Annotated in this window: 59 protein-coding genes and 1 pseudogene (1 of these 60 cut by a window edge); 22 read left to right on the top strand and 38 right to left on the bottom strand. The window is 70.9% G+C overall.

The genetic code is table 11. The features are described 5' to 3' along the window. Positions 1-1169: the 3' end of an FtsX-like permease family protein gene (locus tag AB0H84_RS47560; RefSeq protein WP_357619989.1), read on the top strand. 1309 nt of this gene lie to the left of the window's left edge; only the last 1169 of its 2478 coding nucleotides appear in the window; the start codon falls outside the window, past its left edge; the stop codon is at positions 1167-1169. A gap of 111 nt (positions 1170-1280) precedes the next feature. On the opposite strand, the gene AB0H84_RS47555 is transcribed toward AB0H84_RS47560, so the two are convergent. From AB0H84_RS47555 to rph, 5 genes are all read right to left on the bottom strand, one after another. Then, positions 1281-1550 carry a hypothetical protein gene (locus tag AB0H84_RS47555; protein ID WP_357619987.1) on the bottom strand — a complete coding sequence of 90 codons (270 nt, stop codon included), beginning with the start codon at positions 1548-1550 and terminating at the stop codon, positions 1281-1283. Continuing rightward, positions 1547-2392 carry a toxin glutamine deamidase domain-containing protein gene (locus AB0H84_RS47550; protein WP_357619985.1) on the bottom strand — a complete coding sequence of 282 codons (846 nt, stop codon included), beginning with the start codon at positions 2390-2392 and terminating at the stop codon, positions 1547-1549. The genes AB0H84_RS47555 and AB0H84_RS47550 overlap by 4 nt, the downstream gene beginning before the upstream one ends. A gap of 125 nt (positions 2393-2517) precedes the next feature. Further along, positions 2518-4275: a sulfite oxidase gene (locus AB0H84_RS47545; RefSeq protein ID WP_357619983.1), complete on the bottom strand. Its 1758-nt coding sequence runs from the start codon at positions 4273-4275 to the stop codon at positions 2518-2520. 76 nt (positions 4276-4351) lie between these two features. Then, positions 4352-4942, bottom strand: coding sequence for an RdgB/HAM1 family non-canonical purine NTP pyrophosphatase (gene rdgB / locus AB0H84_RS47540; protein WP_357619981.1), 591 nt, complete (start codon positions 4940-4942; stop codon positions 4352-4354). Further along, positions 4939-5658 carry a ribonuclease PH gene (gene rph / locus AB0H84_RS47535; protein ID WP_357619979.1) on the bottom strand — a complete coding sequence of 240 codons (720 nt, stop codon included), beginning with the start codon at positions 5656-5658 and terminating at the stop codon, positions 4939-4941. The genes rdgB and rph overlap by 4 nt, the downstream gene beginning before the upstream one ends. Positions 5659-5711: 53 nt before the next feature. Here rph and AB0H84_RS47530 point away from each other — a divergent pair, with 53 nt between their 5' ends. Next, entirely contained in the window at positions 5712-6965 is a 1254-nt protein-coding gene (locus AB0H84_RS47530) for an MFS transporter (protein WP_357619976.1), read from the top strand. Here the strand turns inward: AB0H84_RS47530 and AB0H84_RS47525 are convergent. The 3 genes from AB0H84_RS47525 to AB0H84_RS47515 all read right to left on the bottom strand — a co-directional run bounded on the left by AB0H84_RS47525 (position 6950) and on the right by AB0H84_RS47515 (position 9434). Next, entirely contained in the window at positions 6950-7702 is a 753-nt protein-coding gene (locus AB0H84_RS47525; protein ID WP_357619974.1) for an MBL fold metallo-hydrolase, read from the bottom strand. The genes AB0H84_RS47530 and AB0H84_RS47525 overlap by 16 nt on opposite strands. Next, on the bottom strand, positions 7699-8541 hold the full coding sequence (murI, locus tag AB0H84_RS47520) for a glutamate racemase (protein ID WP_357619972.1): 843 nt from the start codon (positions 8539-8541) through the stop codon (positions 7699-7701). The genes AB0H84_RS47525 and murI overlap by 4 nt, the downstream gene beginning before the upstream one ends. A gap of 104 nt (positions 8542-8645) precedes the next feature. Further along, positions 8646-9434: a thioesterase family protein gene (locus AB0H84_RS47515; RefSeq protein WP_357619971.1), complete on the bottom strand. Its 789-nt coding sequence runs from the start codon at positions 9432-9434 to the stop codon at positions 8646-8648. 107 nt (positions 9435-9541) lie between these two features. Between AB0H84_RS47515 and AB0H84_RS47510 the strand changes: the two genes are divergently transcribed. Together AB0H84_RS47510 and AB0H84_RS47505 are read left to right on the top strand one after the other, a co-directional pair. Next, a complete protein-coding gene (locus tag AB0H84_RS47510; RefSeq protein WP_357619969.1) occupies positions 9542-9868 on the top strand; it encodes a hypothetical protein in 327 nt (108 codons plus the stop codon). An 85-nt stretch (positions 9869-9953) separates the two neighbouring features. Then, a complete protein-coding gene (locus tag AB0H84_RS47505) occupies positions 9954-11846 on the top strand; it encodes a hypothetical protein (protein WP_357620067.1) in 1893 nt (630 codons plus the stop codon). Between the two features lie 47 nt (positions 11847-11893). On the opposite strand, the gene AB0H84_RS47500 is transcribed toward AB0H84_RS47505, so the two are convergent. From AB0H84_RS47500 to clpS, 5 genes are all read right to left on the bottom strand, one after another. Then, the gene (locus AB0H84_RS47500) at positions 11894-12841 is read right to left on the bottom strand and encodes a cysteine synthase (RefSeq protein WP_357619967.1); all 948 of its coding nucleotides are present in this window, start codon (positions 12839-12841) and stop codon (positions 11894-11896) included. A gap of 1 nt (position 12842) precedes the next feature. Beyond that, positions 12843-13115 carry a MoaD/ThiS family protein gene (locus tag AB0H84_RS47495; protein WP_192790627.1) on the bottom strand — a complete coding sequence of 91 codons (273 nt, stop codon included), beginning with the start codon at positions 13113-13115 and terminating at the stop codon, positions 12843-12845. A gap of 235 nt (positions 13116-13350) precedes the next feature. Then, positions 13351-13752 carry a M67 family metallopeptidase gene (locus AB0H84_RS47490; RefSeq protein ID WP_357619965.1) on the bottom strand — a complete coding sequence of 134 codons (402 nt, stop codon included), beginning with the start codon at positions 13750-13752 and terminating at the stop codon, positions 13351-13353. Between the two features lie 9 nt (positions 13753-13761). Beyond that, entirely contained in the window at positions 13762-14286 is a 525-nt protein-coding gene (locus AB0H84_RS47485; RefSeq protein ID WP_344987029.1) for a DUF2017 domain-containing protein, read from the bottom strand. A gap of 13 nt (positions 14287-14299) precedes the next feature. Beyond that, the gene (gene clpS, locus AB0H84_RS47480; protein ID WP_090935661.1) at positions 14300-14593 is read right to left on the bottom strand and encodes an ATP-dependent Clp protease adapter ClpS; all 294 of its coding nucleotides are present in this window, start codon (positions 14591-14593) and stop codon (positions 14300-14302) included. Positions 14594-14639: 46 nt separating this feature from the next. On the opposite strand from clpS, the gene AB0H84_RS47475 reads away from it, so the two are divergent. From AB0H84_RS47475 to AB0H84_RS47465, 3 genes are all read left to right on the top strand, one after another. After that, positions 14640-15923, top strand: coding sequence for a nicotinate phosphoribosyltransferase (locus tag AB0H84_RS47475; RefSeq protein ID WP_357619963.1), 1284 nt, complete (start codon positions 14640-14642; stop codon positions 15921-15923). A 15-nt stretch (positions 15924-15938) separates the two neighbouring features. After that, positions 15939-16508 (top strand): pyrazinamidase PncA, encoded by a 570-nt coding sequence (gene pncA, locus AB0H84_RS47470; RefSeq protein ID WP_357619961.1) that lies wholly within the window; start codon positions 15939-15941, stop codon positions 16506-16508. Positions 16509-16637: 129 nt separating this feature from the next. Further along, positions 16638-17165 carry a hypothetical protein gene (locus AB0H84_RS47465; protein ID WP_357619959.1) on the top strand — a complete coding sequence of 176 codons (528 nt, stop codon included), beginning with the start codon at positions 16638-16640 and terminating at the stop codon, positions 17163-17165. A gap of 1 nt (position 17166) precedes the next feature. On the opposite strand, the gene AB0H84_RS47460 is transcribed toward AB0H84_RS47465, so the two are convergent. From AB0H84_RS47460 to AB0H84_RS47430, 7 genes are all read right to left on the bottom strand, one after another. Beyond that, positions 17167-17544 carry an STAS domain-containing protein gene (locus AB0H84_RS47460; protein ID WP_357619957.1) on the bottom strand — a complete coding sequence of 126 codons (378 nt, stop codon included), beginning with the start codon at positions 17542-17544 and terminating at the stop codon, positions 17167-17169. 205 nt (positions 17545-17749) lie between these two features. Next, positions 17750-19501 (bottom strand): DEAD/DEAH box helicase, encoded by a 1752-nt coding sequence (locus AB0H84_RS47455; RefSeq protein ID WP_357619955.1) that lies wholly within the window; start codon positions 19499-19501, stop codon positions 17750-17752. A gap of 124 nt (positions 19502-19625) precedes the next feature. Further along, positions 19626-20576, bottom strand: coding sequence for a hypothetical protein (locus AB0H84_RS47450; protein WP_357619953.1), 951 nt, complete (start codon positions 20574-20576; stop codon positions 19626-19628). Between the two features lie 212 nt (positions 20577-20788). Beyond that, the gene (locus AB0H84_RS47445; protein WP_357619951.1) at positions 20789-22174 is read right to left on the bottom strand and encodes an MFS transporter; all 1386 of its coding nucleotides are present in this window, start codon (positions 22172-22174) and stop codon (positions 20789-20791) included. A gap of 25 nt (positions 22175-22199) precedes the next feature. After that, on the bottom strand, positions 22200-23075 hold the full coding sequence (locus tag AB0H84_RS47440; protein ID WP_357619949.1) for a zinc metalloprotease: 876 nt from the start codon (positions 23073-23075) through the stop codon (positions 22200-22202). Positions 23076-23153: 78 nt separating this feature from the next. Beyond that, entirely contained in the window at positions 23154-23414 is a 261-nt protein-coding gene (locus AB0H84_RS47435; RefSeq protein ID WP_357619947.1) for a DUF3039 domain-containing protein, read from the bottom strand. Positions 23415-23503: 89 nt separating this feature from the next. Beyond that, positions 23504-25099: a DHA2 family efflux MFS transporter permease subunit gene (locus AB0H84_RS47430; RefSeq protein ID WP_357619945.1), complete on the bottom strand. Its 1596-nt coding sequence runs from the start codon at positions 25097-25099 to the stop codon at positions 23504-23506. A 151-nt stretch (positions 25100-25250) separates the two neighbouring features. Between AB0H84_RS47430 and AB0H84_RS47425 the strand changes: the two genes are divergently transcribed. After that, positions 25251-25859, top strand: coding sequence for a TetR family transcriptional regulator (locus AB0H84_RS47425; RefSeq protein ID WP_357619943.1), 609 nt, complete (start codon positions 25251-25253; stop codon positions 25857-25859). 17 nt (positions 25860-25876) lie between these two features. Here the strand turns inward: AB0H84_RS47425 and AB0H84_RS47420 are convergent, their stop codons facing one another. Further along, on the bottom strand, positions 25877-26455 hold the full coding sequence (locus AB0H84_RS47420) for a YqgE/AlgH family protein (protein ID WP_357619941.1): 579 nt from the start codon (positions 26453-26455) through the stop codon (positions 25877-25879). Positions 26456-26566: 111 nt separating this feature from the next. Here AB0H84_RS47420 and AB0H84_RS47415 point away from each other — a divergent pair, with 111 nt between their 5' ends. Beyond that, positions 26567-27076, top strand: a complete 510-nt coding sequence (locus AB0H84_RS47415; RefSeq protein ID WP_357619939.1) for a hypothetical protein — start codon at positions 26567-26569, stop codon at positions 27074-27076. Here the strand turns inward: AB0H84_RS47415 and AB0H84_RS47410 are convergent. Further along, positions 27073-27699 (bottom strand): TetR/AcrR family transcriptional regulator, encoded by a 627-nt coding sequence (locus AB0H84_RS47410; RefSeq protein ID WP_357619937.1) that lies wholly within the window; start codon positions 27697-27699, stop codon positions 27073-27075. The genes AB0H84_RS47415 and AB0H84_RS47410 overlap by 4 nt on opposite strands. 159 nt (positions 27700-27858) lie before the next feature. Between AB0H84_RS47410 and AB0H84_RS47405 the strand changes: the two genes are divergently transcribed. Genes AB0H84_RS47405 through AB0H84_RS47395 form a run of 3 tightly spaced genes read left to right on the top strand, consistent with a single transcriptional unit; the run spans position 27859 to position 31710 of the window. Continuing rightward, positions 27859-28611: an IclR family transcriptional regulator gene (locus AB0H84_RS47405; protein WP_357619935.1), complete on the top strand. Its 753-nt coding sequence runs from the start codon at positions 27859-27861 to the stop codon at positions 28609-28611. Between the two features lie 55 nt (positions 28612-28666). After that, the gene (gene glpK, locus AB0H84_RS47400; protein WP_357619933.1) at positions 28667-30142 is read left to right on the top strand and encodes a glycerol kinase GlpK; all 1476 of its coding nucleotides are present in this window, start codon (positions 28667-28669) and stop codon (positions 30140-30142) included. 11 nt (positions 30143-30153) lie between these two features. Beyond that, complete coding sequence (locus AB0H84_RS47395) at positions 30154-31710, top strand: glycerol-3-phosphate dehydrogenase/oxidase (protein ID WP_357619931.1); 1557 nt, start codon at positions 30154-30156, stop codon at positions 31708-31710. 14 nt (positions 31711-31724) lie between these two features. On the opposite strand, the pseudogene rodA reads toward AB0H84_RS47395, so the two are convergent. The 5 genes and pseudogenes from rodA to AB0H84_RS47370 form a co-directional block, all read right to left on the bottom strand. Continuing rightward, positions 31725-32789 (bottom strand): annotated as a pseudogene (rodA, locus tag AB0H84_RS47390) (rod shape-determining protein RodA); the annotation flags it as partial. A 14-nt stretch (positions 32790-32803) separates the two neighbouring features. Then, positions 32804-34678, bottom strand: coding sequence for a penicillin-binding protein 2 (mrdA, locus tag AB0H84_RS47385; RefSeq protein WP_357620065.1), 1875 nt, complete (start codon positions 34676-34678; stop codon positions 32804-32806). Beyond that, the gene (locus tag AB0H84_RS47380) at positions 34560-35222 is read right to left on the bottom strand and encodes a hypothetical protein (protein WP_357619929.1); all 663 of its coding nucleotides are present in this window, start codon (positions 35220-35222) and stop codon (positions 34560-34562) included. Before AB0H84_RS47380 ends, mrdA begins: the two co-directional genes overlap by 119 nt. Further along, entirely contained in the window at positions 35212-36360 is a 1149-nt protein-coding gene (locus tag AB0H84_RS47375) for a rod shape-determining protein MreC (protein WP_357619927.1), read from the bottom strand. The genes AB0H84_RS47380 and AB0H84_RS47375 overlap by 11 nt, the downstream gene beginning before the upstream one ends. A 2-nt stretch (positions 36361-36362) precedes the next feature. After that, positions 36363-37391: a rod shape-determining protein gene (locus AB0H84_RS47370; RefSeq protein WP_357619925.1), complete on the bottom strand. Its 1029-nt coding sequence runs from the start codon at positions 37389-37391 to the stop codon at positions 36363-36365. Between the two features lie 219 nt (positions 37392-37610). Here AB0H84_RS47370 and AB0H84_RS47365 point away from each other — a divergent pair, with 219 nt between their 5' ends. From AB0H84_RS47365 to AB0H84_RS47350, 4 genes are all read left to right on the top strand, one after another. Next, entirely contained in the window at positions 37611-38036 is a 426-nt protein-coding gene (locus tag AB0H84_RS47365) for an Hsp20/alpha crystallin family protein (protein ID WP_357619923.1), read from the top strand. 49 nt (positions 38037-38085) lie between these two features. Further along, positions 38086-38394, top strand: a complete 309-nt coding sequence (locus tag AB0H84_RS47360; protein WP_357619921.1) for a MerR family transcriptional regulator — start codon at positions 38086-38088, stop codon at positions 38392-38394. An 87-nt stretch (positions 38395-38481) separates the two neighbouring features. Beyond that, on the top strand, positions 38482-39543 hold the full coding sequence (locus AB0H84_RS47355) for a glycosyltransferase family 4 protein (RefSeq protein WP_357619919.1): 1062 nt from the start codon (positions 38482-38484) through the stop codon (positions 39541-39543). Positions 39544-39592: 49 nt separating this feature from the next. Further along, on the top strand, positions 39593-40084 hold the full coding sequence (locus tag AB0H84_RS47350) for a hypothetical protein (protein ID WP_357619917.1): 492 nt from the start codon (positions 39593-39595) through the stop codon (positions 40082-40084). Between the two features lie 196 nt (positions 40085-40280). On the opposite strand, the gene AB0H84_RS47345 is transcribed toward AB0H84_RS47350, so the two are convergent. From AB0H84_RS47345 to AB0H84_RS47330, 4 genes are read right to left on the bottom strand one after another with little or no spacing between them, the layout of a single operon-like run. Further along, positions 40281-41690 (bottom strand): NAD-dependent malic enzyme, encoded by a 1410-nt coding sequence (locus AB0H84_RS47345; protein WP_357619915.1) that lies wholly within the window; start codon positions 41688-41690, stop codon positions 40281-40283. Positions 41691-41746: 56 nt separating this feature from the next. Continuing rightward, positions 41747-42376 carry a cytidylate kinase-like family protein gene (locus AB0H84_RS47340; protein ID WP_357619913.1) on the bottom strand — a complete coding sequence of 210 codons (630 nt, stop codon included), beginning with the start codon at positions 42374-42376 and terminating at the stop codon, positions 41747-41749. Between the two features lie 9 nt (positions 42377-42385). Continuing rightward, on the bottom strand, positions 42386-43324 hold the full coding sequence (locus AB0H84_RS47335) for a tetratricopeptide repeat protein (protein ID WP_357619911.1): 939 nt from the start codon (positions 43322-43324) through the stop codon (positions 42386-42388). A gap of 34 nt (positions 43325-43358) precedes the next feature. Further along, positions 43359-43880 carry a MarR family transcriptional regulator gene (locus tag AB0H84_RS47330; RefSeq protein ID WP_357619909.1) on the bottom strand — a complete coding sequence of 174 codons (522 nt, stop codon included), beginning with the start codon at positions 43878-43880 and terminating at the stop codon, positions 43359-43361. A 230-nt stretch (positions 43881-44110) separates the two neighbouring features. Here AB0H84_RS47330 and AB0H84_RS47325 point away from each other — a divergent pair, with 230 nt between their 5' ends. The 3 genes from AB0H84_RS47325 (at position 44111) to AB0H84_RS47315 (ending at position 46534) form a co-directional block, all read left to right on the top strand. After that, on the top strand, positions 44111-45481 hold the full coding sequence (locus tag AB0H84_RS47325; RefSeq protein WP_357619907.1) for a hypothetical protein: 1371 nt from the start codon (positions 44111-44113) through the stop codon (positions 45479-45481). A gap of 67 nt (positions 45482-45548) precedes the next feature. Beyond that, the gene (locus AB0H84_RS47320; RefSeq protein WP_357619905.1) at positions 45549-46220 is read left to right on the top strand and encodes a DUF4230 domain-containing protein; all 672 of its coding nucleotides are present in this window, start codon (positions 45549-45551) and stop codon (positions 46218-46220) included. A gap of 161 nt (positions 46221-46381) precedes the next feature. Beyond that, positions 46382-46534, top strand: a complete 153-nt coding sequence (locus AB0H84_RS47315) for a hypothetical protein (protein ID WP_357619903.1) — start codon at positions 46382-46384, stop codon at positions 46532-46534. 78 nt (positions 46535-46612) lie between these two features. Here the strand turns inward: AB0H84_RS47315 and AB0H84_RS47310 are convergent, their stop codons facing one another. The 5 genes from AB0H84_RS47310 to AB0H84_RS47290 form a co-directional block, all read right to left on the bottom strand. Then, positions 46613-46981 (bottom strand): hypothetical protein, encoded by a 369-nt coding sequence (locus AB0H84_RS47310; protein ID WP_357619902.1) that lies wholly within the window; start codon positions 46979-46981, stop codon positions 46613-46615. Between the two features lie 9 nt (positions 46982-46990). Continuing rightward, positions 46991-47971, bottom strand: a complete 981-nt coding sequence (locus AB0H84_RS47305; protein ID WP_357619900.1) for an NAD(P)-dependent alcohol dehydrogenase — start codon at positions 47969-47971, stop codon at positions 46991-46993. Continuing rightward, a complete protein-coding gene (locus AB0H84_RS47300; RefSeq protein ID WP_357619898.1) occupies positions 47968-48195 on the bottom strand; it encodes a helix-turn-helix transcriptional regulator in 228 nt (75 codons plus the stop codon). Before AB0H84_RS47300 ends, AB0H84_RS47305 begins: the two co-directional genes overlap by 4 nt. Continuing rightward, on the bottom strand, positions 48189-48617 hold the full coding sequence (locus AB0H84_RS47295; protein ID WP_357619896.1) for a hypothetical protein: 429 nt from the start codon (positions 48615-48617) through the stop codon (positions 48189-48191). Before AB0H84_RS47295 ends, AB0H84_RS47300 begins: the two co-directional genes overlap by 7 nt. Positions 48618-48721: 104 nt before the next feature. Beyond that, positions 48722-49909 (bottom strand): acetyl-CoA C-acetyltransferase, encoded by a 1188-nt coding sequence (locus AB0H84_RS47290; protein ID WP_357619894.1) that lies wholly within the window; start codon positions 49907-49909, stop codon positions 48722-48724. Positions 49910-49993: 84 nt separating this feature from the next. Between AB0H84_RS47290 and mce the strand changes: the two genes are divergently transcribed. The 3 genes from mce (at position 49994) to AB0H84_RS47275 (ending at position 53236) form a co-directional block, all read left to right on the top strand. Then, a complete protein-coding gene (gene mce, locus AB0H84_RS47285) occupies positions 49994-50416 on the top strand; it encodes a methylmalonyl-CoA epimerase (RefSeq protein WP_357619892.1) in 423 nt (140 codons plus the stop codon). Positions 50417-50609: 193 nt separating this feature from the next. After that, a complete protein-coding gene (locus tag AB0H84_RS47280; RefSeq protein ID WP_357619890.1) occupies positions 50610-51890 on the top strand; it encodes a DivIVA domain-containing protein in 1281 nt (426 codons plus the stop codon). Between the two features lie 137 nt (positions 51891-52027). Further along, positions 52028-53236, top strand: a complete 1209-nt coding sequence (locus tag AB0H84_RS47275) for an AI-2E family transporter (protein WP_357619888.1) — start codon at positions 52028-52030, stop codon at positions 53234-53236. 102 nt (positions 53237-53338) lie between these two features. Here AB0H84_RS47275 and AB0H84_RS47270 read toward each other — a convergent pair whose 3' ends face one another. Continuing rightward, positions 53339-54124: an alpha/beta fold hydrolase gene (locus AB0H84_RS47270; protein WP_357619886.1), complete on the bottom strand. Its 786-nt coding sequence runs from the start codon at positions 54122-54124 to the stop codon at positions 53339-53341. A gap of 99 nt (positions 54125-54223) precedes the next feature. Next, positions 54224-54982 carry an SDR family NAD(P)-dependent oxidoreductase gene (locus tag AB0H84_RS47265; RefSeq protein ID WP_357619884.1) on the bottom strand — a complete coding sequence of 253 codons (759 nt, stop codon included), beginning with the start codon at positions 54980-54982 and terminating at the stop codon, positions 54224-54226. Positions 54983-55111 lie beyond the last annotated feature (129 nt).

Raw genomic sequence — 55111 nt, 5'->3', positions numbered from 1 at the left:
TCCTGGGGGTGCTGATCCTGGGTCCGGTGCTGGTCAGGCCGCTGAGCGCGCTGGTCGGCTGGATCCCGGGCAGGCTGTTCGGGGTGCCGGGGCGGCTGGCGGTGCAGAATTCCGGCCGCAACCCGAGGCGGGCCGCGACCACCACGATCGCGCTGACCATCGGCGTGACGCTCATGACGCTGATCTCCGTGGTCACCGCGTCCACCAGGCTGACGATGACGGCCAAGCTCGACGACCAGTTCCCGATCGACTACCTGCTGGCGAGTCAGGAAGGCGAACCGGTCGTCCCCAGGTCCGTGGCGTCGCAGCTGCGCGGCCGGCCCGAGCTGGCGTCCGTGGCGCAGATCCGCAAGACAAAGGCGATGGTCGCGGGCAGGCGGCTCGAGGTCGGCACGTTCAACGGCCCGATCACCCCGTACGTCGCCGCGGGCTCCATGAACGGCTTCGGCGCCGGGCAGGCGGCGGTGGACGACGACCTCGGCATGCGGCTCGGCGAGTCGATATCGCTCAAGACGCCCGAGGCCGGGACCGTCTCGCTGAAGGTGGTCGCGCTGCTCGACGGGGACCAGTCGTCGCTGCCGCCGGTCACGGTCGCGGAGGCCGCGTTCGACACCTACTTCGGGGCCGTGCCGGACTCCCGCGTCCTGATCAACATCAGGGACGGCGTGCCGCCCGAGCGGGCCCGCAAGGTGGTGGACGCCGCCGTCGCGGCCTATCCGACCGTGCGGGTGACGAGTTCGACGGAGGTACGCGGCCAGTTCGACGAGACGCTGGACATGCTACTCATGATCATCACTGGGCTGCTGGGGCTGGCGATCCTGATCTCGCTGCTCGGCATCGCGAACACGCTCTCCCTGTCGGTCCACGAACGGACCCGCGAGTCGGCGCTGCTGCGGGCCCTGGGGCTGACGAGGGCGCAGCTGCGGCGGATGCTGTCGATCGAGGCGCTGGTGCTCGGGCTGATCGGGGCCCTGGTGGGCGCCGTGCTCGGAGGCGTCTTCGGATGGGCCGCGATCCGGGCGATGCTGGACGGCGCCCTCTTCACCGTGCCTGTCGGGCAGATCGGGCTCTTTGTGGTGCTGTCAGGAGTGGCCGGGATGCTGGCCGCTGTGCTTCCGGCCCGCCGCGCGGCCCGTGCTTCGATCGTCGGCTCCCTCGCCACCGGCTGATCCGGACAAATGGCTACGTAACCGAATAAAGGCGAAAAATGGGGGAAAGAGGGAGCGCGCGGTCGGTCGGGCGTCTCCTGGGGGCGGCGCCCGGCCCTCCCCTACACGGCGTCAGCGGGGCGTGGGGCCGGGCCAGAGGTCGGCGACCGTCTCCGGGTCGAGGAGCGGCCGGGCCACCACCTCGCCCGTGACCCGGTCGATCACAATGCACCCGCCCCCGATCGTCTCCGGCAGCCTCGCCGGATCGTCGGGGTCCAGATCACGCACCCAGGCGACATAACCGTCATGGAACCCGTACACCCCCACCGGCACCGCCTCGTCGTGCGCCCGCACCCCGTTGAAGTACTCCTCGGCTATCGCCCGGGCCTGGTCCAGGTTCATCGCGGCCGCCCCTGCCGGTCGAGCATCACGCAGAACACCCCGGTCACCGTCGTGTACGGGGGTTCGACGGACATGTGCCCCCTCTGAGCGTCGATCCAGATCACCTCGCCATCGGCGTTGACCGCGTTCCAGGCGTGGGAGCCGCCGCCGGGCCAGCGCACCACGATGACGGCGCTCGCCCCGTGGCCGGCGTCGAGCAGCCGCCGCGCGATCATCGGGTAGCCGTGCCGGCCCTGTCCCGCGTACTGGAAGCGGTGCCCCACCCATCGCTCGATCCGGTGGAGGCTGCCCTGCTCGCCGGTCAGCAAGGGCCGGCCGATCCGGTCGTACTCGGGACATCTCGGGGCGGCCGCGGCGGGCTCGCCGTGCCAGGTGGACAGCACCGCCAGCGCGCAGTCGGCGGCGTTGGAGGCCCTGAACGGGTCGTCGGCGGGCCCGCCGCCGTTGATCAGCCGCACCCAGGTGCCGCGCGGGTCGGGAAAGCGGTCGCCGGGTCGCAGCGCCTCGGCGAGGTCCCGCTCCACCTGCGGGTCCGGCTGCGCGAGCCCGCCGGGCACCCCGTACGGCCTGGAGTCGGCGAGCCTGGGAGGTCTGCGCGGCCCGTCGAACCAGTCACCCTCGCCGTCGTGCACAGAACCGTCGGACACAGAACCGTCGGACAGGGAGTCGGCAGGTGGGGAGGCGACGGACACCGAGGGGGCGGGGCCCTCCGGGGCGGCGCCGTCCCGCTCGGTGACGGCACCGGCCTCGGCGGCGCGCTCGTAGTCGAGCCACCGCACCCCCTCCGCCACCAGGGGGTTGTACTGCCCGTCTCGGACACTCGGCTTGCGCTCGCGGAACACGGCCTGCCTCCTGTCATGCTCGACGACCGATCGTAGAGGCGTCGCCGTGACGCGGAGGGGAAGTCGGCGAGATTCTCCGCAGAAACCACCGGCCGTACCTGCGGAAACAGGGACAAGTGGGGCCTCTAGGCCACCTGCACCGTGATGGTGTGCCAGCCGGTCGCGCCGTCGGGCGCGGGCGGGGCCTCCTGCTCGGTCTGGGTACGCCCGGCGGCGTCGGTCGCCCGTACCTGGATCGTGTGCCGCCCGGGAGCGGCGTCCCAGTCGATCGACCACTGCCGCCAGGTGTCGGGGCCGGGCACCTCGGCCAGGCGCGCCTGCCGCCACTCCGCACCGTCGACCCGCACCTCCACGGCGTCCACCCCGGTGTGCTGCGCCCAGGCCACTCCGGCGATCGTGGTGCGCCCCGGCTGCACGGAGGCACCCGGCTTGGGGACGTCGATCCGCGACTGGGTCTTGATGGGCCCCTGGGCCGCCCAGCCGCGCGGCGTCCAGTACGCCTGGTCACGGTCGAACCTGGTCACCTTGATGTCCACGACCCATTTGGTGGCCGACACGTACCCGTACAGGCCGGGCACCACCTGACGTACGGGGAAGCCGTGCTCCACGGGCAGGGCCTCGCCGTTCATCGCGACGGCGAACAGCGCGTCGCGGCCGTCCATGACCACGTCGACCGGGGTGCCGCAGGTGAAGCCGTCGGCCGAAGTGGACAGGAGCATGTCGGCGCCGGACTGGAGCCCGGCCTTGCGCAGCACCTCGGCCATGCGGACGCCGAGCCAGCGGGCGTTCCCGACGTACTCGCCGCCGACCTCGTTGGAGACGCAGGTGAGCGTGACGTCCGCCTCGGTGAGCGGCATGGCGAGCAGGTCCGCGTACGTGAGCTCCACCGGGCGGTCGACCATGCCGTGGATGCGCAGCTTCCAGTCGCGGGGGTCCACCTGGGGAACGATGAGCGCGGTGTCCACCCGGTAGAAGTCCTGATTTTTCGTGATGAACGATGACAGGCCGTTGACGTGGAGGTCGGCGCCCGCCGGAACGGGCTTGGCGGGCGTCACCGGCTTGGGCAGCGCCACGCCCACCCGCGCGGCGTCCACGACCTGCCGCCCGCCGAGCTGCCGCCCCAGCACGGCTGCCACCCCGGCGACCACCACGCCACCGGCGGCACCGGTCAGCAGCCGCCGCCTGTCGAAGGCCCGCAGGTCATCGCCCGCCCGCATCACGGCGGGCCACTCCACCGCCGCACCGCCCCCAACGCCGGAACCACCTGGCGCCGCGTCACCAGGCGGGGCACCAGTCGCAGCACCATCCTGCGCCGCGTGACCAGGCGCGACGCCACCCCGCGCATCGCCACCCAGCGCGTCGCCACCCCGCGCAGCGGCACCGCTGGTGGAGGGGGATGCCGGAGCGACAACGCCGTACCCCGCGTCGGATGCGCCGGTGCCGGTCGTGGCCCGCCGTACCAGCCGGGAAAGCGTCCACGCGCCCGCCGCCACCCCCAGCAGCGTCGGCAGCACGTCCATGACCCCGGCGCCAGGCCGGGTGAGCACCGCGACGACGCCGATCGCGCCGAACGCGGCCAGCCCCGCCAGGCCGTAGGCGAGCCGGCGCAGGGCCAGCGTTCCGATGAGCGCCGCCACCGCGGCGAGCACCACCAGGACGCCGCCGACCAGGACCGTCTTGTCGTTCTCGCCGAACGCCCTGATCGCGAACTCCTTCAGAGGAGCAGGCGACAGATCGACCGCCACATCCCCGACGGCCACGACGGGGAACGTCTCCGGCCCGACGAACGCGGCCACGAACTGGGCCACTCCAAGGGCCACACCACCGGACACCAGCCCCACGAGGGCCCCGGCCCAGGCGGGCGCCACCGAATTACGCTGCACAATCCGACGCTACGCCCTCCGGCCGCACGCGGTTCTTACACGGTGATTACGAGAGCGGTGACTACAAGAGCGGTGACTACGAGCTGAGCAGCTCTCGCACCAGCGGCGACAGCGCACGGAAGGCCCGCCCCCGGTGGCTGATCGCGTCCTTCTCCCCCGGCGACATCTCGGCCGTGGTGCGCTCGTCGCCGTCGGGCACGAAGATCGGGTCGTACCCGAACCCGTTGGAGCCCCGGGGCGAGGTGACGAGGCGGCCCGGCAGCACGCCCTCCACCACGCGGGTCTCCCCCGACGGGAGCGCCAGCACGGCGGCGCAGGCGAAGTGGGCGGTCAGCTTGTCGGCGGGCACGTCGGAGACCTGCGCGAGCAGCAGGTCGAGGTTGGCCTGGTCGTCGCCGTGCCGCCCCGACCAGCGGGCGGAGAAGACGCCAGGCATGCCGCCCAGCACGTCGACGCAGAGCCCCGAGTCGTCCGCGACGGCGGGCAGCCCCGAGCCCCGGGCGACGGCGTGCGCCTTGAGCAGCGCGTTCTCCTCGAAGGTGAGCCCGGTCTCGGCGACCTCGCCGATCGAGGGGAACTCCTCGAGCCCCACGATGTCGAAGCCGGCCAGGATGCGGCGCAGCTCCGCGATCTTGCCCGCGTTGCGGGTGGCCAGCACGATCTTCATGAGCCCAGGGCCTCCTGCTGGATCAGCGTGAGCTCCTCGCAGCCGGCCACGGCCAGGTCGAGGAGCTGGTCGAGCGCGCCGCGGTCGAACGGGGCGCCCTCGGCGGTGCCCTGCACCTCGACGAAGCTGCCCTCTCCGGTCATCACGACGTTCATGTCGGTCTCCGCGGCCACGTCCTCGGTGTAGCAGAGGTCGAGCATCGGCACCGAGCCGACCACCCCGACGGAGACGGCCGCGACCGAGCCGATCAGCGGGTCGCCCGGGCACATGCGGCGCTCGCGCATCCACGCGACCGCGTCGGCGAGCGCCACGTAGGCGCCGGTGATCGCGGCGGTCCTGGTGCCGCCGTCGGCCTGCAGCACGTCGCAGTCGAGGAGGATGGAGTTTTCGCCCAGCGCCTTGTAATCGACGCAGGCCCGCAGCGAACGCCCGATCAGCCGGGAAATCTCATGGGTCCTGCCGCCGATTTTGCCGCGGACCGATTCGCGATCGTTGCGGGTATTGGTCGCCCGGGGCAACATGGCGTACTCGGCCGTAACCCAGCCCTGGCCGCTGCCTCTGCGCCACCGGGGCACGCTGTCCTGGACGGAGGCGGCGCACAACACCCGGGTGTTGCCGAATTCGACCAGCACCGAACCTTCGGCGTGAGCGAGCCAATGCCTGGTGATGGTAATGGTGCGTAGCTGGTCAGGGTTGCGGCCATCCTGTCTGGACATGCAGATCACCCTATCTCCGAGCCACGACACTCTTGACCAAATGTGTCGGCCACATGGATCCTTACCGAATGACAACGGGGGTGTTGCGAAACCCTGACTTCCTCCGGTTCCTCAGTTCGCATGTCGCGGACGAACTCGGGGCGAATATCTCACGTGTGGCACTCCCCCTGGTGGCCGTGCTCACGCTGCACGCCGGGCCAGCGGCGGTCGGCGCGCTGTCGGCGCTGCAGACGACGGCGTTCCTGCTGATCGGCCTGCCTGCGGGGGTGTGGGTCGACAGGATGCGCAAGCGCCGCGTGATGATGGTCACCGACCTGGCCAGGTTCCTGCTGCTCGGCAGCATACCGCTGGCGGCCCAGCTCGGGCTGCTGTCGATCGGCATGATGTTCGTGGTCGCCCTGCTGGCGGGCGCGAGCCAGGTCTTCAACGACGTGGCCGACCAGACGTACCTGCCGGACCTGGTCGGCACCGGGCAGCTCAGCGACGGCAACTCGAAGCTGGAGGTCGTCCGCTCCGGAGCGTTCCTGGCGGGGCCCGGCATCGGGGGCGCGCTGGTGCAGCTCCTCGGTGCACCGGCCACGATGGTCGCCACGGCACTCGGCTCGCTCGGCTCGGTGCTCTTCCTCGGCTCGATCAAGGTGCCCGACAAGCCCCCCGCCGTCACCGAGCGCACCTCGTTGCTCCACGGCATCCGCGAAGGTCTCGCGTACGTGTGGCATGACCAGCTGATGCGCATGTTCGTGGCCTCCACGGCGGCCGTCAACCTGTGCGTCAGCGCCGTGCTCGGCCTGTCGGTCTTATTCCTCGCCGACGAGGTCGGGCTCGCGCCCGGCGTCGTCGGCGTGCTGCTCATGTCGGGCGGCGTCGGCGGCCTGATCGGCGGCCTGAGCGCGGGCTGGCTGACCAGGCGGTACGGCATCGCCAGGACGACGTGGCTGGCCGTCAGCGTGGGCTCGCCCTTCGGCCTGCTGCTGCCGCTGACGCAGGCCGACTGGCGGGTGGTGTGCTTCGCCATCACCTCTATGGCGCTCTCTTGGAGCGCGACATTGATGAACGTGGGTCAGATCACCTACCGGCAGACCGTGACCCCCGAGCACCTGCTCGGCCGGGTCAACGCGTCGGTGAGGTTCATGGTCTGGGGGATCATGCCGCTGGGCGCGCTGCTCGGCGGGCTCGTCGCCCAGCAGATCGGCGTCCGGGACGCGCTGTGGATCTTCATGACGGGCAGGCTGCTGGCGTTCCTTCCGCTGCTGTTCTCGCCGCTCCCCCGCATGCGTGACTTCGGCGAGGTTCAGGCCAGGTCGTAGACCGCGCCGCTGCGCGCCAGCTCGATCGGGCCCGCGAAGCCCCCTCCCGTCGCCTGCTCCAGCACCGTCCTCTGGTCGTTCCACGGGACCAGGTGGGTGAGCACGAGCCGGCCGACGCCGGCCCTGTCGGCGTGCTCGGCGGCCTGACGGCCGGTCAGGTGCAGGCCCGGAGGAAGGTCGGGGCCCTCGACGAACGACGCCTCGCACAGCATCAGGTCGGCGCCCGCGGCCAGCTTCACCAGCTCGGCGGACTCCCCGGTGTCGCCGGAGTAGGCCACGGACCTGCTGCCGTCGGACACGCGGAAGCCGTACGCCTCGACCGGGTGATTGACCAACCCCGCGGTCAGCGTGAACGGCCCGATCTCGAACGAGCCGGGCGCCAGCGGCACGAACTCGAAGGCGGTCTCCATGCCCGGCTCGTCCGGCATCCCGTACGCGGCCGAGAGCCGGCGCGGCGCGTCGGCGGGCGCGTAGACGGGCACCAGGGGGTATGGCGCCGCGGGCCCGTACGTGCGGGCCACGTGGTATCCGCACATGTCGAGACAGTGGTCGGCGTGCAGGTGGGACAGGCAGATCGCGTCCACGTCGTACAGGCCGATGTGGCGTTGGAGCGCACCGAGCGACCCGCCGCCGAAGTCGAGCAGCATCCTGAACCCGTCCGCCTCGACGAGGTAGCAGGATGCGGGGCTGTCGGGGCCGGGAAAGCTGCCCGAGCACCCGATGATGGTCACCTTCATGTGGGCTCCTTCCCGGCGGCCGAGTGGCCGTTAGAGGTAGTACCCCCCACTGGTGCGACTTCGACCGCGTCGATCTCCGGCCCCAGGAAACGCCGCCCGAGCCGGGCGAAGAGCAGGGAGTCGCCGGTGGCGAGGAAGCGGTGCCGGGGGGTGGCCTCGCCTCCCGCCGCCAGATCGCGGTCGTGCAGGATCCGGAAGACGTCCTTGGCCGTCTCCTCGGCGCTGGAGACCAGCGTCATCCCGTCACCCACGACGTAGGAGATCGCGCCGGTGAGCAGCGGGTAATGGGTGCAGCCCAGGATGAGAGTGTCGCATCCCGCGGCCCTGATGGGCTCCAGGTATTCGCGCACGACCTCGATGAGCTCGTCGCTCATCGTCTCCCCTCGTTCGACGTACTCCACCAGGCGCGGGGCGGCCACGCCGGTGAGGCGCACGTCGGGCGCCGCGGTGAAGGCGTCGTGGTAGGCCATGGAGTCGATGGTGGCTCTGGTGGCGATCACGCCGACCCTGCCGGTGCGGGTGGCTCGGACCGCGCGCCTGGTGGCGGGCTGGATCACCTCGACGACCGGCACGTCGTAGCGCTCGCGCGCGTCGCGCAGCACGGCCGCGCTGGCGCTGTTGCAGGCGATCACGAGCATCTTGACGCCGTGCTCGACGAGGTGGTCCATCACCTCCAAGGCGTAGGCGCGGACCTCCGCGATGCGTTTCGGCCCGTACGGCTGGCGGGCCGTGTCGGCCACGTACGTAATGGACTCGCAGGGCAACTGGTCGATGATCGCGCGGGCGACCGTCAGGCCGCCCACCCCGCTGTCGAAGATCCCAATACTCGCGTCCGGCACGCTCTAGAGGGTAGGCGACCTGCGTGATCAACTCTGCGTAAGAATGCTCACACCTCTGAGAAGTGGCCTTGAAGCGGTGTCACGTTCGTCACATTCCCTGGTGATCAGCCTCTTCCGACCCGGGCCAGCTGGCGCGACTGGGCGACGAGGCGACCTGCGGAGTCGCGTACCTCGACCTCCTCGTCGAACCAGCCGTCCGCGATCAGCCGGCCGCCGCCGAGCAGCGTGAGCCAGCCGGGCGCGGGCAGCGCGCGCAGGTGCCACGTGAGCTCCACGGTCGGCGCCCAGCCGCGTGCACCAGCGGAGAACACCACGGGGGGCAGCGCGTCCACGGCCAGCGCCAGCACGTACGGGTCGGGCTCCTGGGGCTCGGCCATCCTGAAGTACGCCCGCGACTCCGGCCTGCCGGTCGGCTTCCCCTTCAGCCAGCCGATGGTGGGCGGGTCGAAGAGCAGCTCCATCTGGGCGTTTAGCGTCATGCCGGACTCGGGCCTGGGGTCGGGGAGCCTGACGCACTCCGCGCGCTCCGGCATGTCGTCCGCGGGCGCCTCGTAGACCGGCTGCGCCCCGTTCAGCGTGGCCGTCGTGATCAGGCCCTCGATGTGCGCCACACCGTCCTGCACGAGCGTGGCCCTGGCGAAGGCGGCCGTCCTGCCCGCTTTGAGCGGCTCGATCCTGACCTGCGCGGGCCCGGCGATCGGCGCCTTCAGGAACTGCGCGGTCGTGCTCACCGGATGCTCGAACGGCGAGGCGTCCACGGCGGCCCGGAGCATCACGGCCATCAGGTAGCCGCCGTTGAGCGGGCCGCCGATCGCGTAACCGGGATCCAGGCACACATCGTAGACGCCCTCATCGACCTTGATCGCCTGCGTCGCCTCGTCGAACTTGGTCATCCACGCCCGCCTCAAATCCAGAACACTATTCTGGAGGCATACTCTAGTGCATCCCGCTATCAGCGCGCCTACCTGCGAAAACGTGATACGGCTGCGAAAGTTCGATCATGTCGAGTGTCACCGAACTCATCGGTCAGTCCGTTTGGGACTCCAATGGGGTGTGGGTCGGCCACGTGGTGGACATCCGCGTGGTCAAGCACAAGGGGGAGCTGCAGCAGAGCCACACCGTCTACGGGCTCGTCGTCTCGAGCATGCGCGCGCCGCTGCTGCTGGGCCTCACCCGGGAGCGCGAGGACCGCCCGGAATGGCTCTCCCGGATCCTGTCCCGCCTGGCCTACGCGGGCTGCACGTTCGTGCCGTGGTCGGCCATCGCGGAGTACGGCGGCGGCGAGGTCCACATCAGCGCGCTGAGAAAGGAGCTCACCCGGGTCTGAATCTCACTTCAGTACATTTCAAGCGCCCGTCAAGCAACATCAGCTAACTTCTTTTGGGTCCAAAGTCCACATTGTGAGTTGAGTGATGTCTGCGAATAATCCCCCCTACGGCCAGGATCCTGACCGGACGACGGCGTACAACTGGAACCAGGGGCAGCAGTCGGAGAACCCCCCGGCATCGGGCCAGCCGTACCCGCCGCAGCAGCCCTATCAGCAGCCGTACGGCCAGCAGCAGGCGTCCTACGGCCAGCAGCAGCCGTACAGCCCTCAGCCCGGCTACGGGCAGCAGCCCTCGTATGGCGACCCCTACGGCCAGCACGGCCAGCAGGGCCAGCAGGGCCAGCAGCATTGGCAGCAGGGCCAGCCGCAGGCACAGAGCGGCTGGCAGCAGCAACCGCAGCAGGGCTGGCAGCAGGAGCAGCAGCAGCAAGGGTGGCAGCAGGGCCAGGGATGGCAGCAGGAGCAGCAGGGTTGGCAGCAGGACCAGTACGCCCAGGGCGGCTGGCAGCAGCAGGGGCCTGAGGGCTTCGGCCCCGCAGAGCCGGCCAAGAAGAGCCGCAAGACGTGGATCATCGCCGCCGCGGCGGCGCTCGCGGTGATCCTGCTCGGCGGCGGCGCGGTGTGGGCCACGGGAGCCATCGGCGGCGGCGGCACGCAGCCGAACGAGGTGCTGCCCGCCAACTCGATCGCCTACCTCCGGCTCGACATGGACCCGGCGGCGAACCAGAAGCTGGCGCTGTTCCAGGTGGCCAGGAAGTTCACGATGACCAAGGACACCTTCACGGGTGAGGACCCGCGCAAGGCGATCTTCGACATGTTCAACGAGGGCTCCGACTCCAAGATCGACTTCGCCAAGGACGTCGACCCGTGGCTGGGCAGCAGGGCCGGCTTCGCCGCCGTGCCCTCGGGCAAGGAGGAGCCCGACTACGCGGTGGCCATCCAGGTCAAGGACGAGGCGCAGGCCAAGGCCGGCATCGCCAAGATCATGAAGGGCGAGAAGTACGGCATCGCCTTCCGGGAGGACTACGCGCTGCTCAGCCCGACCCAGCAGCTGGCCGACAAGTTCGCGCAGTCCGACACCAGCCTGGCCGACAACAGCGAGTTCAACGACGACATGGGCGCGATCGGCGAGCAGGGCGTGCTGTCGTTCTGGGCCAACATGGGCGGGCTCATGCAGCTGGCCAAGAAGGAGATCCCGGCCGAGCAGGCCGCCGCCGTCGAGCAGTTCAAGGAGGCCAGGTTCGCCGGCGCGCTCCGCTTCGACAGCGCGTACGTCGAGCTCGCCGGCGTCATGCGCGGCGCGAAGGGCCTGAACGCCGAGGGTGACCTGCCCAAGGCCGAGCTGGGCACGCTGCCGGCCACCACGGCGGGCGCCGTGTCGATCTCCGGCCTCGACCAGATCCTCACCAAGCAGTGGGCCAACCTCCAGAAGCAGGCCGCGGCGGCCGGCGGCGCGGAGATCAAGCAGTTCATCGACCAGGCGCAGAGCCAGCTCGGCCTGCAGCTGCCCGGCGATCTCGCCACGGTCGTCGGCCAGAACTTCACGCTCGCCGTGGACAGCCAGGGCCTGGGCGGCGACCAGATCAAGGGCGGCGTGCGCGTCGTCACCGACCCGGCCAAGGCGCAGGCCGTCCTGGACAAGGTCCAGAAGGCGCTGAGCGCCCAGGGCCAGGGCGCGCCGCAGATCGCCAAGGTCGCCGGCGACGGCGTCCTCGCGGTGGCGACGACGGACGAGTACGCCAAGCAGCTGGCCGCGGAGGGCACGCTCGGCGACTCGGAGACGTTCCAGACGGCCGTCGCCAACGCCGACGACGCCAACTACGCGGTCTTCGTGGACCTGGACAAGGTCGAGAACCTCTACCTCAAGTCCATGGAGGGCGACGACAAGGCCAACGCGCAGGTGCTGCGGGCCATCGGCATCAGCGGCACCCGGACCGACACCGAGGCGACGTTCTCGGCGCGGGTCCTGTTCAACTGAGGCCGGAAAGCGGGCCGCCGGTCATGGACCGGCGGCCCGCTTGCTTCTCACGCCCAGAGCTGGCCTTCGAGGCGCTCTTCCGCCTCGTCCAAGGTGCCCTCGTAGGCGCCCGTGGACAGGTATTTCCAGCCGCCGTCGGCCACCACGAACACGATGTCGGCGCGTTCGCCCGCCTTGACCGCCTTGCCCGCCACCCCCAGGGCCGCGTGCAGCGCCGCGCCGGTCGAGACCCCGGCGAAGATGCCCTCGGAGGCGAGCAGCTCACGCGTGCGCCGCAGCGCGTCGGCCGATCCGACGGAGAAGCGGGTGGTGAGCACGGACTCGGCGTAGAGCTCGGGGATGAAGCCCTCGTCCACGTTGCGCAGCCCGTACACCAGCTCGCCGTAGCGCGGCTCGGCCGCGACGATCTGCACGCCCGGCACCCGCTCGCGCAGGAACCGGCCGACCCCCATCAGCGTCCCCGTCGTGCCGAGCCCGGCCACGAAGTGGGTGACGGTGGGCAGGTCCTCGAGGATCTCGGGGCCGGTGGTCTCGTAGTGGGAGCGCCAGTTGGCCGGGTTGCCGTACTGGTAGAGCATCACCCAGGAGGGATTCTGGGCCGAAAGCTCCTTGGCCACGCGTACGGCCTCGTTGGAGCCGCCCGCGGCCGGCGAGGAGATGATCTCCGCGCCCCACATGCGCAGCAGCTGGCGGCGCTCCTCCGAGGTGTTCTCCGGCATCACGCAGATCAGCTTGTAGCCCTTGAGCTTGGCCGACATCGCGAGCGAGATGCCGGTGTTGCCGCTGGTGGGCTCGAGGATCGTGCAGCCCGGGGTGAGCCTGCCGTCCTTCTCGGCCTCCTCGATCATCCAGAGGGCGGGCCTGTCCTTGATCGAGCCGGTCGGGTTGCGGTCCTCGAGCTTGGCCCAGATCCGCACCTCCGCGGAGGGCGACAGCCGTGGCAGGCCGACGAGCGGCGTGCGGCCGACCGAGTCGATCAGCGATTCGAACCGCATGTCACCCGCCTGCGACGGCAGGCAGCACGGTGACCGTGTCGCCGTCGGACAGCGGCGTGCCCAGGCCGCCCAGGAAGCGCACGTCCTCGTCGTTCAGGTAGACGTTGACGAAGCGGCGCAGATTGCCCGCGTCGACCAGGCGCTCCTTGATGCCGGGGTGACGCGACTCAAGATTGCTGATCAGCTCTTCGAGGGTGGCGCCCTCGGCGTCGACGGCCTTGGCGCCGCCGGTGTAATTACGCAGGATGGTCGGGATGCGAACTTCGATGGCCATCGCGCTCAGTCTCCTCAGGTCAGGTCGTCCCATCGGCAGCAACGCCGACGGCTGAAGGGGGATTCCGGGCAGGGGGATTCCAGGAAGAAACCTGCTCAGACTGCTGCTGCCGCCGCCCTACTCTCCTGCCCGGCCAGGACCGTAGCGGCAGTGAGGCGGCAGCTCTCTCAGCGACAGTCGTAAACGACGACAGCCGGAGTGTGCGCGAAGAGGAAGCTCTGCACCGGCCTGGCCATCATGGGAGAAACCTTACCTCTTCCTCCGTGATCACTCCGTCGAGGATCCGGTACGAGCGGAACTCGACCTTGTCCTCGTCCCGCGTGGAGACCAGCACGTAGTGGGCGTCCGGCTCGGAGGCGTACGACACGTCGGTGCGCGACGGGTACGCCTCGGTGGCGGTGTGGGAGTGGTAGATCACGACGGGCTCCTCGTCGCGGTCGTCCATCTCCCGCCAGACGCGCAGCTGCTCCATGGAGTCGAAGCGGTAGAAGGTGGGCGAGCGTTCGGCGTTCTCCATCGGGATGAACCGCTCGGGAACGCCGTTCTTGCCCGCGATGACGCCACACGCCTCGTCGGGGTGGTCGGCACGGGCATGGGCGACGATCTTGTCTACCAGTTCCTGCGCGATCGACAGCATGCCCGGAAATTACCAGAGCGCCCGGACGAGGCTGTCCTGGAGGTAGGTCAGCCAGTCGTAGGTGACGTAGGCCGGGTAACGCGGATCGTCCTCCGACATCATGGCGATCTCGTCGTGGACCTCCTCGGTCACGTCGAGCTTGGTGCCGAGCGTGAGGCGTACGTCGTTGAGCGAGCGCAGCCACGCCTGGGCCTGCTCGGGCGTGAGCTCGGCCCGGCCGGACTTGGCGGTGTCGAAGACGGTCTGGGCGTCGGCCCGCTTGCCGTCGCGCAGCGTGGCCTCGGTGTAGCGGCGGAACTCCGCCGACTCCTGCTCGTCCTCGTACGCCGACGGGAAGAGCCTGGCCAGCACCGGGTCGGACGGCGCCTCGCCCCCTCCGATGCCCAGCGCGCGCTCCAGCGGGTCGTCGCTGGTCTGCCCCGGCTCCACAATGCCCAGCATCATCGAGACGAGCGAGCGCAGGAGCGAGACCTCGGCGGCCTCGAACTCCGCGATGACGCCGCCGCCCTTGCCCGGCGAGAATCCCGATGTCACCCGTGCCGCCGCCTCACTTGACCGAATCCGGCTGGAGCGTCGCCCACAGGCCGTAGGAGTGGAGAATCTGCACATCGCGTTCCATCTCTTCCCGCGTGCCGCTGGACACGACGGCCTTGCCCTTGTGGTGAACATCCAGCATGAGCTTCTCGGCCTTCTCCTTCGTATAGCCGAAGACCGTTTGGAAGACATAGGTCACGTAGGACATGAGGTTGACGGGGTCGTTCCAGACGATGGTCACCCATGGCAGATCGGGTCGGACGTCCGATGACGGACGCTCGACGGCGATTGGAGCGGTGCTACCCACATCCCCGAGTCTGCCCTATCTGGGCCGTAGTCTTCGAGTCGTGAGGATGGCCATGAGCACTGCGTTGCTGACAGATCACTATGAGCTGACGATGCTACAGGCGGCCCTGCAGAGTGGGGCCGCACACAGACGCGCCGTTTTCGAGGTTTTCGCCAGACATCTACCCGGGGGCAGGCGCTACGGGGTTGTCGCCGGGACGGGACGTGTCCTGGACGAACTGGAACGCTTCCGTTTCGGTGAGGAAGAACTTACCTATCTGCGGGAGAACCACGTCGTCGACGACTCGACTCTGGCGTTTCTCGCCGATTACCGGTTTTCCGGGAACATCCACGGCTACCGCGAGGGCGACCTCTACTTCCCCGCCTCTCCCATCATGATCGTGGAGGGCACCTTCGCGGAGGCCGTGCTGCTGGAGACGCTGGCGCTGTCGATCCTCAACCATGACTGCGCCATCGCCTCCGCCGCCTCGCGCATGACCAACGCGGCGGGCAAGCGGCCGATCATCGAGATGGGCTCGCGCCGTACCCACGAGGGCGCCGCCGTGGCCGCCGCACGGGCCGCGTACATCGCCGGGTTCGCCTCGACCTCCAACCTGATGGCCGGGCACGTGTACGGCGTCCCCACGGCCGGCACGGCGGCGCACGCGTTCACGTTGCTGCACGACACGGAGAAGGACGCGTTCAAGGCCCAGATCGCCTCGCTCGGCCGCTCGACGACGCTGCTGGTGGACACGTACGACGTGGCCGAGGCCGTACGCACGGCCGTCGAGCTGGCCGGGCCTGAGCTGGGCGCGGTCCGCATCGACTCGGGCGACCTGGCCGCCGCCGCGCAGGAGGTCCGCGAGCAGCTCGACGCGCTCGGGGCCTTCAACACCCGCATCCTGGTCACCTCCGACCTGGACGAGTACGCCATCGCCGCGCTCGCCGCCGCCCCCGTGGACGGCTACGGCGTCGGCACCTCCCTGGTCACCGGCTCCGGCGTCCCCACGGCGGCCCTGGTGTACAAGCTGGTGGCGCGTGAGACGGCCGCGGGCAGGCTGGAGGCCGTGGCCAAGCGCTCGGTGGGCAAGCCGTCGCGCGGGGGCCGCAAGCAGGCGTACCGGCTGCTGGACGAGTCGGGCAACGTGGAGACCGAGCTGGTCACCACCGGCGGCCCTGCCCCCGAGGGCGGCATCCCGCTGCTGCACGAGCTGGTGCGCGACGGCGAGGTCGTGGGCAGGGAGCCCCTGTCGGCGGCGCGCGAGCGCCACGCCCAGGCCGTCGCCAGCCTCCCGCTGGAGGCCCTCCATCTCGGCAGGGGCTATGCGGCGGTCCCCACGGAGTTCGCCTGACATATGGTGCTACATATGGGTACCGCGTTGATCATCGTGGATGTGCAGAACGACTTCTGCGAGGGCGGCAGCCTGCCCGTGGCCGGAGGGGCCGAGGTGGCGGCGGCGATCACCCGTCACGTGGCCGAGCACGGCTACGACCACGTGGTGGCGACCCGCGACTACCACGTCTCCCCCGGCGACCACTTCTCCGGCGCGCCCGACTATGTCGCGACGTGGCCCTCGCACTGCGTGGCCGGCACCCCCGGGGCCGACTTCCACCCGGCGTTCGACGTGTCGGGCGTGGAGGAGGTGTTCAGCAAGGGCGCGTACGCGGCCGCGTACAGCGGTTTCGAGGGCGCCTCCGGCGACGGCGTGCCGCTGGCCGAGTGGCTGAGGCAGCGCGGGGTGCACGAGGTCGACGTGGTGGGGATCGCCACGGACCACTGCGTGCGCGCCACGGCGCTGGACGCGGTGAAGAACGGGCTGGCGGTGCGGGTGCTGCTGGACCTGACGGCGGGCGTGGCAGCCGCGACGACGGAGGCGGCGGTGGCGGAGATGAAGAAGGCGGGCGCCACTCTCAAGGGAGCGCCTGTCGTCGGGTGAATCCGCCACTGATCACGATGCGTACATGATAGGCAACGCAGAGGTCATGTGATATTCATGAGTGCGAACCCTCTCCGGAGCCGTAGTAATACGGAGAGTCACATACTTCTTTTCGTGTGAGGTCCTTTCATGTTGGCCGTCTCCCTGGGCGTGGCCTGGCTCGTGCTCGGTCCCCTGTGCCTGTGGCTGCTCGTGAGGGGCCGCACCGGCGAGCGGGTGGGCGCCGTCGTGGCGCTGGTGCTGCTGGAGGGAGGCACGATCGCCATGGGCGACATCCATCCGGCCATGCCGCCGGCCCACGCCGTCGCGGCGCACGTCGAGCCGTCCTGCGACGGGCGGGTGCCGGTGCCCCAGTCCGCGAAGGTGGGGCGCGAGATCGTGCTGACCTGGACGGCGGCCCCGCACGAGTGCCCGGCGGCCGAGGCCGTCGTACGCACCCAGGGCCGGAAGATACTGGTCTGGCTGTACGAGGGGCCGAGCATCGGCCGGCGCGTCTCCGTGCTCGCGGTTCGCCACCAGCGCGTGTTCACGCTGCCCGTCCGCGTGGACGGCGGTAGAGCGGCGCTCAGCGTTCCGATACACGCCAAATCGCATGAGGTCCTGACCGACGGGCGCACGGGGCGGCGCATCCCGGAGCACTCGCCGCAGGCCGCCTGACTCAGGTCTTGGCCACCGCCAGCCGCAGCGCGTCGTCGAGCCGGGCGAAGACCTCGAACGCCCGTCGCAGCCCGGTGATCGACAGCACCCTGGCCATGACTCCCTGGACCCCTCCGAGCAGGAGCCTGGTCCCCCTGGCCTCGCACCGCTGCAGGACGCCGACGAGCTCGTTCATCCCCATCGAGTCGCAGAACCGCAGCTCGCCCAGGTCGAAGATCAGGAAGGGTCTCGGGGGCAGGTCCCAGACGGTCTCCAGGTGCTCGCGCAGCACCGGCAGCGCATAGACGTCGAGCTCGCCCTCGAGCCGGACGATGACCGCGTTTCGGGTGAGGCCGGAAGTGACGCTTAACGTCGGCTTTCTGATGGCCTCAGATGACATGGGCAAAGTCCTTCTGCGTATCCCGAGACGAGCCAAAGGTGGTTGTTGCCGTATCGGTCGAGTTTCTAACAGGAGGGCATGGTTCTGTGGCGAAATGCACAGAGTCACGGAGCGTAACAGAGACCGATCGGCCGGGCTCAGGCGGGTGTTCCCCCTCCCCGCCGCGGGGAGGGGCGATTTCTCGAGGTGTCGACGAAGAGCAGGCTCAGCGGCGCTGAGTGGCCCAGCGGCGGATCGTGTCGATCCGCTCCTGGATCTGCTCCGCCGTCGCCTGCGCGATCGGCGGGCCGCCGCAGGAACGCCGGAGCTCCGAGTGGATGACGCCGTGCGGCTGCCCCGTGCGGTGGTTCCAGGCGCCGACCAGGCCGTTGAGCTCGCGCCTCAGCTCGGCGATCTGCTCGTGCGGCGCCAGGGTCTCGCTCGGCTGCTCCGCCGCCTGCTTGCGCTTGGCCGCCTGCTGGTCGGACTGGCGCTTGCGCAGCAGCGTCGCCACCTGGTCGGGCTCCAGCAGCCCCGGCAGCCCGAGGAAGTCCTCCTCCTCGGCCGAGCCGATCTCCGCGCCGGTGCCGAACTCGCCGCCGTCGAACAGCACCCGGTCGAACGTGGCCGACGTCTCCATCGTCTCGAACGGGAGCTCGTCGCCCAGGACGTCGGGATTGTCCTTCTGGCGGTTGGCCTGCTCGAGAAGGCTGTCGTCGAGGCCGTCCTCCGGGGGCCGCTTGTTGAGCACGTGGTCGCGCTCCACCTCCATCTCGTTGGCCAGCCCCATGAGGGTGGGCACCGAGGGGAGGAAGACGGAGGCGGTCTCGCCGCGCTTGCGCGCGCGCACGAAGCGGCCCACGGCCTGGGCGAAGAAGAGCGGGGTGGAGGTGGAGGTGGCGTAGACGCCCACGCACAGGCGCGGGATGTCGACGCCCTCCGACACCATGCGTACGGCCACCAGCCAGCGGGCCTGCGAGGCCGCGAACTCCTTGATCTTCTTCGACGCCCCGGGGTCGTCGGAGAGCACGACCGTGGCGCCCTCGCCGGTGATGTTGCGCAGGTGCCGGGCATAGGCCCGGGCGGTCTCGTGGTCGGTGGCGATGACCAGGCCGCCCGCGTCGGGCACGCCCCTGCGCACCTCCGTGAGACGGCGGTCGGCGGCCTGCATGACCTGGCGGATCCAGTCGCCCTTGGGGTCGAGCGCGGCCCGCCACGCCTGCGAGAGCTGGTCCTTGGTGAGCGGCGTGCCGAGCGTCGCGGCGATCTCGTCGCCCGCCCGGGTGCGCCACTTCATCTCGCCGGAGTAGGCCAGGAAGATGACCGGGCGCACGACGCCGTCGTCGAGCGCGGGACCGTAGCCGTAGGAGTAGTCGGCGACGCTGCGCTTGAGGCCCTCGACGTCCTCCTCGTAGGCGACGAAGGGGATCGGGTTGTCGTCCGACCTGAACGGGGTGCCGGTGAGCTGGAGGCGGCGGGTGGCGGGCTCGAACGCCTCGCGCACGCCGTCGCCCCACGACTTGGCGTCGCCCGCGTGGTGGATCTCGTCGAAGATCACCAGCGTCTTGCGCGCCTCCGTGCGTGCCCTGTGCAGCGCGGGGTGCATGGCGACCTGCGCGTACGTCACCGCGACGCCCGTGTAGTCGCGCGAGGTCGCGCCCTGGCTGTTCTTGAACTCGGGGTCGATGGCGATGCCGACCCGCCCGGCGGCGTCGGCCCACTGGCGCTTGAGGTGCTCGGTGGGCGTGACGATGGTGATCGCCTTGATCACCCCGTTGGCGAGCAGCTCGCTGGCGATCCGCAGGGCGTAGGTCGTCTTGCCCGCGCCCGGCGTCGCCACGGTGAGGAAGTCACGCGGCTCGCGCCTGAAGTAGAGGTCGAACGCCTCCTGCTGCCAGGCACGCAGTTTGGGCGCGGTGCCCCATGCGGCTCGGTCTGGATAGGAAGGCGAAAGGTGGGACGCGGCGAAGGTGCTCACCGCATCACCTCTGGGGTTCGTGTGCTTCGCTTTCTCACAGTGACCCAAGGGTAATCGGGCCCACCGACAAGACGTGCCGAGAGCCGAGGATTCTGGCCAAGGTCATCTCCACGTGCTATGCCGCTTATCTGATCTTCGCCATGACCGAGTCCAGCGCCTGTCTGCGAGCGGTGTCCTCGGGTTGGAGCAGCCCGACGAGCAGGACTCCGTCGCCGCTGCGAGTGAGCAGTGTCACTCTCATGAACGCCGGCCGGTTGACCACATCCTGATATTCCGCCCGCAGCGCCCGCGTGCGCCCGCCCGGGAGCTCCTTGTTCTCGACGACCGTCACCCGGTCGCCCTTGAGCAGCAGCCTGGAGTAGAGCTCGGCGGCCTCCGTCGTCGCCTTCTCGGCGTTCTCCACGGGCCCGGGGACGGGCCTGGCCATGACGAGCCCGCCGCCACCGTCCCTGATCACCGACGTGAACCCCGTCACCGGCGCCACCGCCCCCTGACTCCACCCCTGCGGCAACGTCACGGTCACCCCGGCCAGCGAGTCGCTCAGCCGGGCGCTCTCCGCCGGTGGCGCGGTGATCCGCAGCACGACCCCGCTCGCGCCCGCCACCAGGGCCACCCCGGCCAGCACCGCCGCCGCCACGCCCGCCCACCGCCGCCAGGCGGGCCTTGGCGCCCGCATGCGCGGCCCCGGGGCCGCCGGGGTGCCGCGCAGCCGGGCGGACGGCGGAAGCGCCTCCCAGGGGTCCTCATCGCGCTTCACGGTCCTGCGGATGCGCGGGTTCCAGGGCTCGTCCGGTTCGGGGTCCAGCGGGGAGGGCTCGTCCGGTTCGGGGTTCCGTCGCGGGTTCCAGGTCTTGTCCGGTTCGGGGTTCCGGCGCGGGTTCCAGGTCTCGTCCGGTTCGGGGTTCCGGCACGGGGAGGGCTCGTCCGGCTCGGGTTTCCGGCGCGGGTAGGGCTCGCCGCGTACCGGCCGCAGGTCGAGCGGATGCGGGTGGCGGCGTATCGGCTCGGTGTCACGGACGGGCTCCGGCTGCCGGCGTACCGGCTCGGCCTCACGGGCGGGCTCGGGGTCCGGCACGGCCTCCAGGGGGCCTGTGCGCCCGCGCCGCGGCTCCTCCTCGTGAGGCGGGCCCCACGTGTACCGCGGAGGAGTACGGCGGTGCCTCGGGCCCGGCTGAGGCGGCCAGACACGGCGATCATCCTCCATGGCACCTCCCTGTCCCGCTGTCCTATCACTCCTCGGGACGAGCGGCAGGAGAACCGTGGCGGCTGTGACAGGAGGGGTGGAATTCAGCGGGTGCGTCCCGCGAGCGCGGTGGCGCTCAGCGCGATGGCGGCCATGAGGCACGAGATCACCACGAACCCGGTGGAGATCTGGGACGGGGCGTGCCCGATCAGGTTGACCAGCGCGCCGCCGATCCCGACCGACAGCGCGGAGCCGAGCATGTCCGTGACCGACAGGGCGGCCGAGTTGGCCCCCTGTTCGTTCACGGGCGACTGCTTCAACGCCGTGACGCTGACCGTGGTCATGCCGAACCCCATCCCGAACCCGGCGACGATCCACGCGGGCACCGCGATCCACCCGGTCACCCCAGGAAGGACGCAGAGCACACAGATCAGGATCGCGACGGTGACGCACCCCGCCCCCAGCCGGATCCTCTTGTACGCCTCCCCCTCCTGCCTGCTCTGCAGGTACGACCCCGTCGACCAGCCGATCGCCCCGGTCGTCAGCGCGATCCCCGCGTAGCTCGGGTCGAAGCCCTTCACCTCTTCCAGCGCCAGCGGGATGAAGGAGTTCACGCCGAAGAAGGCGGCCGAGAAGAACCCGCGCATCAGCACGGTCGTCGCCAGCCCGCGCCCGAAACGCAGCGCCCTCGGCGGCAGCAGCCGGTACAGCCCGTAGACGAGGAACGCGAGCCCCGCCACCGTCTCGACGGCCGCCGGCACGGCGTCCACGTGCAGCCGGTCCACCCCGTGCAGCAGCACCCCGGCTCCGCCCGCCGTGGCGGTGGCGGCCAGCGTCATCGCCAGCGGCTTCGACCGCGGTCCCTGCGAGGGCGCGGCCTCCGACGAGGACGGCATGCGCAGCGCCGGCACGAGCATCGCCAGGGCGGGCACGACCAGCGGGATGATCCCGAAGAAGACGTAGCGCCAGCCCCAGTGCCCGGCCACGAACCCGGCCACGGCCGGCCCCACCATGGCGGGCACCACCCAGGCCGCGGAGACCGCCGCGAACACCTTGGGCCGCAGCCCCGACGGATAGACCCGCGCGATCATCACGAGCAGCGCCACGATGGAGGCCCCCGCCCCGAGGCCCTGCACGGCCCGCGCCACGAGGAACAGCCCCGCCGACTGCGCCGCTCCGGCCAGCGCCATGCCCGCCACGAAGAGCACCACCCCGGCCAGGAACGGCAGCGCGTAGCCGCGCCGGTCCGACCAGAGCCCCGCCACCACGTTCGCGAAGAGGCTGGCGATGAGGAAGGCGGAGATGCTGATCCCGTAGAGGTTGAGGGCGTTCAGCTCCTTCGCCACCGTCGGCATGATGACGGCGACCGACATGCCCTCGAAGGCGACCAGCGTGATCGTCAGAACGATGCCGACCGTCGCGGTGCGGAATTCGGGCGCGAGGATGCGCGTGGGCATGTGCGGAGTGTCGAGTGCCTTCGGTCCTGTCACCTACACATCGTAATTTGCCGGACACCTACGCCGATGTCACGTGCCGGTACACCACCCACATCTCGTGCATGCGCTCGGCCTGCGCCCGCGTGAACTCCGACATGCACCGGTCGTAGGCGTAGTCCATGAAGTTGCGGGTGGGGTCGGCGCCCGGGTTCGCGCAGGTGTCCTTCTCCGGCGGGCAGCCCTCGGTCGGCCCGGCCTCCATCGGGGTGTCGTCGATGCCGTCGCCGGGCGCCGCGCAGCCGTTCTCGAACGGGTGGAAGAGGCCGAGCCAGTGCCCGACCTCGTGCACTCCGGTGAACCCGCGGTTGTACTCGGCCATCGGGCCGCCGGGCAGGCTGCGCCAGTCGATCACGACGCCGTCGAGGCCGGGGGACCCGGCGTACCAGAAGGGGTAGCTGGCGAAGCCCAGCATCTGCGCGTTGAGCTGGGCGATGTAGAGGTTGAGCGTGGCGGCGTCGCCGCGGTGCAGCTTCGCCTTCATCGGCCGCTCGTTGCCGATGGGGTCGGTGAACCACAGGGCGTTCTCGTGGACCGTGACGCCCTCGAGCTTGAAGCGCACGCCGGTGTCAACGCCGCCGTAGCCGCCGGCGTACGCGGAGTTGAGCGCCTTGATCTGGGCCGCGACGTCCTGGTCGGAGACCCGGCGCGGGCCGGCGGTGATGATGTGCACCCAGGTGGGCACGGTGATGCGGGACGGCGGTGTGACGCCGCCCAGCCTCCTGGCCAGCTCGGAGGCGACCTTGGCCACGTCTTCCGGCCTGGGCGAACGTGGCCAGGGACCCCGCTGGGCATGGGCGGCGCAGCCTGCCGCGTGCGCGGCCTCGGGCCGGAGCGGCGGCGTGTGCCCGGCCGCGAGCAGGCATGCCAACGAGACGGCGGCCACGCGCCGGGCCATGCGATCCCCCACTACGAACGCGAGCTGGTCTGGTTACCGACCGTAACTCGACGTGGTGGGATTACCGCTCAGCAACACTCACTGCTTGTCGTCGCCGTCGCCGCCACCCGCGGGCAGGCCCTCGTAGATCTCCTTGCACTCCGGGCAGACCGGATATTTCTTGGGGTCGCGGCTGGGCACCCAGACCTTGCCGCACAGGGCGCGGATGGGCGTGCCCGTCACCATGCTCTCGGTGATCTTGTGCTTGTCCGCGTAGTGGGCGAACCGCTCGTGATCGCCGTCGCCGTGCGACGTCCGCGGCGTGGTCTCCTGCTCTGGGAGGATCTTCGTGGTGCTCACCCACTGATTTTATGCCCGCCCGCCCCTTGGTCCCCCACACAGCGGTACGGCCCCCGCCGCGTGGCGAGGGCCGTACGTGCAGCCGGAGGTCAGCCCACGTGGACGGGCGCGCCCTCGGTCTTCCTGCCGGCCTTGACGAACACCGTCAGCGCGGCGGTCAGCACCGCGATGCAGGTGCTCACCAGGAAGGCCACGTGCATGCCGTCCATGAAGGAGTTGTGCACGGCGTCGCCGATCTGCTGCGGCAGGCCGGGCGGCACCTTGCCGAAGGAGGCCGCCTTCTCCAGCCCGGCAAGCTGGTCGGGCTGGAACATCTTGGCGGCCGGGCCGAGGTAGCCGGGCAACTTGTCGGAGATCTCGCCGGCCATCACGGCGCCCAGGATCGCGGTGCCGAGCGCGCCGCCGACCTGCATGGCCGACTGCTGCACGCCGCCCGCGACGCCGGTGAGATGCACCGGGGCGTTGCCCACGATGATCTCCGTGGCGCCCACGAACACCGGCGACATGCCGAAGGCCAGCAGCACGAACGGGATGGCGCTCTCGATGAACGACGCGTCGATGCCGAGCCGGGACATGAGGAACATCGCGAGGGCGGTGATCAGCAGGCCCGTCGCCATCGTGATCTTCGGCCCCAGCTTGCCGATCGCCATGCCGGCCAGCGGCGAGGCGACGATCATGCCGGCGCTCATCGGCAGCATGCGCAGGCCCGCCTCAAGCGGGGACAGGCCGTGCACGCCCTGGAAGAAGAAGCCCAGGAAGAACATCGCGCCGAACATGGCGAACGCGACCATCATCATCAGCACGGTGCCGATGGAGATCGAGAGGTTCTTGAACAGCGACAGCGGCACCAGCGGCTGGCTCGCCCTGCTCTGCCAGAAGATGAACGCGCCGACCAGCACCACGAACGCGGCCCCGAAGGTCAGCGTCGTGCTGTCGCCCCAGCCCCACTCGGGAGCCTTGATGATCGTCCAGACTAGCGAGAACATCGCGCCGGACAGCAGCACCACGCCGAGCCAGTCGATCCTCGCGAACGTCTGCGCGCGGCTGTCCTTGATCAGGATGGTGCCCAGGACGACAGCGGCGAGGCCGACGGGGGCGTTGATGAAGAAGACCGTCTCCCAGCTCGCGTTCTCGACCAGCAGGCCGCCCACGATCGGGCCGGCGGCACTGGACAGGCCGATGATCGCGCCCCAAGCCCCCATCGCCTGGTTGAGCTTCTCGCCGGGGAACGCTCCACGCAGCAGCGCCAGGGCGGCCGGCTGAAGCAGCGCGCCGAACAGGCCCTGCAGCACCCGCAGGGCGATCAGCGCGCCGACCGGGCTGAGGCCGGGAATGATGTCGGCGAGCTGGGCGCTGAGTCCGATGCCCACCGAAGAGAGGGCGAAGCCGGCCACGCCGATCAGAAAGACGCGCTTGTGCCCGAACAGGTCGCCCAGCTTGCCGGCGGTGATCAGGAACACCGCCAGCGCCAGCAGATAACCGCTGGTCACCCACTGCAGATCGGACAGCGAGGCCTTGAGGTCAGCCTGGATGGACGGGTTGGCGATGCCCACGACGGTGCCGTCGAGCATGACCATGATGACGCCCAGGCTGACCGCCAGCAGCACGAGCCACGGGTTGCCACCTGTCCCCGGTTGCGCCGGGCCGGGCGACGGCGGCGCGTCTACCGCCTTCGCGTGAGCCATGAAGTCCCCCTAAGTAAGCCCCCACCGGGGCAAAGAACGCGTAGTCGACAGGTAATCTATGTCAGAGGATGACTTATCACAATCGATTTTAGATCGTCACTCTATGACTTATGGCACACTGTGACAGAAAGGTTTCGAGGGAGTGGCCACTGTGGGTCTTCGGGAACGCAAGAAGGAGAAGACGCGCCTGGCGATCCTCGACGCCGCGCTCGATCTCTTCCTCGAACAAGGATACGAGTCGACCACGGTGGAGCAGATCGCGGGGGCCGTCGACATCTCCCCCCGCACCTTCTTCCGCTACTTCACCAGCAAAGATCACCTTGTGCTGTGGTTCCATGACCACGGCGAGGAGATCATGCTCGAGACCCTGGACTCCCGCCCCGAGGACGAGCCGGCGTTCACCTCGCTCATGCACGCGCTCCGCGCGGTGCTGCACGACGTCGAGAGCTCAACGCCCGAGGAGACGGAGCGGTTCCTCAAGCTGCGGCGGCTCCTGGACGGCCAGCCGCGCCTGGTCGGGCTCTCGGTGGCCAGGGGCGCGGAGACCGAGCGCCACCTGGTCGAGGCGGTCGCCGCCCGCCGGGGCGTGGACCCCGACGAGGACCAGCTCTCGCACCTGATCGTGGCCTTCGCCTCGTGTGCCATGCGCGTCGGCTTCGAGTGCCCGCGCCGCGACGCCACCGTGCCGGAGATCTCGCGGCGGATGGCGGAGACCATCGAGCTGGCCGAGCGCTCGCTGCGGCCCGGCTGGGACCGCTGAGGGGCGACGGCCCCCGGTCAGTTCATCGTCGGGTCGTCCGGGCACGTCGCCACGAAGGCCAGCTCGCCGGGCTGGCGTCGCAGCACGTGCCGCCAGAGCGCCCTGGGGTCGGCGTGGAAGGTGTCGCCGGCCTCGGAGTCGACGACGTACCAGGCGCCTTCGGCGATCTCGCTCTCCAGCTGGCCGGAGGACCAGCCCGCGTACCCCGCGAAGATGCGCATCTGCGCGATCTCCCCCTGCAGGATCTCAGGCGGCGCGTCCAGATCGACCGTGCCCAGCCGTGAGACGGCCGGAGTGCCCGCGTGCAGCCTGCGCCAGCCGAGCGGCTCCTGACCGCTGGGCACCGCCGCCAGCGCGAGCGCGCTGTCCGTCTGCACGGGCCCGCCCTCGAAGAGCACGGACGGCCCCGTCACCAGCGGGTCCCACACGGGGAGCACCTGCGTCACCGAGATGTCGCTCGGCCGGTTGAGCACCACGCCCAAGGTCCCGCCGTCCTGGTCGTGTTCGAGGATCAGCACGACACTACGCCGGAAATTGGGGTCGTCGAGAAGCGGCGTCGCCACCAACAAACCGCCGACGTAGATCGCTTCCGCCATACCTCCATCATGAAGGGTCCGGGGCGGTCTGCGCTCCCCCAGTGCGCTCATGTTACTTTTCGTGCGCACTTGGGCACCTTACGTAGCAAAGATCATGCTGAGGGGAGTTCAATGCGCACAAGTTCACGTGTCGTCCTGGCCGCTCTCGCCGTGTGCGGTGCGCTGCTCCTCCCCCACGAGGCGCAGGCGTGGCCGTGGCCGGACCGCGGCGACGACCCGTTCACGCTGACCGTGGACGACGTGGCCTGCCGCACGGGGCGCGCGGAGATCACACTGCGGAACGTGACCTCCGCCCCCGTGCGTTTCGAGGTCACGGCCGACGGGGAGAGCGTGGCGACCGGCTCGATCGCGGCCCGCAAGACGGTTTCGAGGCAGGTCCGGGTGCGCAAGGGCAGCGCGGCCGAGATCGAGGCGTACTCGGTGGACGGCGACCGCCAGAACGACCTCATCGACTCCACCCGCGTGACGAACGACTGCCCCTGGGGTCACCACCGCGGCAACCTGCCCTTCACCGGCCCGCCCGCCGACCTCATGGCCAAACTCGCCACGGCGGGGGGCCTGATCGTGATGGGCGGCATCCTGTGGTGGTACGGCTCCATCTGGCCGCGCTCGACCCCCTAAGGCGCCGTCTCCGGCATGACGAACGCCCCGGCCCTGGCGGCGGCCAGCGTGCGTGCCACCGACCGCTCGGCGTCCGCCCGGGTCACCGGCTCTCTCGTGATCACCAGCCGGTAGTAGAGCGGCGCCGAGATCGCCCGGATCACCTCGCCGCCATCCGTGCCCTCGGGCAGCTCGCCCCGCTTGACGGCCAGGTCCACGACGCCGGCCCACTCCTCGATCCGGCGCAGATAGAAGACGCGCAGCGCGCCGGCGGCCTGCTCGTCGCAGGTGGCGGCGGCGATCACCGCCTGGAACGTGGCCCCGAGGCGCCCGTCGGTGATCGCCCCCAGGACGGACAGGGCGTTGGCCCTCAGGTCCTCTTCGACGTCACCCGTGTCGGCATGGGGGGTGGACTGGTTCGCCAGCTCGGTCATGAGGTCGGTGACCAGGCCCGCCCTGCTCCCCCAGCGCCGGTAGACGGTGGTCTTGCCGACGCCGGCCCTGGCCGCGACCTGGTCCATGGTCAAACCGTGGAAGCCGTGCTCGACCAGCTCGTCCTGCGTGGCCTCCATGACGGCCGCGCGGACCCTCGCCGTACGGCCCCCTGGCCGCACGGTTCCCGCCGAACGGGAAGGTTGGTCCATCAATTCTCCTTGTCGCAACGTTCCATTTTAACGGAACTTCAATTCCATTAAGGACCGACATCGCGTTTTCCCCTCCTCCTGGACGCGGATGCGCGGTGATCGGTTCCACCCTCGGAGGCGTTCGGCTATGCCGAACGTGACTGCGCTAGGGTGCGGAGTGTGGGAGAGACGATTCAGTCGGTCGAGCGGGCGGCCGCGATCCTCCGCCTGCTCGCCTCAGGGCCGCGCCGGCTCGGTGTGGCCGAGCTGGCCAGGGCGCTCGGCCTGCCCAAGGGCACGCTGCACGGCATCCTGCGCACGCTGGTCCACGTCGGCTTCGTCGAGCAGGACCAGGCCAGCGGGAAGTACCGCCTCGGCGCCACGCTGCTCCATCTGGGCAGCAGCTACCTCGACGTCAACGAGCTGCGCACCCGCGCCATCAACTGGGCCGACGCCCTGGCGGGGCGGAGCAGGGAGAGCGCCTGGATCGGCACCCTCCACGAGGGCCACGTACTGGTGATCCACCACGTGTTCCGGCCGGACGACAGCATGCAGACGCTCCAGGTGGGCACCTACCTGCCGACGCACGCCAGCGCGCTCGGCAAGGTCCTGCTCGCCCACGACCCCTACGGCGAGGCGCCCGGTCCGCCGCTCCAGCCGTACACGAAGCACACCATCGTCGACCCCGCGGCGCTGGAGCAGGAGCTCGACCTGGTCAGGACGCGCGGCTGGGCGGCCGAGACGGAGGAGCTGACCGAGGGCGAGGTGGCCATCGCCGCGCCCATCAAGGACCCGCGTGGCCTGGTGGTGGGCGCCATCGGCATCCGCGGCGCCGTCGAGCGGCTGGCCGCCGACGGCGTCCTGCACATGGAGTTCGTCTCGTACGTACGGGACGCCGCCCGCGCGATCACCCGCTCACTTGAACATCCGTAAGGCCACGAAATAGCATTCGTTCGGCATTGCCGAACCAGAACAAGCGAGGAACCTCGTGCCTCGACCTCACTACGTCGCAGCCATCGACCAGGGCACCACGTCCAGCCGCTGCATCGTCTTCGACCAGGCCGGCCACATCATCTCCGTCGCCCAGCGCGAGCACCGCCAGATCTTCCCCAAGCCCGGCTGGGTGGAGCACGACGCGGCCGAGATCTGGCAGGCCGTGCAGGGCGTGCTGGCCGATGCCGTCGGCGGCGCCGGCATCGAGGACGGGCAGATCGCCGCGCTGGGCATCACCAACCAGCGCGAGACCACCGTGCTGTGGGAACGGGCCACCGGCCGGCCCGTCTGCCCCGCGATCGTCTGGCAGGACACCCGCACCGACCAGCTGACCCGGGCGCTGACCGAGCACGAGGGGCTGTTCAAGGAGAAGGCGGGGCTGCCGCTGGCGACGTACTTCTCCGGGCCGAAGATCCGCTGGCTGCTGGACGCGGACCCCGGGCTGCGGGAGCGGGCCGAGCGCGGCGAGGTGCTGTTCGGGACGATGGACAGCTGGCTGCTGTGGAACCTCACCGGCCGCCACATCACCGACGTGACCAACGCCAGCCGGACGATGCTGATGAACATCCACACGCTGGCCTGGGACGACGAGCTGCTCGCCGCGCTCGGCGTGCCCCGCGCGATGCTGCCGGAGATCCGCCCGTCCGCCGAGGTCTACGGGCGCACCGCGGCCGGCGTGCCGGTCGCCTCTGCGCTCGGCGACCAGCAGGCGGCGCTGTTCGGGCAGACGTGCTTCGCGCCCGGCGAGACCAAGAGCACCTACGGCTCCGGCAGCTTCCTGCTGATGAACACCGGCCAGCAGCCTGTCGTCTCCAAGCACGGCCTGCTGACCACCGTCGGCTACCAGATCGGCGACGGCCCCGCCACCTATGCCCTGGAGGGGGCGATCGCGGTCACCGGCTCGCTGGTGCAGTGGCTGCGCGACAACCTGGGCCTGATCTCCAGCGCGGCCGAGATCGAGACGCTGGCCAGGACGGTCGACGACAACGGCGGCTGCTACTTCGTACCGGCCTTCTCGGGGCTGTTCGCGCCGCACTGGCGCTCGGACGCGCGCGGGGTGATCGCGGGGCTGACCGGGTTCGTCAACAAGGGGCACATCGCGCGGGCCGTGCTGGAGGCCACGGCGTGGCAGACCCGCGAGGTGGTCGACGCGATGAACGCCGACTCGGGGCTCGACCTGACCACGCTGCGCGCCGACGGCGGCATGACCGCCGACAACCTGCTCATGCAGACGCTCGCCGACGTGCTCGCGGTGCCGGTGATCCGCCCCATGGTGGCCGAGACGACCGCGCTGGGCGCCGCCTACGCCGCCGGGCTGGCGACCGGCTACTGGCCCGACATCGAGAGCCTGCGCGCCAACTGGCACAAGGCCGCAGAATGGCGCCCGGCCATCGACGAGGCCGCGCGCGAGCGCGAATACCGCAACTGGAAGAAGGCCGTGGCCCGCACCCTCGACTGGGTCGAGCAGTAGGGAGTCTGTACATGAGGACCACGACCGGCGCCGACCGGGCGGAGATCCGCGAGGAGCTCTCCCGCGCCGCCTACGACCTGCTCGTGATCGGCGGTGGCATCCTCGGCACCTCGGTGACCTGGATGGCGGCGCAGGCCGGGCTGCGGGTGGCCATGGTCGACGCGGGCGACTTCGCCGGCGCCACCTCCAGCGCCTCGTCCAAGCTCGTCCACGGCGGCCTGCGCTACCTGCAGACCGGCAACGTCAGGCTGGTCGCCGAGAACCACCGCGAGCGCCGTGCCCTGGCCGCCGACATCGCCCCGCACCTGGTCAAGCCGCTGACGTTCCTGGTGCCGATCTACAAGGGCGGGCCGCACGGGGCGGCCAAGCTGGGCGCGGGGGTGTTCCTGTACTCCGCGCTGTCGGTGTTCGGCGACGGCATGGGCAAGGTGATCACCCCGCACCAGGCTCTCTCCAAGGTGCCGGCGCTGCGTACCGAGGGCCTGCGGGCCGCCGCCGTCTACGGCGACCACCAGATGAACGACAGCCGCGTCGCGGTCATGACCGTCCGGGCCGCCGTGGACGCGGGCGCCGTCGTGCTCAACCACGCCGAGGTCGTCGGGCTGCGCAAGACCGGCGGCACGGGCACGGTCACCGGGGCCGAGCTCCGCGACCGGCTCGACGGCACCGAGTTCGGCGTCTCCGCCCGGCTCGTGCTGAACGCCACCGGGCCGTGGGTCGACCACCTGCGGCGCATGGAGGACCCGGGCGCCGCGCCGAGCATCCGGCTCTCCAAGGGCGCCCACCTGGTCCTGCGCCGCCACGAGCCGTGGAAGGCCGCGCTCACCACGCCGATCGACAAGTACCGGGTGTCGTTCGCCATCCCGTGGGAGGACCACCTGCTGCTCGGCACCACGGACGAGGCGTACGAGGGCGACCCCGGCGCGGTGGGCGTCACCGAGGCCGACATCGCCCAGATCCTCGACGAGGCCGGCCACGCGGTACGCGACTCCCAGCTCAGGCGCGAGGACATCACCTACGCCTTCGCCGGGCTGCGGGTGCTGCCCGGCGGGCCCGGACAGGTGACGGCGGCCAAACGGGAGACGGTGCTGACCAGGGGCGCGGGCGGCATGCTCTCGGTGGCGGGCGGCAAGTGGACCACCTACCGCCACATCGGCAGGCACGTCCTCGACACGCTCGCCCACCTGCCGGGGCAGCCGCTGGGCGACGACCTGGCCGACATCCTGCCCGCCGTACCGCTCCCGGGCGTGGCCAGCCCCGACGCGGTGGCCATGCGGCTTTGGACCGACCGCGACCCGGGCGCGCGCATGGACCCGCTGGTGGCCCGGCACCTGGCCACGCATTACGGCTCGATCGCGTTCGACCTGGCCCGGCTCATCCGCGAGGACCCCGCGCTCGGCGAGCGCATCCACCCGGACGGCCCCGACATCTGGGCCCAGGCTGTCTACGCGCGCGACCGCGAGTGGGCGGCCACGGTGGACGACGTCGTACGCCGCCGCACGACGCTCACGGTCCGCGGCCTCGACACACCCGACGTACGGGGCAGGATCGAGGAGCTGCTCGGCTGATCCTGCACCGCCACGAGAACGCCGACCGCCGCCAGGCAGGCCACGATCGACGACCCGCCGTAGGACACGAAGGGCAGCGGCACGCCCACGATCGGCGCGAGCCCGACGACCATGCCGACGTTGATGAACGTCTGCACCGACAGCCAGCAGGCGATGCCCGCGGCGGCCAGCGTCCCGTACGGCGCGGGGCAGCTGCGGGCCGCGACGCGCAGGGCCCTCAGGACCACCGCCCAGAGCAGGACCAGCAGCAGCGCCGCCCCCGCGAAGCCCAGCTCCTCCCCGGCCACGGTGAAGACGAAGTCCGTGTGCTGTTCGGGGACGAACCGCCCGCCGGTCTGGTCGCCGCGGAAGAGCCCCCGGCCGAACAGCCCGCCCGAGCCGACCGTCACCAGCGCCTGCGCCGCGTTGTAGCCCGCGCCCTGCGGGTCGGCCATCGGGTCGGCGAACGTGAGCAGCCGCTGCACCTGGTGCGGGCGGAGCAGCCCGAGGAACCAGGCCCCCGCCGCCGCGGCCACGGCGGCCCCGGCCAGCAGGGCGAGCCGGCGCCGGTGGACGCCGGCGACCAGGAGCATGCCACCCACCGTCGCCACCATGACCATCGCCGTCCCCAGGTCCGGCTGGAGCATGATCAGGCCCAGCGGCGCCGCGGCCGCCGCCAGCGCCATCAGCACCTGCGCTCCGCGCGGCCGTCGCTCGCCGTCCGGGCGGTCCCCGAGCAGGGCGGCCAGGACGAGCACCAGCGTCACCTTCGCCGGCTCCGACGGCTGCAGCTCGAGCCCGCCCACGGACAGCCACGACTGGGCGCCGTTGGCGGTCCTGCCCAGCGGGGTCAGCACGGCTGCCAGGCACAGCAGCGTGCCGACGTACGCGGGCAGCGTCCAGGCACGCAGCGTGCCCTGGCCGGCCAGCGCGACCGCCGTCATCACCACCAGGCCGACCAGCACGTTGGCGATCTGCCGCTTGAGGTACGTCTGGGGGTCCTCCCCCGCCGCCACCATGCGCGGCCGGGTGGCCGACCAGACCAGCACGACGCCGGCCAGGCAGAGCACGACCGCCGGAACGACCAGCCGCCAGTCCATCCTGCGCAGGACGGTCACGACCTGCTCCTTTCCGGCAGCGCCGCCTTCCTGCCCTCCAGGCCGTACATGCCTGCCCAGATCTCCCGTACGGCGGGCGCCGCCGCGTCGCCGCCCGAGCCGCCCTGGGAGATCACGGCGACCACCACGTACCTGGGGTCGTCGGCGGGGGCGAACGACGCGAACCAGGACGTGTCCTCGGCGCCGTACGCCTCCGCCGTGCCCGTCTTGCCCGCCACCGGCAGCTTGCCGAGAGGGAACCCGGAGAAGGCGGCCGCGGCCGTTCCCGACTTCGGGACTTCCGCCAGGGCACTCCGGATGTAGGAGAGCGTCCTGGCGGGGACGGGAAGGCGGCCGGCGACCGGCGGGGTGATCGTGCGGATCAGCGTGCCGTCCGGGCCGCGCACCTCCTTGCCGACGCGCGGGCTGAACAGGGTGCCGCCGTTGGCCAGTGCCGCGTACGCGCGGGCCAGTTGCAGCGGCGTGACCAGCACGTCGCCCTGCCCGATGGAGAAGTTGGCGGCGTCGCCGGGGCTCCACAGGTAGCCGTGGGCGCAGTTCTCGGCGGCGATCGCCTTGAGGTAGGCGGCCCGCGCGGGGTCCCTCTTCGCCGTCCCGGGATAGCCCTCGCGGGCGTCCTTGCAGATCCGGTCCTTGGTCTGCGCCCACTGCCGCCGCTTCCACGCGCTGTCGGGCACCCGGCCCGCCGCCTCGCCCGGGAGGTCCACCCCGGTCCTCACCCCGAAGCCGAAGTCCCTGGCCATGCGCTGCATCGGCTCGCGGGGCCACATCTCGCGCGCGAACCGGTAGAAGATCGTGTCGCAGGACACGACCAGCGCCCGGCGCAGGTCCATGGCGCCGAGGTCGGCGCCCTCGAAGTTGCGGAAGGCCCGGCCGCCGATCCGGTACGAGCCGGGGCAGTCGTAGCGGCCTTCCAGGTCGTAGCCGGAGGCCGCGGCGGCGGCCGTCGAGACCACCTTCCAGGTGGAGGCCGGTGGCCACTGCCCCTGCACGGCCCTGGACACCAGGGGGCTGCCCCGCTCGGCGCTGATCAGCCGCCGGTAGTCGGCCGGCTCGATGCCGCCGGTCCAGACGTCGGGGTCGTAACCGGGGTAGGAGGCCATGGCCGTGACGCGTCCGGTGCGGGCGTCCAGCACGACGGCGGCGCCGGAGTCGGCCTTGCGCGCTCTGCGCACCGCGCGTTCCAGTGCCTTCTCGACGACGGCCTGCACGCGGGCGTCGATGCTGGTGACCAGCGTGGCGCCCGGCGTCGCGGGCTGCTCGCGCTGGGTTCGCAGCACCTGCCCGGCGCTGTCCACCACCACGTCCTGGCTGCCGGGCCGGCCACGCAGGTCGGCCTCGTACGCGGCCTCCAGGCCGTCCTTGCCCACGAGCCCGCCCCCTGAGGTCTCATCAGGCGCCAGGTAGCCCAGCACCTGCGCGGCCAGGTTGCCGCGCGGGTGGTCGCGTACCGGCCGCGGCTCGGCGGTCACGCCGGGGAACTCCTCCGGCCGTTCGACGATCCGCATGGCGTCCCGCTCGGCCACGCCCTCCGCCACCGGGATGGGCTGGTACGGCGACCCTGCCCAGCACGGTTTGCCCACCTTCGGCCCGCACAGCCGGATCCGCCCGGCCAGCTCGCGGTAAGGGCGGTCGAGCAGGGCGGCGAGCCGGCGCAGCGTGGCCCGCCCGTGGTCGGGCTGCCGGCTCAGGGCGACGCGGTCCACGGACACGGCCATGGCGGCGCGGTTGCGGGCCAGCGGGCGCCCCCGGTCATCGAGGATGCGCCCGCGCACGGCCGGGATGGCGATGTGGCGTACGTGGTCGGCGACGGCGGCTTCCGTGTAGCGCTCGCCGTCCAGGATCTGCACCTGCCACAGTCGGCCGAGCAGGGCGACGAACAGCGCGGACACCAGCAACCGGACCAGGAGGAAGCGTCGCATCGGAGTGCCTTCTGAACAGTGACCGGCCGCGCCCGGCGAGCAGGAGCCACACCAGGGGCACGGCGATCAGGTTGAGCGGCAGGGCGGCGAGCGCCGGACGATCCGGCCAGCCGTCGATCAGCAGGGCAGCGAGCGCCGGGCTATCCGGCCAGCCGTCGATCAGCAGACCGGCGCCCGTGGCGGCCAGGGTGCCGGCCGCGCCCCCGGCGAGGATCCCGGCCGCCACGGGAATCTTGCGCGGCAGCAGCCCGCAGGCGTAGCCGAGCACGCAGAGCAGCAGCGCCGTACGGCCCGCGGGCGGGAGCGCGGGCGGGACCAGGTCCGCCACGAGCCCCGTGGCGAACCCGGTCACCGCCCCGGCCACCGGCCCCATGGCCGGCCCCGCCGTCACGGCCACGAGCATGACCAGATCGGGGCCAGCCGGAAGCCGCTCCAGCATGGCCACCTGGAGCAGCGGGGCCAGCACGGCGGCCGCCGCGAACCTAGCCCGCATCGATGATCACGCCTACGACGTCGAGGGTGCCGAACGTGACGGCGGGGCGGACCAGGGCGGTGCGGGTCAGCTGGTCGCGGGCGGGGTCGACGCGCTCGACGGTCCCGACGGGCACGCCGGGCGGGTACGGCGTCCGGCCGCTCGACCCCAGCGTCTCCACCCGCTGGCCGGGGCGGAGCGGGGCGTCGGCGTCGAACAGGCGCAGGGCGAGCAGCCCGTCCCCGCGCCGACCAGTGACCGTGCCAATCGCACCGCCGCTGGCCCGGCCCACCTCGCGACCCGCCGCGCCACCGGCCTCGCGACCCGCCGCGCCACCGGCCTCGCGGCCCGCCTCACCGCCGGTCTCGCGGCCCGCCTTGCGACCCGCCACACCGCCAGCCTCGCGGCCCGCCACACCGCCAGCCTCGCGGCCGGCCGCACCGCCGGTCTCGTCGGAGCCCGTGGCCCGGACACCGACGGCGGCGGAGGGTGCGGTGGGCAGCAGCACGGTGGCTACGCTCGGCCCCGCCTCGATCACCCGGCCCGCCAGGCCGTCGGAGGTGACCACGGCCAGGCCGGGACGGACCCCGGCCCGCGTGCCGGCGTCGATGGCGACGGTGTCGTCGCGCGCCGCAATGACCTGCGCGGTCACCAGGCTCAGACGTGCCCGCCGGGCCTGGGACGCGTCGCGCGGCCCGTCGGCGACGCGCCGCACGTCCCGGGCACCGTGTACGTCACCGACACGGTGAGCGTCCTTGGCACCGTGTGCGTCACCGACACGGTGACCGTCCGTAGCACCGTCGGCATTTCGGGCAACGCGCGGGTCGTCGGCACCGTGAGCCTCCTTGGCGCGGTACGTGGCCAGAAGGTCGGCCCGTTGCGCGTCGCGGGTCCTGGCCGCGCGTTCGGCCCAGAGCTCGGCGGCCAGCCGTACGTTCCGCCGTTCCAGCTCCTCGGCGCGCCGCCGGGCCTCTCCCGCGCCCGCCAGCGCGGACAGGGGACGGGCGGCGGAAGCGAGCGCCTGCTCGGCCGGACCGGTTACGGCGGCGCCCGCGGAGCGCAGGACGGAGGCGCGGCCGCGCAAGTCGAGGGTGATGAGCACGGCCGCGGCGGCCACCAGCAGGACGAGCACGCGCGCGCGACGATGGAGGAATCGCATGGTCAGCGCCTCGGCTCCGGGACCAGCACGCCGTGCAGCCGGTCGAACTCCTCGACGCAGCGCCCCGAGCCCAGCACCACCGAGTGCAGCGGGTTCTCGACGGTCGTGACGGGCATGCCGGTCGCCTCGCCCAGCCGCCGGTCCAGCCCGCGGAGCAGGGCGCCGCCGCCGGTCAGCGTGATGCCGTTCTTCACCAGGTCGCCGGCCAGCTCCGGCGGGCACAGGTCGAGCGCGGTCTGCACGGCGTCGATGATCGCGTGCACCGGCTCCTCGATCGCCTCGCGCACCTCGTCCGCGGAGATCGTGACGGTTCGCGGCAGGCCGCTGATCAGGTCGCGCCCCCTGATCTCGGCCTTCGGCTCCTCCTTCTGCGGCCAGGCGAAGCCCAGCGCGATCTTGATCTCCTCGGCCGTGCGCTCGCCGAGGAGCAGCGAGTGCTCCTTCTTGACGTACGCGATGATCGCCTCGTCGAGCTCGTCGCCGCCGACCCGCAGCGAGCGGGCGGTGACGATGCCGCCGAGCGAGATGACGGCCACCTCGGTCGTACCGCCGCCGATGTCGACGACCATGCTGCCGACCGCCTCGTGCACGGGCAGCCCCGCCCCGATGGCGGCGGCCATGGGCTCTTCGATGATGTAGACCTTGCGCGCCCCGGCCTGGTAGCCGGCCTCCTTGACCGCGCGCTGCTCGACCCCCGTCGTGCCGCTGGGCACGGCCACCACCAGGCGGGGCTGGGCGAAGTAGCGGCGCCGGTGCACCTTCTGGATGAAGTAGCGCAGCATCTGCTCGGCCACGTCGAGCTCGGTGATGACGCCGTCGGCCAGCGGGCGGATGGCCACGATGTGGCCGGGCGTGCGGCCGATCATCTGCTTGGCCTCGTGGCCGACCGCGACGATCTTCTCGGTTCTGGTGTTCAGCGCCACCACGGAGGGCTCGTCGAGGACGATGCCGCGGTTGCGCACGTACACGAGCGTGTTGGCCGTGCCAAGGTCCACTGCCATGTCACGGCCGAGGAAATCGAGCACAGACATGTCTCCCCCCGGGCGGAGCCCGAGCAGGGCGCGGGGCCTTCCGTCTCGGGCGGCAACTCTCTCCGTCTGAGTCCAGAGAAGTTATAACTCCATGAGGAAGTTTGTGCAACATCGATATCCAGCTTTCTCGCAAGCACAGTTGCATGCTGAAGAAGCAGGAGCTAACCTGCGACTCGAATTGGAGGTCCCCCCGGCTCTCGAGCAAGCGAGGAGGTACCGATGCTGCTGACTTCCCTAGACCCGTTCATCCAGGAGTTCGAGCGCCAGTTCGGCCGGCTGACGCCGCGCGTTCTCAACGGCCCCTCGATGCCGATGGACGGCCTGCGTCACGACGACGACGTCGTCCTGCGCTTCGATCTCCCGGGCGTCGATCCGGGCTCCATCGAGGTGACCGTCGATCGCGGCGTGCTCACCGTCAGCGCGCACCGCGAGGAGGAGATCGGCGAGGACGACCGGGTGTTCGTCCGCGAGCGTCCGATGGGCGCCTTCAGCAGGCGCGTCTATCTGTCGGAGCACCTCGACAGCGACCGGATCGAGGCGGGCTACGCCAACGGCGTGCTCACCGTACGCATTCCGATCCTCGAACGCGCGAGACCGCGCAAGGTCGAAGTCCGACGCGGCGAAACCCGGGCCATCCCGGCCTGACCTCGTCCACGGGGGCGGGTGGGCGCCCGCCCCCGAGAGCATGGAACCCATGATGTCCGATCTCCCCTTCGACGACGAGCACGCCCCTCTCTACTCCATGGGGCAGGCCGCCGAGATGCTCCACGTGCAACAGGCCTTCCTGCGCCGCCTGGACCAGCACGACGTCGTCACCCCGAGCCGCTCCGAGGGAGGCCAGCGGCGTTACTCGCGCCGCGACATCATGACCGTCCAGCGCGTCACGCGCATGGCCGACGAGGGCATGACCCTCATCGCGATCCGCCGCATCCTCGAGCTTGAGCGCGAGGTCACCGAGCTGCGCGAGGAGCTCGCCCAGGCGAAGGCCCGCCTCGAGGAGTAGCCGGGCCTCCGCCGACTTCCCACGGCCCCGCATGTGCAGGCGGCGGGGCCGTGTCCATGGGTCCCGTCACAACGGAGGTGATTGTTGATGTCCGTACGGTCCCGGCTGCACATCGCGATGGTGGCACCGCCCTGGTTCGAGGTGCCCCCACGCGCGTACGGCGGCATCGAGGCCGTGCTCAACGACCTGGTACGGGCACTGCTCAAACTCGGGCACCAGGTCACCCTGATCGGCGCGGGGCGACCGGGCACGCCGGCACGCTTCCTGGCCACCTATGCCGAGCCGCCCTCCGGCCGGGTCGGCGAGTCGCTGCCCGAGGTGGTCCACGCCGCCCACGTGGCCCGGATGGTGGAGAAGCTGGACGTGGACGTGGTCCACGACCACTCGCTCGCCGGACCGCTCACCGCGGCCGGCCGCCCGGTGCCGACCGTGGTCACCGTGCACGGGGCGGCGCAGGGCGAGCTCGCCGACTACTACCGGCAGCTCGGCGACGCGGTGGCGCTGGTGTCGATCTCCACCTCGCAGCGCCTGCAGGCGCCGGACCTCAACTGGGTCGGGACCGTGCACAACGCGATCGACGTGACCGCTTTCCCGTTCAAGGAGCGCAAGGAGGACTACACCCTCTTCCTCGGCAGGTTCAGCCCCGACAAGGGGGCTCACCTGGCCATCGACGCCGCCCGGGCCGCGGGCCGCCGCATCCTGCTGGCCGGCAAGCTCACCGAGCCGTCCGAGCACGCGTACTTCGACACCCACATCCGGCCACGTCTCGGCGACGACGCCGTCTACGTCGGCGAGGCCGACGCCGCCGCCAAGCGCAAGCTCCTGGTCAACGCCCGCTGCCTGCTCTTCCCGATCCAGTGGGAGGAGCCGTTCGGCATGGTCATGATCGAGTCCATGGCCTGCGGCACGCCGGTGGTCGCCCTGCGCGGCGGGGCGGTGCCCGAGGTGGTCCAGCCGGGGGTCACCGGCTTCGTGTGCGCGGACCCCGGGGAGCTGCCCGCCGCGATCGAGGCGGCCGGGAACCTGCCCCCCGCCGAGTGCCGCGCCCACGTGATCCGCCATTTCGACGCGGTCAGCATGGCCCGCGGGTACGAGAAGATCTACGAACAGCTGATCGACGACCGGCGCTCCACCCCCGTGGCCGCCTGACCGCTCCCAGAGGTGGTCTGGCCGTGCGGCGGCTGGGAAGGGGGGTGGCATGTGCACTCCCATGAACCAAGCCCTGATCCGTCACTTCTGCGATCTTCGCGACGGCATCCACGGCCAGGCCGTCTCGCGGGAGGACAAGGAGCGCCTGTTCGCCACGGCCACCGAACTGCTGGACCCGGTGGCGCGCAGAGCCCTCGACGAGGTCAACGCCGACCTGCTGCTCGGCACCGGTGACGTGGTGTCGAGCGGGGTCACCCGCTCCCGCGAGGGCGGGCTCAACGCGATGTGGTCGCTGACGTGGCCGGAGCAGCGCGCCAGCCACGTCCAGCCGATCGCCGTCGTGGCCCATTACGGATGCGACTTCCACCACCCGCACCTGCGGGGCAACACGGTCGGTGACTGGCCGATGAACGTCTTCGACACGGCGGACGCGGAAGCGCAGCTCGACACGTTGCGCGTGATCGCCGCCGGCGACGCCCACAACCTGGTCTTCCAGGAGAGCTACCAGCTCATGCCCGCCATCACAGCCCAGCTCTCGTGACACCCGCGCCCACGGGACGGGGTCCGGCCGCCGCCTCGGACGGCGCGACGGCGTACCGGCCTCCGTGCGCCACCGAACAGACGCCTCTTCCAAGCACTCGTAGCCGCCTTTCATGAGGCGGCGTTTCTGGCGCCGGTGCTGCCGAAGGGCGTGCGGCGGGACGCCGAGCGGGCCCCGCCGTACAGGACAATGATCTTTATGCCTCGGTGAAGCCGCGCGCGCGTCCGCCGGCGGATTCGCGCACGGCGGCGGCGACCGCGGCCGCCACGTCGGGGTGGAACACGCTGGGGATGATGTAGTTGGGACCCAGCTCCTCCGGCGTCACGACGGCGGCGAGGGCGCCGGCGGCGGCCAGCAGCATCTCCTGCGTCACCCCGTCCGCCTGCGCGTCCAGCAGCCCGCGGAAGACGCCGGGGAAGGCCAGCACGTTGTTGATCTGGTTGGGGTAGTCGGAGCGCCCCGTGGCCACCACGGCCGCGTGCTCGCGGGCGTCGTCGGGCGACACCTCGGGCTCCGGGTTGGCCAGCGCGAACACCACCGCGTCCTTGGCCATCGTGGCGATGTCGTCACCGGTCAGGATGCCCGGCGCGGAGACGCCCACGAACACGTCGGCGTCCTTGACCGCCCCCCGCAGGTCGCCCGAGTAGCCTTCGGCGTTGGTGTGGTCGGCGATCCAGCGCAGCGACTCGTCGAGGTCGTCGCGCCCGCGGTGCACCGCCCCCAGGTAGTCGCACACGACCACGTTGCGCGCGCCGGCCGCCAGCAGCAGCCGCAGCACCGCGTTGCCGGCCGCGCCCGCGCCCGCCATGGTGATCTTGACGTTCTCGATGCTCTTGTTGACCACCCGCAGGGCGTTGGTGAGGGCGGCGAGCACGCAGATCGCCGTGCCGTGCTGGTCGTCGTGGAAGACGGGGATGTCGAGCAGCTCGCGCAGCCGCCGCTCCACCTCGAAGCAGCGCGGCGCGCCGATGTCCTCGAGGTTGATCCCGCCGAACCCGGGCGCGATCACCTGCACCGTGCGGACGATCTCGTCGACGTCCTGCGTGTCGAGGCAGATCGGCCAGGCGTCGATGCCCGCGAACCGCTTGAACAGCGCCGCCTTGCCCTCCATCACCGGCAGCGCGGCCTCGGGGCCGATATTGCCCAGCCCCAGCACGGCCGAGCCGTCGGTGACGACGGCGACCGTGTTGCGCTTGATGGTCAGGCGCCTGGCGTCCTCCTTGTTGCGCGCGATGGCCATCGACACGCGCGCCACGCCCGGCGTGTACGCCATGGAGAGCTCGTCGCGGTTGCGCAGCGGCACCTTCGACTTCATCTCGATCTTGCCGCCGAGGTGCATGAGGAACGTGCGGTCGGACACCTTGTGGATGACGACGCCCTCGACGGCCTCGAGCTGGTCGACGATGGTCTGGGCGTGGTCGGTGTCCCTGGCGGCGCAGGTCACGTCGATGCGGAGCTTCTCATGGCCCGCGTTGCTGACGTCGAGGGCGGTGACGACACCTCCTGCCGACTCTACGGCGTGGGTGAGCTGGCTGACGGCCTTGCCGCCGGCCGGAACCTCGAGACGCACGGTGATGGAGTACGACACACTCGGGACGGTCGCCACGTCAATCGCTCCTTCGGGACTGACCAAGAATGTCCCCCATGATAGGGCTCCCCAGGTCAGTCGAGTGCCTCGGCCGCCGTGACGATCAGATCGACGCATGTCGGAACCGGGATCGTGGTGCTGTCGATCACCAGGTGATATCGGCAGGGGTCAGTCGGATCCACGCGGTAGAAGTGGCGCACGTACGACACCCTGGCGCGGTCGTTGTCCTCGATGATCCTGCGGGCGTCGCGCTCGCTCATCCCTCCGAGCGTGGCCGTCTGCCGGATCCTGCGCTTGACCGGCGCGTCCAGCCGGACGTGCAGCGCGCCCGGATGGTCGGCCAGCACCACGGCCCCCGCCCGGCCGAGGAAGACCCCGCCCTGGTCGCCGGCCATGTCCTTGAGCATGCGTTCGGTACGGCGGACGAACTCCTCGGGCGCGAGCGGCATCGCGCCCGGCACGTACATGTCCACGCCGCCGAAGGTGACCGTGGGCAGCCGCATCGCACCCGAGAGCAGCCTGCCCAGGCCGCGTTCAGCCCGGTCGTCGTGGGCCAGCGCCTCCTCCAGCGTGCAGCCCAGCTCCTGGGCCACGGCGCTGGGGATGGCGCGGTCGACGAAGGGCACACCGAGACGCTCCGCGACGGCCGGGCCGATCTGGCTGCCGGCCGTGCCGTATGTCGCGGATATGGTGACGACCCGCATACACCCAGGTTAGAACAGTGCGCTCGCCAAAGCTCTACGCGCTTTCGCCAAAGACGGATCGTCGGCCGGCAACGCGTCGAACAAGCCGAGCAGGTGCCGCCTGGCCTTGTCGCGCTCGTCGCCCGAGGTGCGCTTGACCACGGCGATGATGCGGGCGAACGCCTCGTCGACCGAGCCGGACAGCATCTCCAGATCGGCGGCGAGCAGGTGCGCGTCGATGTCGTCCGGGGCCTGCAGACGCCGCTGGACGTCCGCGGGGTCGACGCCCTCGGTGCGCTTGATCAGCCTGACGCCGGCGAGGCCCATCTTGGCGTCCTCGTCGCCGGGTGCGCGGGCCAGCAGGCGCTCGTAGGCCGCCGCCGCCGCGTCGAGGTCGCCCTTCTCGATGGCCTGCTCGGCGGCCACGATGTCGGGGTCGACCGGCGGCCCCGCGGGCTCCTCCGGCCCGCCGGGCGCCGTCTGGGGCCGGGCACCGGGGTTGGCCTGGTAGAACTGCTCGACCGCGCCCATCAGCTCGTCGAGCCAGCGGCGCACCTCCTGCTCGGGCAGCACCTGCTGGAAGCCGGTGACGGCCTGCCCCTGGAAGATCGCCAGCACGGTCGGCACGGCCTGCACGCGCAGCGCCTGGGCGATCTGCGGGCTGATGTCGACGTTGACCTTGGCCAGCACGGCCCTGCCGGCGAGCTCGCCGACCACCTTCTCCAGCACCGGGCTGAGCTGGGCGCTGCCCGGCGCCCTCGGCGACCACAGGTCGAGGACCACGGGCACGGTCATCGACCGGTCGATGACGTCGGTCGTGAACGTCTCCTCGGTCACGTCGACGACCGAGGCCGACGAGGCCGCCTGGGGACCCGCCGCCTCCCGCCGGGCCTGCGCCTCAAGGGCCTGCTTGCGCGCGCCCAGGTCAATCGCTCCGTAGAGTGACCCGGGCCTAGAGAAGTCCGCCATGCTCTTCATCTTGCCGCATCGTCGAGGCGACGAGTCACCCGCCGCCCTCCTGGAAGTCGCCCGCCGCCACCCTGAGGGTGCGCAGGTGGGCGAACATCTGGTGGAGTTCGTCCTCGGCGTACATCGTCAGGCCGAACTCGGCCTCCATCAGGTCGCGGGTGGCCCGCTCCACGACGTCCCTGCCGGCCTTGGTGATCTCGGCGAGCACACCGCGCCCGTCGCGCGGGTTGGGCAGCCGGATGACCAGACCGGACTTCTCCAGCCTGTCCACCGTGTTCGTGACGCTCGTGGGATGGACCATCAGCCGTTCGCCGATCTTCGACAGCGGGAGCGCGCCGGTCTTGCTGAAGGTCAGCAGGACGAGGGCCTCGTACCGGGCGAACGTCAGGTCGTACGGCTTGAGGAGCGCGTCGAGCTGCGACAGCAGGATCTGGTGCGCTCGCATGATCGAGGTCACCGCGGCCATGGCGGCGGAGGGCCCGAAGTGGGCACGCCAGCTCTCCGCGGCGCGGTCGATGGGGTCGAACGGCAGGTTGAGCGGCTTGGGCTGCGACACAGCGCATACGCTAGCGCGCCGGTCATCCCGGTTCGTCCGGTGACCTGGAGCGACAGGCATCCCCGCTTGACCAAGAATACGGACGTCAATCATCACGCTCAGTTATGGTTCTCGTACGCATGGTGACGCGGAAGCCAAGTCCATCGGCCTGTGGGGACGGGCCGGACTGACCGATTTCCGTCTTGCCGAGGGGCACGGGGGGTGCTTGATGAACGTCAACGGGGAAAAGGGTGCGTGAGCACGCGGGCGTTTCACGAGAGGAGCTGAAACACAGCGCGGCCGTCACGGTGGCCGTGCTCATGGCTCTCGGCCTGGTGGCGGCGTGGAACGTCCTGATACCCGGCGTGGACGCGTGGGAGAACATCGTGGCCGCGGTCATCGGCTCGCTGCGGATGACCGGGCCCGTGGCCGCGGCCTTCGCGGCCTGGGTGGCGCTGCGCAAGCGCAGGGCGTTGCGCGGGCGGTCGCTCACGACGTGGCGGGCGCTGAAGGCGCCGCTGGCGATCGTGGTGGTCGTGATGGGGTCGTTCGGGGCGACGGTGCTGGTGCTGGCGGTCAAGACGGTCCTCACCGACCAGGCGGGACGCCTGAGCCTGTCCGGTCTCGGGATGGGCATGGCGGGGCTGGCCCTGTACTCGGTGATCGGGTGGGTGGCGGGGTGGGTGCTGCCCAGGGCGTACACGCCGCCCCTGGCCGGGCTCGCCTGTTACGGATTGTTCTCGTGGCTGGCCGAGGAGCGCGGCTGGGCCGACAAGCTGGCGCCCGGCACCGGGGAGCCGTACGACCTGTTCCAGGGGTTGAGCGGGGCGCCGTTCTTCGACCAGACCATCTGGCTGCTCGGCCTCACGGCGGCGCTGCTGCTCGGCTGGGCGGCGCTGGTGACCAGGCAGGCGCTGGTGCTGGCGTGCGCGCTGCTGTCCGTGCTGGCGGCCGGGACGGGCGTGGCCCGGATGCTGGCCGAGCCGAAGCCGGCCGCGGCCGTGGACATCGCGTACAGCTGCCAGGACTGGCCGATCACGGTGTGTGTCCATCCGGGGATGCGGGCGGGGCTGACGGAGCTGGGCGCGACGTTCACGCAGATCGCCTCGCGGCTGGCGGGGACGCCCGCGGCGTTCACGCGGGTGGAGCAGCGGCCGCTGGAGGAGGAGCTGAAGCCGTCGAACGGGCTGGCGCCCATCCACGTGCCCGACCTCTCCGCGGGGTTCGCCGAGGAGGCCGCGTACGAGTACATCGAGTCCCTGGCCGCCCGCTGCCCGGGCACGGTGGCGGACGGCTACCGGGAGATCGTGATGGCGTGGCTGCGCGGCGAGCCGCTGCCCGGGGGCCCGCTGCCCGAGCACCAGTACGCGGCCTCCTGGTTCTCGTGGCTGAGCGAGCACCAGCGGAGGGAGTGGCTGCGGATGTTCTACAGCGACTTCCAGAACTGCGGGCTGTCGAGCACGCACTTCGGCGGAGGCCCGGCGCGGGCGCAGCTGGCGCCGTCGTCGGCCCGCCCGTCGCCGGAGTCGAGCCACGTGTATCCGGTGTACCCGGAGACCGAGGGCACGCCGAACTCGGCCCCCAGCACGTCCATGGCCGGCTTGGGATCCCCTACCGACTGACGGCCGGATTGGAAGATGTCACCTGACGGCTGGGAATGGTGATCGCCAGACGGGTAGTCATGCTCGCATGACGACTTCCCGTACGTCGCCGCCCGGGGTCACCTCCGAGCGGCGCCGCAGGTGGCGATATGTGGCGGGGCTCCTCGTCCTGGCGGTTCTGCTCGTCGTGGGCGGCCGCCTGGCCTGGACCTGGCTCAACCCGCTCGGCGAGCGGACCGTCGACCGCAGCCAGCCGGTGCTCCTGCAGTCGATCAAGGACCTGAGCCGTTTCGAGGCCGCGACCGGGAACTTCCAGGTCGTCGTGGACCTGGAGAAGGACGCCAACTTCCTGCCCGACGCGGTCAAGGGCACCCGCACGCTGTTCGTCGGGGCGGGCGGGGTGGACGCGTACGTGGACTTCTCCGGCCTGGCCACCGACGCGGTGACGGTCTCCGAGGACCGCACCCAGGCGACCGTGCGCCTGCCCCGGGCGCAACTGGAGAAGCCGAACCTGGACAACAGCCGGTCGTACGTGTACGCGCAGCAGCGCGGCCTGTTCGACCGGGTGCAGGACTTCCTGTCCGGATCGCCGAGTGATCAGCGGGAGCTGTACCTGCTGGCGGAGAAGAAGATCACCGAGGCGGCGGTGGCGAGCGACCTGCGGGCCCGCGCGGACGCCAACACCAAGGCGATGATGACGGGCCTGCTGAAGTCGCTCGGCTTCACCAAGGTCACGGTGAAGTACACGGACGAGCCCTAGCTCCCTACGGGTGCCTTAGTGCCCCTTGTGCACCCTCCTAAGTACCTCCCTATCTGCTCTTACGCCCCTAGATAAGGCATCCGCCCGATGTGGCGGGGAGGGCCTTAGGAGGAGTCTTAAGAGTGCAGGGAAGAAGAAGCACGAAACACAAGGGGACTCGGATGAACGCCGAACTCGAATACTCCGTCATGCAGTACCACGCCTCCGAACTCCGGCGGGCGGCCGCCGAGGAGCGGCGCGCGAGAGAGGCCAGCAGGGGCGCGCGGTCCGAGCGTCGCCACCGCTCGATCCTCGCCAAGTTCCTCTCCTCATGACCGCCCACAAGCAGCCCGGCCGCACCCTCCCTCGCGGCCGGGCTGAACAGCCCCCGTAAGGGGGGCGGCGTCACGGGTTCATGACGCGAGCGTCGCGATGCCCCGGTCCCTTCCTGGTGGGACCGGGGCATCGCGCTGTCCAAGGGCCTCCAGCTGCCGCACGACGCTGTCGAGGGGCGCGGAGGCGTCGATCTCATACGTCGCCGTGGCCCGCAACAGCGGCTCCACGAGGGCCAGGTCGCGAAGGACTGCCTCGCGGTGTCCGTCGAGCAGGGCGGTCATCGCGTCCTCGCGCCACACCCAGTCCGGCGACCCGTCGGGCGCCGTCACCCAGTGGCTCCATTCGTCGGTGTCGGTGTCGACGGTCCTGTGGCCGCGCGCGGCCAGGACCCTGAGCGTGGTCGACTTGCCCGTGCCCGACATCCCCGTAGCCAGGACCTTCGCCATGCGGCGAGACTAACCGGCCGGCACGGTGATGACGGCCTTGCCGCGCACCTGGCCGCGCAGCAGGAGACGGATGGCGTCAGGGGCCTCGCCCAGCGGGAACGTCCTGTCGATGACGGGCGTGAACGTGCCGGAGCCGGCCAGCTCCGCCAACTGCCGCAAGTCCGACTCCCGGGGGAAGGCGAAGACCACGCGGAGCCGCCGGCGGGCGAACGGCGCCAGCAGGGCGGTACGAAGCTGGCGGTCCAGCCCCGACAGCCATCGCCCGCCGCCTTCGCCGCCGACGATGACCAGCGTCCCCCGAGGGGTCAGGGCGCGACGGAGACGGTACAGCGGGCGGTTTCCCGCCGTGTCGACGATGAGGTCGTAACGGCGCGTCCCGTCGGCGAAGTCCTCGCGCGTGTAGTCGACGACCTCGGCGGCGCCGATCGACCGTACGAGGTCCGCCTTCGCCGCGCTGCACACCCCGGTGACCTCCGCGCCGAACGCCCTGGCCAGCTGCACCGCGTACGTCCCCACTCCCCCGCCGGCCCCGACGACCAGCACCTGCTGCCCCGCCCGCACCCGCCCCTTGTCGCGCAGTGCCTGGAGGGCGGTGATGGCCGAGGTCGGGATGGCCGCCGCCTGCTCGAAGGTGAGGTTTTCTGGGAGCGGCATGAGCCGGTCCTCGCGGGCGCACGCGTACTCGGCGAAAGCGCCGCCGCCACACGTGCCGAAGACGCGGTCGCCCGGCCGGAACCGGGTCACGTCCGCCCCCACCGATTCGACCGTGCCCGCGACGTCCGTGCCGAGCCCCTTGGTCTTGGGGGCGCGGAGCCCGATGGCCGGGCGCATCACGTACGGCACGCCCTCCATGAGATGCCAGACGCCCATGTCGAGGCCCGCCGCGTGCACGCGTAACAGGACGTCGCGCGGGCCGGGGACCGGGGGCGCGGTGTCCACATATTTCAGGACGTCGGCGGGCCCGTACGTGTCGTGAACGATGGCTTTCATGACGCTTCTCCGTCCGGATACTGGAACACGTCATCGAGCGGGACCCCGAACACCCGCGCGATCTGGAACGCCATCTCGAGCGACGGCGAGTAGCGGCCCTGCTCGATGGCGATGACGGTCTGGCGCGTCACCCCGACTCTCTCCGCCAGCTCCGCCTGCGTCATCTCACCGTGGGCGAACCGCAGGGCCCGGATCGAGTTGGTGACCTTGGTGGGCTTCACCATGACGGCAGGCCCCGGCGGTAGGCGACGATCTTCAGCACGGATCCCAGGACGCTCGACAGGACGAAGGCCAGATAGATCACGTTCGCGATCCAGAAGTGGTCCACCTCGGCCATCGCCATCCCCAGCGCCGCGACGCCGCCCAGCACGAGGCACCACTGTCCGGTGTACTCGCCGTACCGATGGATCTCTCTGTCGCGCTGGTCCTTCTTGCCGATGTCCTTGGGGGAGGCCATCGAGACCGCGATGTTCAGCACGATCGTCGCCACAATCGCGCTCCCGACGCTCCACAGCAGCGTGGCCGCGTACGGCGCCTCGGCGAGGGGGACGCCCCGGGCCCTGCCCAGGATGATCGCGATGTAGGTGCCGTACGCGCAGGCCGAGACCACCGCCATGATCCACGCGCGTTTCTCTTCGGGTGCCATGCCTCGAATGTAAAACAACTCCGACTTGATGTCTAGAATTCTTTACATCACACGGCCGCAGAAAGGGCGGCCGGATGACCCGACCGCCCTACCGGCTCCTATCGCTACCGCTTGGGGACGGTGATGAGCAGGGCGTCGCCCTGGCCACCGCCGCCACACAGGCCCGCAGCGCCGAGACCGCCGCCCCTCCGCCTCAGCTCGTACGCCAGCGTCAGCACGATCCGCGCGCCCGACGCCCCGATCGGGTGGCCCAGGGCTATGCCGCCCCCGTTGACGTTCACCTTGTCGAGGGGGACGCCCAGCTCCTTGACGGACTGCAGGACGACGCTGGCGAAAGCCTCGTTGATCTCCACCAGGTCCAGGTCGCCGGCCGTCACGCCCTGCTTGGCCATCGCCTGCTTGATGGCGTTGGCCGGCTGGGACTGCAGGGAGGCGTCGGGGCCCGCCACGTTGCCGTGCCTGCCGATCTCGGCCAGCCACTCCAGGCCCAGCTCTTCCGCCTTGGACTTCGACATGACCACCACGGCGCACGCCCCGTCCGAGATCTGCGAGGCCGAGCCCGCCGTGATGGTGCCGTCCGCCGCGAAGGCCGGGCGGAGCCTGGCGAGGGTCTCCGGGGTCGTGTCGCCGCGTACGCCCTCGTCCTCGCGGACGATCAGCGGCTCGCCGCGGCGCTGCGGGATCTCCACGGGGACGATCTCGTCCTCGAAGACGCCGTTCTTGATGGCGGCGGCGGCCAGCTGGTGGGAACGGGCCGACAGGGCGTCCTGCTCCTCGCGGCCGATGCCGAGCCGGGCGTTGTGACGCTCCGTCGACTCGCCCATCGCGCACTGGTCGAACGCGCAGAACAGGCCGTCGTGAGCCATCGAGTCCACGACGTCCGAGCCGCCGTACTTGACGCCCTTGCGCAGGCCGGGCAGGAGGTGGGGGGCGTTGGTCATCGACTCCATGCCGCCGGCCACCACGATGTCGAACTCGCCCGCGCGGATGAGCTGGTCGGCCAGCGCGATGGCGTCGAGGCCCGACAGGCAGACCTTGTTGACGGTGATGGAGGGGACGGTCATCGGGATGCCCGCCTTGACGGCGGCCTGGCGCGAGGGGATCTGCCCCGCGCCGGCCTGGAGGACCTGGCCCATGATGACGTACTCGACCGCTTCCGGCGCCACTCCGGCGCGCTCCAGCGCCGCCTTGATGGCGATGCCCCCGAGCTCCACCGCCGGCAGCCCGGACAGGGATCCCAGGAGTTTGCCGATGGGGGTGCGAGCTCCGGCCACGATGACGGAACTGGACATGACAACGGCCTCCTACGCTCACGTCGGGTTCTTTGACACCATACCCACGAGTAGGCGGACGCCGGCTATGGAGGTGAACCACACATGTTCATGCGGATCGACCACATCGGGATCGCGTGCAGGAACCTCGAAGAGAAGATCGCGTTCTTCTCGGAGACGTTCGAGCTGACCGTCGTGGCACGGGAGGTGAACGAGGAGCAAGGCGTCAAAGAGGCCATGCTGCACATCGCCGACGGCGAAGGCGGGGGCTCCTACATCCAGCTTCTGGAGCCTCTCTCGGACGACTCCCCCGTGGGGAAATTCCTCGCCAAGCGGGGGGAGGGCGTCCACCACGTGGCATTCGGCGTGGCCGATGTACACGACGCCATGGCTAAGATCAACGAGAAGGGTGTGAGGCTGCTGGACGAGCGTCCCCGGCACGGGTCGATGGGCTCGCAGATCGCGTTCCTGCACCCCAAGGACGTGGGGGGAATGCTGACAGAGTTGGTCCAGGCGGCCGAGCACTAGAAATGGGACAAAAAGCGCATATGTAACTAGTCACGCAGAAAGTTGGACGGGGCTTCGCAGGCGGCACCAGCGGAGTACGCTTGACCTTCCACCGGACATGGAGCCTGCCGCGAGGCACAGGCTCCTGGATCGGATGCCCCGAACCCCCCGTCCGGCCCGTGTAGCCGTCTCGACAACCCAGGATCGAGCCTCCATGCAGTCCGACATCGACGCCCAGCTCAACAACTTCTTCGAAGACGCCCCAGCACGCGAGTTCGACGTGGTGCTCCGTGGTTACGACCGGCATCAGGTCCACGATCACCTGAAGCAGCTCGACGGAGAGCTTCGCCAGGCCCGCGAGCAGGTCACGAGCCTGCAGCGCGATCTGTCCGACTCCCAGCGCCAGCTGCAGGAGCAGGAGCGCCCGACCTACTCCGGCCTCGGCGCCCGCATCGAGCAGCTGCTCCGCCTGGCCGAGGAGCAGGCCACCGAGCTCGTGCAGGCCGCCAGGTCCGAGGCCAACGAGATCAAGGCCGCCGCCAAGGTCGAGGCCGCCGACCTGCGCGCCGCCGCCGAGGCGGAGGCCGCCGAGAAGCGCGCCCAGGCCACTCGCGAGAGCGACGAGATGCGCTCCGCCGCCGAGCGGGACGCCGATGAGATCCGCTCCACCGCGCGCCGCGAGGCCGACGAGCTGACCAACACCACCGAGCGCGAGGTCGCCAAGCTGCGGGCCACGGCCGACCACGAGGTGGCGGAGAAGCGGGCCGACGCCGAGCGCGAGATCGCCAAGCTCCGCACCACCACCGAGCGCGAGGTCGCCCAGCTGCGCGCCTCGACCAAGCGCGAGCGCGACGAGGTGCTCACCACCGCCAAGCGGCAGGCCGACGAGATGCGCGCGCAGGCCCAGCGGGTGCTGGAGGAGTCCGAGGCCAAGCGGGCGCAGGACGAGGCCGAGTTCGAGATCCAGCTCGCCTCCCGCCGCGAGGAGGCCGAGCGCCAGGAGGCCGAGCGCCACGCCACGGCGCAGGCCGCCACGCAGAAGCTGGTCGCCGAGGCCGAGCAGCGGGCCGCCACCGCCGAGTCGCGGGCCACCAAGGCCACCCAGCAGGCTGAGCAGACCCGCCGCGAGGCCGACCTGCACGCCAAGCAGCTCGTCGCGAACGCGCGCAAGAGCGCCGAGACCATCGTGACCGAGGCCAAGTCGAGCGCCGAGACGATCGTCACCGAGGCCAAGACCGAGGCCGAGCGCACCCGCACGGCGATGCAGCGCCAGGTCGACGAGCTCACCCGCCAGCGCGACAGCATCACCAGCCACCTGGCCCAGCTGCGCCAGCTGCTCGGTGGCGCCGCCCTGCCGGGCATGGAGCCGGAGCCCGCGGTCACGGCCGCCCCGCCGAAGCCCGCGCTCGCCGCGCCCTCCGTCGTCGAGGCCCCGGCGCCCGCCCCCAAGGTGGAGACCAAGTCCGAGGACGACGCCGAATGGTGGCAGGAGTAGCGGCCGGGTCTGACCACGGGGCTGCACACGGGGACTGAACAGCAGGTAAGAGAGAGCCTGGCGACCTGATGGTCGCTAGGCTCTCTCTTTGCATCAGCTTGTACGAGGTTTGCCGTCGGCCTTCCCTGGGAGTCACCTTGTCCGCGGACACCGAGCCCACCACCGAGCCCGAGTCCACTGCCGGACCCACCGCCGGATCCACCGCCGGATCCACCGCCGGACCCACCGCCGGATCCACCGCCGCCGCGGAGCGTCCGAAGGCCGCGGAGAGCCGGGCTCAGGAGGGCGACGACGCCGCGCAGCCGTACGGACTGCCCGGGAAGCCGCTCGCCCGGGGTCCCTTCCTGTTCGGGCTGGTCGGCGGGCTCGGGGTGCTGACGGCGATCGCGATCGCCCAGATGGTCGTCCAGTCGCTGAGCACGATCATCCTGGTCGTGGTCGCGATGTTCCTCGCCGTCGGCCTGAACCCGGCCGTCGAGTCCCTGCAGCGGCGCGGCCTGGCCAGGCGGGGCGCGATCTCGATCGTGTTCGCCGGGGTCATCGTGGCGTTCGCGCTGTTCGGCCTGGCCGTGGTGCCGCCGGTGAGCCAGCAGCTGTCGGAGTTCGTCGCGGCGGTGCCCGGCTACGTCGCCGAGCTCGGCAAGAACCCCACGTTGCACCAGCTCGACGCGGACTACCAGATACTGGCGCAGCTCAAGACGTTCGTGACGACCACGCTGGGGCCCTCGCTCGCCACCGGGATCATGGGCGCGGGGCTCGTGGTGCTGAACGGCGTGTACACCACGGTGACGCTGCTGGTGCTCATGCTCTACTTCCTCGGCTCCCTGAACACGATCAAGGGTTACCTGCTCAAGCTCGTGCCGGCCTCCCGCAGGGAGCGGACGCGGGCGATCAGCGAGGAGATCCTCACCGGCATCGGCGGGTACGTCGCGGGCAACGTGCTGATCTCGGTCATCGCGGGCGTCCTGGCCTGGATCTTCCTGTCCGTCGCAGGCGTCCAGTACGCGCTCGCGCTCGCCCTCGTCGTGGCGCTGACGGACCTGATCCCGCTGGTGGGCGCCACGCTCGGCGCGGTGCTCGTGACCGGCGTCGCGTTCCTGCAGTCGGTGCCCGCCGGCATCGCCTGTGCGATCTTCTTCCTGGTCTACCAGCAGGTCGAGAACTACTTCATCTACCCGAGGGTGATGAAGCGCTCGGTGGACGTGACGCCGGCCGTGACGGTGATCGCCGCGCTGTTCGGCGGCGCGCTGCTGGGCATCGTCGGCGCGCTGCTGGCCATCCCGGTGGCCGCGGCGATCTCGCTGATCATCCGCGAGGTCGTGGTGCCGCGCCAGGATCGCGTCTGAGGCCCCTCGGGAAAAGGGGCGTCGTCCCGCACCCGCCGTACCCGAACGAGCCGCCACACTCCGGCTGAGGTCCCTGGAGGAGCACGCTCGCCGGGTGGGTGGTCAGGGGCGGGAGCCGCCGAGGTCGGTGTCGAGGAACTCGGTCACCGCCGCGTTGAACGCCTCGGGCTGCTCGACGGCGCTCAGATGGCCGGCCTTCGGGATGATCTCCAGCCGCCCGTCGGGCACGGCCCGCACCATCGCCTCGGCCTCGGCGGGCGGCGCCAGCTCGTCCTCCTCCCCCACGACGGCGAGCAGCGGCACCTTCAGCGTGCTCAGCGTGTCGAAGGAGTCAGGCCGGGCGGCCATGGCCCGCTGCGCCCAGGCGACGGCGCCCGGCGGCGCGGACTGCACCAGCCCCTTGACCCGCCCGAACACCATGGCCCGCCGCTCCTTGGTCGTCGGCCCGATGAGCCCGGGAAGCACCTCGCTGACCAGCACGTCGCTGCCGTCGGCGAGCACGGCCTGGGCGATGCGTTCCCTGTTGTCCCGCGCCGCGGGCGGGTCGGCGCCGGCCTTGGTGTCGGCCAGGATCACACCGAGCACCCGGTCGGCGTGGCGGCGGCAGAACGCCATGGTCACGTAGCCGCCCATGGACAGCCCGCCGACCACCGCCCTGTCGATGCCCTCGTCGTCGAGCAGCCTGGCGACGTCGTCGGCCATCAGGTCGACGGAGGGCTCATCGTCGCCCAGCCGTGACCCGCCGAAGCCGCGCAGGTCTGGTGTGATGACCCGGCACGCCTTGGCCAGCCCTTCCCGCTGGGCCAGCCACATGGCCGACGACAGCGGGAACGCGTGAAGCAGCACAACCGGGAGCCCGGTCCCGGACGATCTCGTGTAGAGCTGCACGGACCACACGGTAACCCGGTTCAGGGCGCCAAGCACTCAATGTCGCATGCCGATATCACCCATAACGCTGACCGCTTCCGTAAAAACAGTCATAAAGACCTATATGGCGGTGGCGCCGCCGTCCACGAACAGCACCTGACCCGTCATGTACGCCGAAGCCGGACTGGCCAGGAAGACGGCCGGCTGAGCCATCTCCTCCACCGTCCCCCAGCGCCGCATGGGCACACCGGCGACCGTGGCGGCCCCGGCGCTCTCGTCCTCCCAGAGGTTGCGGTTGAGGTCGGTGGCCGTCCACCCAGGGCACAGGGCGTTGACCCGGACCCCTGTCTGGGCCCACTCCACGGCCAGCGTCTTCGTCAACGCCACCAGCCCGGCCTTGGCGGCGGCGTAGGGCGCCAGGAAGGGCGCGCCGAGCGCCGCCACGGAGGCCACGTTGATGACCGTGCCCTCGCCCCGCGCCAGCAGGTGGGGGGCGACCGTGTGGCAGACGATCATGGCCGAGTCGAGGTTGAGGCGCATGAGCTTGTCCCATCCCGACAGCCGCAGGTCCTTGAACTCGACCAGGAAGTTGGAGCCGCCCGCGTTGTTGACCACGATGTCGAGGTGCCCGAGCCCGTCGATCGCCGCCGCCACGGCCCCGGTGGCGGCGTCGCGGTCGGTGAGGTCGGCGGGGATGACGACCGCGCGCCTGCCGCGCGCCTCGACCTCCTTGGCCACTTCCGCCAGGGCCTCGGCCGACCGGGACACGAGCGCCACGTCGGCCCCCGCCTCGGCGTACGCGAGCGCGATGGCCCGCCCGATCCCCTTCGACGCCCCCGTGACCAGAGCGTTCTTACCGGTGAGAGCAAACGCGTCCACAGTGCCTCCTCGCTCGAAACCGAACAAGATTCTACGGATTGCGCGACGCCAGTGCGAGGGCGGCCCTTATGACCGCAAACGCCACCGGCGCGGGGCCACGAAGGCCCCCCGCCCACAGGAGGGGGGCTG

The sequence above is a fragment of the Nonomuraea sp. NPDC050786 genome (genome assembly GCF_040654115.1).
Classification (GTDB): Bacteria; Actinomycetota; Actinomycetes; order Streptosporangiales; family Streptosporangiaceae; genus Nonomuraea.
This window is presented reverse-complemented; position numbering and strand designations above follow the sequence as displayed.

Bases quoted from the DNA above. Each gene is read 5' to 3' on its own strand.
- AB0H84_RS47555 (WP_357619987.1), bottom strand. From the start codon at position 1,550: ATGAACCTGGACCAGGCCCGGGCGATAGCCGAGGAGTACTTCAACGGG.
- rdgB (WP_357619981.1), bottom strand. From the start codon at position 4,942: ATGAAGATCGTGCTGGCCACCCGCAACGCGGGCAAGATCGCGGAGCTG.
- rph (WP_357619979.1), bottom strand. From the start codon at position 5,658: ATGTCCAGACAGGATGGCCGCAACCCTGACCAGCTACGCACCATTACC.
- AB0H84_RS47530 (WP_357619976.1), top strand. From the start codon at position 5,712: ATGGATCCTTACCGAATGACAACGGGGGTGTTGCGAAACCCTGACTTC.
- AB0H84_RS47525 (WP_357619974.1), bottom strand. From the start codon at position 7,702: ATGAAGGTGACCATCATCGGGTGCTCGGGCAGCTTTCCCGGCCCCGAC.
- AB0H84_RS47515 (WP_357619971.1), bottom strand. From the start codon at position 9,434: ATGACCAAGTTCGACGAGGCGACGCAGGCGATCAAGGTCGATGAGGGC.
- AB0H84_RS47510 (WP_357619969.1), top strand. From the start codon at position 9,542: ATGTCGAGTGTCACCGAACTCATCGGTCAGTCCGTTTGGGACTCCAAT.
- AB0H84_RS47505 (WP_357620067.1), top strand. From the start codon at position 9,954: ATGTCTGCGAATAATCCCCCCTACGGCCAGGATCCTGACCGGACGACG.
- AB0H84_RS47500 (WP_357619967.1), bottom strand. From the start codon at position 12,841: ATGCGGTTCGAATCGCTGATCGACTCGGTCGGCCGCACGCCGCTCGTC.
- AB0H84_RS47495 (WP_192790627.1), bottom strand. From the start codon at position 13,115: ATGGCCATCGAAGTTCGCATCCCGACCATCCTGCGTAATTACACCGGC.
- AB0H84_RS47490 (WP_357619965.1), bottom strand. From the start codon at position 13,752: ATGCTGTCGATCGCGCAGGAACTGGTAGACAAGATCGTCGCCCATGCC.
- AB0H84_RS47475 (WP_357619963.1), top strand. From the start codon at position 14,640: ATGGCCATGAGCACTGCGTTGCTGACAGATCACTATGAGCTGACGATG.
- pncA (WP_357619961.1), top strand. From the start codon at position 15,939: ATGGGTACCGCGTTGATCATCGTGGATGTGCAGAACGACTTCTGCGAG.
- AB0H84_RS47465 (WP_357619959.1), top strand. From the start codon at position 16,638: ATGTTGGCCGTCTCCCTGGGCGTGGCCTGGCTCGTGCTCGGTCCCCTG.
- AB0H84_RS47460 (WP_357619957.1), bottom strand. From the start codon at position 17,544: ATGTCATCTGAGGCCATCAGAAAGCCGACGTTAAGCGTCACTTCCGGC.
- AB0H84_RS47440 (WP_357619949.1), bottom strand. From the start codon at position 23,075: ATGGCCCGGCGCGTGGCCGCCGTCTCGTTGGCATGCCTGCTCGCGGCC.
- AB0H84_RS47430 (WP_357619945.1), bottom strand. From the start codon at position 25,099: ATGGCTCACGCGAAGGCGGTAGACGCGCCGCCGTCGCCCGGCCCGGCG.
- AB0H84_RS47420 (WP_357619941.1), bottom strand. From the start codon at position 26,455: ATGGCGGAAGCGATCTACGTCGGCGGTTTGTTGGTGGCGACGCCGCTT.
- AB0H84_RS47415 (WP_357619939.1), top strand. From the start codon at position 26,567: ATGCGCACAAGTTCACGTGTCGTCCTGGCCGCTCTCGCCGTGTGCGGT.
- AB0H84_RS47410 (WP_357619937.1), bottom strand. From the start codon at position 27,699: ATGGACCAACCTTCCCGTTCGGCGGGAACCGTGCGGCCAGGGGGCCGT.
- AB0H84_RS47395 (WP_357619931.1), top strand. From the start codon at position 30,154: ATGAGGACCACGACCGGCGCCGACCGGGCGGAGATCCGCGAGGAGCTC.
- AB0H84_RS47380 (WP_357619929.1), bottom strand. From the start codon at position 35,222: ATGCGGGCTAGGTTCGCGGCGGCCGCCGTGCTGGCCCCGCTGCTCCAG.
- AB0H84_RS47375 (WP_357619927.1), bottom strand. From the start codon at position 36,360: ATGCGATTCCTCCATCGTCGCGCGCGCGTGCTCGTCCTGCTGGTGGCC.
- AB0H84_RS47370 (WP_357619925.1), bottom strand. From the start codon at position 37,391: ATGTCTGTGCTCGATTTCCTCGGCCGTGACATGGCAGTGGACCTTGGC.
- AB0H84_RS47365 (WP_357619923.1), top strand. From the start codon at position 37,611: ATGCTGCTGACTTCCCTAGACCCGTTCATCCAGGAGTTCGAGCGCCAG.
- AB0H84_RS47360 (WP_357619921.1), top strand. From the start codon at position 38,086: ATGATGTCCGATCTCCCCTTCGACGACGAGCACGCCCCTCTCTACTCC.
- AB0H84_RS47355 (WP_357619919.1), top strand. From the start codon at position 38,482: ATGTCCGTACGGTCCCGGCTGCACATCGCGATGGTGGCACCGCCCTGG.
- AB0H84_RS47350 (WP_357619917.1), top strand. From the start codon at position 39,593: ATGTGCACTCCCATGAACCAAGCCCTGATCCGTCACTTCTGCGATCTT.
- AB0H84_RS47340 (WP_357619913.1), bottom strand. From the start codon at position 42,376: ATGCGGGTCGTCACCATATCCGCGACATACGGCACGGCCGGCAGCCAG.
- AB0H84_RS47335 (WP_357619911.1), bottom strand. From the start codon at position 43,324: ATGGCGGACTTCTCTAGGCCCGGGTCACTCTACGGAGCGATTGACCTG.
- AB0H84_RS47320 (WP_357619905.1), top strand. From the start codon at position 45,549: ATGACGACTTCCCGTACGTCGCCGCCCGGGGTCACCTCCGAGCGGCGC.
- AB0H84_RS47315 (WP_357619903.1), top strand. From the start codon at position 46,382: ATGAACGCCGAACTCGAATACTCCGTCATGCAGTACCACGCCTCCGAA.
- AB0H84_RS47310 (WP_357619902.1), bottom strand. From the start codon at position 46,981: ATGGCGAAGGTCCTGGCTACGGGGATGTCGGGCACGGGCAAGTCGACC.
- AB0H84_RS47305 (WP_357619900.1), bottom strand. From the start codon at position 47,971: ATGAAAGCCATCGTTCACGACACGTACGGGCCCGCCGACGTCCTGAAA.
- AB0H84_RS47300 (WP_357619898.1), bottom strand. From the start codon at position 48,195: ATGGTGAAGCCCACCAAGGTCACCAACTCGATCCGGGCCCTGCGGTTC.
- AB0H84_RS47295 (WP_357619896.1), bottom strand. From the start codon at position 48,617: ATGGCACCCGAAGAGAAACGCGCGTGGATCATGGCGGTGGTCTCGGCC.
- AB0H84_RS47290 (WP_357619894.1), bottom strand. From the start codon at position 49,909: ATGTCCAGTTCCGTCATCGTGGCCGGAGCTCGCACCCCCATCGGCAAA.
- mce (WP_357619892.1), top strand. From the start codon at position 49,994: ATGTTCATGCGGATCGACCACATCGGGATCGCGTGCAGGAACCTCGAA.
- AB0H84_RS47280 (WP_357619890.1), top strand. From the start codon at position 50,610: ATGCAGTCCGACATCGACGCCCAGCTCAACAACTTCTTCGAAGACGCC.